This is a genomic window from Mesorhizobium sp. CA10, from assembly GCF_020165285.1.
Classification (GTDB): Bacteria; Pseudomonadota; Alphaproteobacteria; order Rhizobiales; family Rhizobiaceae; genus Mesorhizobium.
Window position 1 is genome coordinate 1 of the sequence record NZ_JAIUHV010000009.1, and the last position, 55,853, is coordinate 55,853.

Annotated in this window: 57 protein-coding genes and 1 tRNA gene (1 of these 58 running past the window's edge); 34 read left to right on the top strand and 24 right to left on the bottom strand. The window is 64.0% G+C overall.

All coding sequences use genetic code 11. The features are described from left to right. Window positions 1–103: 103 nt before the first annotated feature. The 3 genes from LB535_RS18940 (at window position 104) to LB535_RS18950 (ending at window position 4,019) form a co-directional block, all read left to right on the top strand. A complete protein-coding gene (locus LB535_RS18940; protein WP_224633279.1) occupies window positions 104–1,507 on the top strand; it encodes a lipopolysaccharide biosynthesis protein in 1,404 nt (467 codons plus the stop codon). Then, the gene (locus LB535_RS18945) at window positions 1,507–2,787 is read left to right on the top strand and encodes a GNAT family N-acetyltransferase (protein WP_224633280.1); all 1,281 of its coding nucleotides are present in this window, start codon (window positions 1,507–1,509) and stop codon (window positions 2,785–2,787) included. Before LB535_RS18940 ends, LB535_RS18945 begins: the two co-directional genes overlap by 1 nt. A gap of 71 nt (window positions 2,788–2,858) precedes the next feature. Further along, window positions 2,859–4,019, top strand: coding sequence for a YncE family protein (locus LB535_RS18950; protein WP_224633281.1), 1,161 nt, complete (start codon window positions 2,859–2,861; stop codon window positions 4,017–4,019). A gap of 39 nt (window positions 4,020–4,058) precedes the next feature. Here LB535_RS18950 and LB535_RS18955 read toward each other — a convergent pair whose 3' ends face one another. Both LB535_RS18955 and LB535_RS18960 read right to left on the bottom strand, forming a co-directional pair. Then, on the bottom strand, window positions 4,059–5,039 hold the full coding sequence (locus LB535_RS18955) for a hypothetical protein (RefSeq protein WP_224633282.1): 981 nt from the start codon (window positions 5,037–5,039) through the stop codon (window positions 4,059–4,061). Between the two features lie 168 nt (window positions 5,040–5,207). Further along, window positions 5,208–5,292 (bottom strand) — tRNA-Leu (locus LB535_RS18960). A gap of 333 nt (window positions 5,293–5,625) precedes the next feature. Between LB535_RS18960 and LB535_RS18965 the strand changes: the two genes are divergently transcribed. Then, window positions 5,626–6,216, top strand: a complete 591-nt coding sequence (locus LB535_RS18965) for a YqaA family protein (protein WP_140546280.1) — start codon at window positions 5,626–5,628, stop codon at window positions 6,214–6,216. Between the two features lie 23 nt (window positions 6,217–6,239). Further along, window positions 6,240–6,758, top strand: a complete 519-nt coding sequence (locus LB535_RS18970; protein ID WP_224633283.1) for a disulfide bond formation protein B — start codon at window positions 6,240–6,242, stop codon at window positions 6,756–6,758. A gap of 162 nt (window positions 6,759–6,920) precedes the next feature. Here the strand turns inward: LB535_RS18970 and LB535_RS18975 are convergent, their stop codons facing one another. Together LB535_RS18975 and LB535_RS18980 are read right to left on the bottom strand one after the other, a co-directional pair. Next, on the bottom strand, window positions 6,921–7,478 hold the full coding sequence (locus LB535_RS18975; RefSeq protein ID WP_140809359.1) for an HNH endonuclease: 558 nt from the start codon (window positions 7,476–7,478) through the stop codon (window positions 6,921–6,923). Between the two features lie 111 nt (window positions 7,479–7,589). Then, a complete protein-coding gene (locus LB535_RS18980; protein ID WP_224633284.1) occupies window positions 7,590–8,249 on the bottom strand; it encodes a DNA-3-methyladenine glycosylase family protein in 660 nt (219 codons plus the stop codon). A 91-nt stretch (window positions 8,250–8,340) separates the two neighbouring features. Here LB535_RS18980 and gluQRS point away from each other — a divergent pair, with 91 nt between their 5' ends. Next, entirely contained in the window at window positions 8,341–9,210 is an 870-nt protein-coding gene (gene gluQRS, locus LB535_RS18985; RefSeq protein ID WP_224633285.1) for a tRNA glutamyl-Q(34) synthetase GluQRS, read from the top strand. A gap of 4 nt (window positions 9,211–9,214) precedes the next feature. On the opposite strand, the gene LB535_RS18990 is transcribed toward gluQRS, so the two are convergent. Then, the gene (locus tag LB535_RS18990) at window positions 9,215–9,502 is read right to left on the bottom strand and encodes a hypothetical protein (protein WP_224633286.1); all 288 of its coding nucleotides are present in this window, start codon (window positions 9,500–9,502) and stop codon (window positions 9,215–9,217) included. A gap of 153 nt (window positions 9,503–9,655) precedes the next feature. On the opposite strand from LB535_RS18990, the gene LB535_RS18995 reads away from it, so the two are divergent. Then, window positions 9,656–10,546: a DMT family transporter gene (locus LB535_RS18995; RefSeq protein WP_224633287.1), complete on the top strand. Its 891-nt coding sequence runs from the start codon at window positions 9,656–9,658 to the stop codon at window positions 10,544–10,546. A 170-nt stretch (window positions 10,547–10,716) separates the two neighbouring features. Here LB535_RS18995 and LB535_RS19000 read toward each other — a convergent pair whose 3' ends face one another. Then, window positions 10,717–11,568 (bottom strand): YihY/virulence factor BrkB family protein, encoded by an 852-nt coding sequence (locus tag LB535_RS19000; protein ID WP_095767497.1) that lies wholly within the window; start codon window positions 11,566–11,568, stop codon window positions 10,717–10,719. A gap of 58 nt (window positions 11,569–11,626) precedes the next feature. On the opposite strand from LB535_RS19000, the gene LB535_RS19005 reads away from it, so the two are divergent. The 7 genes from LB535_RS19005 to LB535_RS19035 all read left to right on the top strand — a co-directional run bounded on the left by LB535_RS19005 (window position 11,627) and on the right by LB535_RS19035 (window position 17,082). After that, window positions 11,627–12,493 (top strand): SDR family oxidoreductase, encoded by an 867-nt coding sequence (locus LB535_RS19005; protein WP_224633288.1) that lies wholly within the window; start codon window positions 11,627–11,629, stop codon window positions 12,491–12,493. Window positions 12,494–12,518: 25 nt separating this feature from the next. Then, window positions 12,519–12,710, top strand: coding sequence for a twin transmembrane helix small protein (locus LB535_RS19010; RefSeq protein ID WP_095767495.1), 192 nt, complete (start codon window positions 12,519–12,521; stop codon window positions 12,708–12,710). Window positions 12,711–12,730: 20 nt separating this feature from the next. After that, window positions 12,731–13,312, top strand: coding sequence for a cob(I)yrinic acid a,c-diamide adenosyltransferase (locus LB535_RS19015; protein WP_224633289.1), 582 nt, complete (start codon window positions 12,731–12,733; stop codon window positions 13,310–13,312). 21 nt (window positions 13,313–13,333) lie between these two features. Further along, window positions 13,334–14,137 (top strand): rhomboid family intramembrane serine protease, encoded by an 804-nt coding sequence (locus LB535_RS19020; protein ID WP_224633290.1) that lies wholly within the window; start codon window positions 13,334–13,336, stop codon window positions 14,135–14,137. A gap of 162 nt (window positions 14,138–14,299) precedes the next feature. Further along, entirely contained in the window at window positions 14,300–15,049 is a 750-nt protein-coding gene (locus tag LB535_RS19025; protein WP_095767492.1) for an electron transfer flavoprotein subunit beta/FixA family protein, read from the top strand. A gap of 24 nt (window positions 15,050–15,073) precedes the next feature. Further along, complete coding sequence (locus LB535_RS19030; RefSeq protein ID WP_224633291.1) at window positions 15,074–16,003, top strand: electron transfer flavoprotein subunit alpha/FixB family protein; 930 nt, start codon at window positions 15,074–15,076, stop codon at window positions 16,001–16,003. Window positions 16,004–16,203: 200 nt separating this feature from the next. After that, entirely contained in the window at window positions 16,204–17,082 is an 879-nt protein-coding gene (locus LB535_RS19035) for a 3-hydroxybutyryl-CoA dehydrogenase (RefSeq protein ID WP_224633292.1), read from the top strand. Window positions 17,083–17,112: 30 nt separating this feature from the next. On the opposite strand, the gene LB535_RS19040 is transcribed toward LB535_RS19035, so the two are convergent. From LB535_RS19040 to LB535_RS19055, 4 genes are all read right to left on the bottom strand, one after another. Next, complete coding sequence (locus LB535_RS19040; protein ID WP_224633293.1) at window positions 17,113–19,002, bottom strand: PAS domain S-box protein; 1,890 nt, start codon at window positions 19,000–19,002, stop codon at window positions 17,113–17,115. A 240-nt stretch (window positions 19,003–19,242) separates the two neighbouring features. Then, a complete protein-coding gene (locus tag LB535_RS19045) occupies window positions 19,243–19,881 on the bottom strand; it encodes an NrsF family protein (RefSeq protein WP_224633294.1) in 639 nt (212 codons plus the stop codon). Continuing rightward, window positions 19,878–20,420, bottom strand: a complete 543-nt coding sequence (locus LB535_RS19050) for a sigma-70 family RNA polymerase sigma factor (RefSeq protein WP_095767489.1) — start codon at window positions 20,418–20,420, stop codon at window positions 19,878–19,880. Before LB535_RS19050 ends, LB535_RS19045 begins: the two co-directional genes overlap by 4 nt. Before the next feature lie 124 nt (window positions 20,421–20,544). Then, window positions 20,545–21,564: a hypothetical protein gene (locus LB535_RS19055; protein ID WP_224633295.1), complete on the bottom strand. Its 1,020-nt coding sequence runs from the start codon at window positions 21,562–21,564 to the stop codon at window positions 20,545–20,547. A 93-nt stretch (window positions 21,565–21,657) separates the two neighbouring features. Between LB535_RS19055 and LB535_RS19060 the strand changes: the two genes are divergently transcribed. The 5 genes from LB535_RS19060 to LB535_RS19080 all read left to right on the top strand — a co-directional run bounded on the left by LB535_RS19060 (window position 21,658) and on the right by LB535_RS19080 (window position 27,508). Next, on the top strand, window positions 21,658–22,311 hold the full coding sequence (locus tag LB535_RS19060; protein WP_224633296.1) for a GNAT family N-acetyltransferase: 654 nt from the start codon (window positions 21,658–21,660) through the stop codon (window positions 22,309–22,311). Window positions 22,312–22,797: 486 nt separating this feature from the next. Further along, window positions 22,798–23,526: a cytochrome P450 gene (locus tag LB535_RS19065; RefSeq protein ID WP_224633297.1), complete on the top strand. Its 729-nt coding sequence runs from the start codon at window positions 22,798–22,800 to the stop codon at window positions 23,524–23,526. Between the two features lie 148 nt (window positions 23,527–23,674). After that, window positions 23,675–24,679: an iron ABC transporter substrate-binding protein gene (locus LB535_RS19070; protein WP_224633298.1), complete on the top strand. Its 1,005-nt coding sequence runs from the start codon at window positions 23,675–23,677 to the stop codon at window positions 24,677–24,679. Between the two features lie 175 nt (window positions 24,680–24,854). Further along, window positions 24,855–26,429 (top strand): ABC transporter permease, encoded by a 1,575-nt coding sequence (locus LB535_RS19075; RefSeq protein WP_224633299.1) that lies wholly within the window; start codon window positions 24,855–24,857, stop codon window positions 26,427–26,429. Beyond that, window positions 26,426–27,508, top strand: coding sequence for an ABC transporter ATP-binding protein (locus tag LB535_RS19080; protein WP_095767486.1), 1,083 nt, complete (start codon window positions 26,426–26,428; stop codon window positions 27,506–27,508). Before LB535_RS19075 ends, LB535_RS19080 begins: the two co-directional genes overlap by 4 nt. 151 nt (window positions 27,509–27,659) lie before the next feature. Here LB535_RS19080 and LB535_RS19085 read toward each other — a convergent pair whose 3' ends face one another. The 5 genes from LB535_RS19085 to LB535_RS19105 form a co-directional block, all read right to left on the bottom strand. Continuing rightward, window positions 27,660–28,457, bottom strand: a complete 798-nt coding sequence (locus LB535_RS19085) for a phosphodiesterase (RefSeq protein ID WP_224609503.1) — start codon at window positions 28,455–28,457, stop codon at window positions 27,660–27,662. 48 nt (window positions 28,458–28,505) lie between these two features. Next, window positions 28,506–29,606 (bottom strand): sn-glycerol-3-phosphate ABC transporter ATP-binding protein UgpC, encoded by a 1,101-nt coding sequence (ugpC, locus tag LB535_RS19090; RefSeq protein WP_224633300.1) that lies wholly within the window; start codon window positions 29,604–29,606, stop codon window positions 28,506–28,508. Between the two features lie 11 nt (window positions 29,607–29,617). Further along, window positions 29,618–30,532, bottom strand: coding sequence for an ABC transporter permease subunit (locus LB535_RS19095; RefSeq protein WP_095767483.1), 915 nt, complete (start codon window positions 30,530–30,532; stop codon window positions 29,618–29,620). A gap of 8 nt (window positions 30,533–30,540) precedes the next feature. Continuing rightward, the gene (locus LB535_RS19100; protein ID WP_140542592.1) at window positions 30,541–31,425 is read right to left on the bottom strand and encodes an ABC transporter permease subunit; all 885 of its coding nucleotides are present in this window, start codon (window positions 31,423–31,425) and stop codon (window positions 30,541–30,543) included. A gap of 169 nt (window positions 31,426–31,594) precedes the next feature. After that, entirely contained in the window at window positions 31,595–32,947 is a 1,353-nt protein-coding gene (locus LB535_RS19105) for an extracellular solute-binding protein (RefSeq protein ID WP_224633301.1), read from the bottom strand. A 239-nt stretch (window positions 32,948–33,186) separates the two neighbouring features. On the opposite strand from LB535_RS19105, the gene LB535_RS19110 reads away from it, so the two are divergent. Beyond that, window positions 33,187–34,227 (top strand): endonuclease/exonuclease/phosphatase family protein, encoded by a 1,041-nt coding sequence (locus LB535_RS19110; RefSeq protein ID WP_224633302.1) that lies wholly within the window; start codon window positions 33,187–33,189, stop codon window positions 34,225–34,227. A 9-nt stretch (window positions 34,228–34,236) separates the two neighbouring features. On the opposite strand, the gene tlpA is transcribed toward LB535_RS19110, so the two are convergent. Further along, the gene (gene tlpA, locus LB535_RS19115) at window positions 34,237–34,920 is read right to left on the bottom strand and encodes a thiol:disulfide interchange protein TlpA (RefSeq protein WP_224633303.1); all 684 of its coding nucleotides are present in this window, start codon (window positions 34,918–34,920) and stop codon (window positions 34,237–34,239) included. Window positions 34,921–34,953: 33 nt separating this feature from the next. Here tlpA and argH point away from each other — a divergent pair, with 33 nt between their 5' ends. From argH to LB535_RS19145, 6 genes are all read left to right on the top strand, one after another. Further along, window positions 34,954–36,354 (top strand): argininosuccinate lyase, encoded by a 1,401-nt coding sequence (gene argH / locus LB535_RS19120; protein WP_224633304.1) that lies wholly within the window; start codon window positions 34,954–34,956, stop codon window positions 36,352–36,354. Window positions 36,355–36,508: 154 nt separating this feature from the next. Next, the gene (locus LB535_RS19125) at window positions 36,509–36,715 is read left to right on the top strand and encodes a lipoprotein (RefSeq protein WP_095767477.1); all 207 of its coding nucleotides are present in this window, start codon (window positions 36,509–36,511) and stop codon (window positions 36,713–36,715) included. Window positions 36,716–36,769: 54 nt separating this feature from the next. Beyond that, the gene (gene lysA / locus LB535_RS19130; protein ID WP_224633305.1) at window positions 36,770–38,038 is read left to right on the top strand and encodes a diaminopimelate decarboxylase; all 1,269 of its coding nucleotides are present in this window, start codon (window positions 36,770–36,772) and stop codon (window positions 38,036–38,038) included. Between the two features lie 28 nt (window positions 38,039–38,066). Then, window positions 38,067–39,008: a threonine/serine dehydratase gene (locus LB535_RS19135; protein WP_224633306.1), complete on the top strand. Its 942-nt coding sequence runs from the start codon at window positions 38,067–38,069 to the stop codon at window positions 39,006–39,008. Window positions 39,009–39,123: 115 nt separating this feature from the next. Next, on the top strand, window positions 39,124–41,739 hold the full coding sequence (locus LB535_RS19140) for a TIGR02302 family protein (protein WP_224633307.1): 2,616 nt from the start codon (window positions 39,124–39,126) through the stop codon (window positions 41,737–41,739). A 71-nt stretch (window positions 41,740–41,810) separates the two neighbouring features. Continuing rightward, on the top strand, window positions 41,811–42,413 hold the full coding sequence (locus LB535_RS19145; protein WP_224633308.1) for a 2-hydroxychromene-2-carboxylate isomerase: 603 nt from the start codon (window positions 41,811–41,813) through the stop codon (window positions 42,411–42,413). Here the strand turns inward: LB535_RS19145 and LB535_RS19150 are convergent. Then, the gene (locus tag LB535_RS19150) at window positions 42,410–43,294 is read right to left on the bottom strand and encodes a LysR family transcriptional regulator (RefSeq protein ID WP_095767564.1); all 885 of its coding nucleotides are present in this window, start codon (window positions 43,292–43,294) and stop codon (window positions 42,410–42,412) included. The two genes, LB535_RS19145 and LB535_RS19150, sit on opposite strands and share 4 nt — an antisense overlap. 187 nt (window positions 43,295–43,481) lie before the next feature. On the opposite strand from LB535_RS19150, the gene LB535_RS19155 reads away from it, so the two are divergent. Further along, window positions 43,482–44,447 carry a DMT family transporter gene (locus LB535_RS19155; RefSeq protein ID WP_224633309.1) on the top strand — a complete coding sequence of 322 codons (966 nt, stop codon included), beginning with the start codon at window positions 43,482–43,484 and terminating at the stop codon, window positions 44,445–44,447. On the opposite strand, the gene LB535_RS19160 is transcribed toward LB535_RS19155, so the two are convergent. The 3 genes from LB535_RS19160 to LB535_RS19170 form a co-directional block, all read right to left on the bottom strand. Then, a complete protein-coding gene (locus LB535_RS19160) occupies window positions 44,430–44,801 on the bottom strand; it encodes a response regulator (protein WP_224633310.1) in 372 nt (123 codons plus the stop codon). The genes LB535_RS19155 and LB535_RS19160 overlap by 18 nt on opposite strands. 80 nt (window positions 44,802–44,881) lie before the next feature. After that, entirely contained in the window at window positions 44,882–45,424 is a 543-nt protein-coding gene (gene hpt / locus LB535_RS19165) for a hypoxanthine phosphoribosyltransferase (protein ID WP_095767471.1), read from the bottom strand. Window positions 45,425–45,670: 246 nt separating this feature from the next. Beyond that, entirely contained in the window at window positions 45,671–46,303 is a 633-nt protein-coding gene (locus tag LB535_RS19170; protein ID WP_224633311.1) for a hypothetical protein, read from the bottom strand. A gap of 181 nt (window positions 46,304–46,484) precedes the next feature. Between LB535_RS19170 and ftsE the strand changes: the two genes are divergently transcribed. From ftsE to LB535_RS19185, 3 genes are all read left to right on the top strand, one after another. Then, window positions 46,485–47,144: a cell division ATP-binding protein FtsE gene (ftsE, locus tag LB535_RS19175; protein WP_027167480.1), complete on the top strand. Its 660-nt coding sequence runs from the start codon at window positions 46,485–46,487 to the stop codon at window positions 47,142–47,144. Beyond that, window positions 47,137–48,123 carry a cell division protein FtsX gene (locus tag LB535_RS19180; RefSeq protein WP_224633312.1) on the top strand — a complete coding sequence of 329 codons (987 nt, stop codon included), beginning with the start codon at window positions 47,137–47,139 and terminating at the stop codon, window positions 48,121–48,123. Before ftsE ends, LB535_RS19180 begins: the two co-directional genes overlap by 8 nt. Before the next feature lie 157 nt (window positions 48,124–48,280). Further along, on the top strand, window positions 48,281–49,009 hold the full coding sequence (locus LB535_RS19185; protein ID WP_224633313.1) for a YdcF family protein: 729 nt from the start codon (window positions 48,281–48,283) through the stop codon (window positions 49,007–49,009). On the opposite strand, the gene LB535_RS19190 is transcribed toward LB535_RS19185, so the two are convergent. Then, the gene (locus LB535_RS19190) at window positions 49,006–49,620 is read right to left on the bottom strand and encodes a pyridoxamine 5'-phosphate oxidase family protein (RefSeq protein WP_224633314.1); all 615 of its coding nucleotides are present in this window, start codon (window positions 49,618–49,620) and stop codon (window positions 49,006–49,008) included. The genes LB535_RS19185 and LB535_RS19190 overlap by 4 nt on opposite strands. A 101-nt stretch (window positions 49,621–49,721) precedes the next feature. On the opposite strand from LB535_RS19190, the gene LB535_RS19195 reads away from it, so the two are divergent. Both LB535_RS19195 and LB535_RS19200 read left to right on the top strand, forming a co-directional pair. Continuing rightward, the gene (locus LB535_RS19195; protein ID WP_224633315.1) at window positions 49,722–50,624 is read left to right on the top strand and encodes a LysR family transcriptional regulator; all 903 of its coding nucleotides are present in this window, start codon (window positions 49,722–49,724) and stop codon (window positions 50,622–50,624) included. 81 nt (window positions 50,625–50,705) lie between these two features. Continuing rightward, window positions 50,706–51,500, top strand: coding sequence for a lysophospholipid acyltransferase family protein (locus LB535_RS19200; RefSeq protein WP_224633316.1), 795 nt, complete (start codon window positions 50,706–50,708; stop codon window positions 51,498–51,500). Between the two features lie 4 nt (window positions 51,501–51,504). Here the strand turns inward: LB535_RS19200 and LB535_RS19205 are convergent, their stop codons facing one another. The 3 genes from LB535_RS19205 to LB535_RS19215 form a co-directional block, all read right to left on the bottom strand. Continuing rightward, window positions 51,505–52,125: a LysE family translocator gene (locus LB535_RS19205; protein WP_224633317.1), complete on the bottom strand. Its 621-nt coding sequence runs from the start codon at window positions 52,123–52,125 to the stop codon at window positions 51,505–51,507. 84 nt (window positions 52,126–52,209) lie between these two features. Continuing rightward, the gene (locus LB535_RS19210; RefSeq protein ID WP_224633318.1) at window positions 52,210–53,157 is read right to left on the bottom strand and encodes an aldo/keto reductase; all 948 of its coding nucleotides are present in this window, start codon (window positions 53,155–53,157) and stop codon (window positions 52,210–52,212) included. 212 nt (window positions 53,158–53,369) lie between these two features. Then, window positions 53,370–53,891, bottom strand: coding sequence for a gamma-glutamylcyclotransferase (locus LB535_RS19215; RefSeq protein WP_224633319.1), 522 nt, complete (start codon window positions 53,889–53,891; stop codon window positions 53,370–53,372). A 118-nt stretch (window positions 53,892–54,009) separates the two neighbouring features. On the opposite strand from LB535_RS19215, the gene LB535_RS19220 reads away from it, so the two are divergent. Next, entirely contained in the window at window positions 54,010–55,008 is a 999-nt protein-coding gene (locus LB535_RS19220; protein WP_224633320.1) for a DUF2125 domain-containing protein, read from the top strand. Window positions 55,009–55,097: 89 nt separating this feature from the next. Next, a protein-coding gene (locus tag LB535_RS19225; protein ID WP_224633321.1) for a sugar kinase crosses the window boundary here: on the top strand, window positions 55,098–55,853 show its 5' portion. Its footprint extends 177 nt past the window's final position; only the first 756 of its 933 coding nucleotides appear in the window; the start codon lies at window positions 55,098–55,100; its stop codon lies off the right edge, out of view.

Genomic DNA, 55,853 nt, shown 5'->3' on the forward strand with positions numbered 1-55,853 from the left:
CCACAAGGGGAGAAGGAAAAGCCCGCACCCCACCCACACTTTCTTAAGGTGTTTCGGATAGACCGAAACCTTGGAAAGAGGCGGAAAACGGAGAGGATTCGGGGTGCGCTTTTCCGCGGCAACGACTGCCGGGCGGTTCCTGCCGCAGCGCTGGGCGCTGCGCATGCGGCCGTTGCTTGGCCGCATCGACGCCGTGCTGTCCACCGCCGACGAGCGCGGCGAAGCCGGGCGCATGTCGCTGATCGCCTTCTCCATCCGCATCGTCAGCGCCTTCATCGCCTTTGTCAGCCAGGTGCTGATGGCGCGCTGGATGGGCTCGTTCGAATACGGCATCTCGGTGCTGGTCTGGGTGACGATGGTCATCGTCGGCAATCTCGCCTGCCTCGGCTTCCACACCTCGGTCATCCGTTTCATCCCCGAATATCGCGAGCGCGGCATGCTGGCCGAGCTGCGCGGCATCGTGCAGGCGAGCCGCCTTTTCGTGCTCGTCGCCTCGACGCTGGTGGCAGGCCTCGGCGCGCTTGGCGTCTGGCTCGCCTCGGATTGGATCGAGAACTACTACGTCATCCCCTTCATCCTCGGCGTCATCTGTCTGCCGATGATCGCGCTCGGCGATCTCCTGCAAGGGCTGGCGCGCGCCAATTCCTGGGCGCTGCTGGCGCTGTCGCCCACCTATCTGGTGCGGCCGGTGCTGATCCTGGCATTCATGGCGCTGATGCTTGGCCTGTACTATGTGCCCGACGCCAAGACCGCGATCTTCGCCTCCATCGCCGCAACCTATGTCACCACGCTCGGCCAGCTGATGGCCGTCACCTCGCGCATGGAGAAAAAGATCCCGGCCGGGCCGAGGGCGGTGCATTTTAGCCAGTGGATCCTCGTCTCGCTGCCGATCTTCCTGGTCGAGGGCTTCTTCTTCCTGCTCACCAACGCCGACGTGCTGATGGTGGGCGCCTATCTCGACCCCAATGACGTCGCGGTCTATTTCGCCACGGTGAAGACGCTGGCGCTGGTGCATTTCGTCTATTTCGCGGTCAAGGCCGGCGTTGCACAGCGCTACGCCCAGTTCACGCATGGCGAGCCGCATCGGCTCGCCGCCTTCGCCCGCGAGACCGTCTCCTGGACCTTCTGGCCCTCGCTGCTGATGGCGCTCATGGTGCTGGCGCTGGGCGAGCCTATGCTGGTGCTGTTCGGTCCCGAATTCGCCGCCGGCTACCCGCTGCTCTTCCTGCTGGTGCTGGGCGTCGTGGCGCGCGCCGCCGTCGGCCCCTGCGAAAGCCTGCTCACCATGAGCGGCAACCAGAACATCTGCGCCGCCGTCTATGCCATGACGCTTGCGCTCAACATCGGCCTCAACGTGATCCTCATTCCGCTGTTCGGCCTCTGGGGCGCGGCAATCGCCACCAGCCTGGCCATGGTCTTCGAGGCCAGCGCGCTCTCCTTCACCGTCTGGCGCAAGCTCGGCATCGTGATGGCGATCTTTGTGCCCGCAAACAAGGAAGTCGCCTGATGGCCGCCGTCCCGTTGCTCGAAGAGACCAGCGGCGGCACCGCCGGCGCCATGGTTTCCAACCTTGCCGGTCTGGCGCGCGAGGTCGACCCCGCCCATATCGAGCTCTTCGCCAGCAACAGGCCGGAGCGCAAGCTCGCCATCTATCCGGCCTCGGCCGGCTTCGATCTTGTCGAGGAGCTTGACTATCTCAGCGCCCGCACAATCGAGCCGAACGTCTTCTTCAACCCGCGCTTCCTGGCGCCGGCGATGCCGCGGCTGGAAGACCGCGAGGTGCGGCTGGCCGTCATCCGCGACGGCGACGAATACCGCAACCGGCTTCGGCTTCTGGCGCCGTTCTCGGTCGAGCGGCCGGCGATCCCGCTCGGCGTCCCCGTGATGCGCACATGGTCGAGCCCGTTCGGCCCGCTCGGAACGCCGCTGGTCGATCGCGACGATCCGGTCGGCGTCATCGAGGATTTCTTCTCGATGCTGTCGCGGCCGCATCTCAAGCTGCCCAAGGTCTTCGTGCTGCCCGACATCAAGCTCGACGGTCCGGTAGCGAGCCTCATGACCTCGTTTGCCGACAGCCGCGGCCTGACCATGGTGACCACCGGCAAGGTCGAGCGGCCGGTGCTGGAAAGCGACGCCGACGGCGAGGACTACCTCAAGGCCTCGCTGCGCGCGCATCACTATCGCGAATTCCGCCGCCTGAAGCGGCGTCTCGCCGACCTCGGCAGGCTGGAGCACACCGTGGCGCGCGGGCCGGACGAGATCCGCCACGCCATCGAAAGCTTCCTGACGCTGGAAGCGGCCGGCTGGAAAGGCCGCGAGCGCACCGCGATGGCGATCGACCGCTACCGCGCCGCCTTCGCCCGCGAGGCCGTGCACAGGCTGGCCGAGCAGGACATGTGCCGCATCCACCTCTTGACGCTCGACGGCCGCACCATCGCCTGCCTGGTCGTCTTCGTCGAGGCCGGCGTCGCCTACACCTGGAAGACGGCCTATGACGAGACGCTCTCCGCCTATTCGCCGGGAACGCTGCTGATGATCGAGGTGACCAGGCAGCATCTCGACGATCCCAACATCGTCATGACCGATTCCTGCGCGGTTCCGGACCATCCGGTGATGAGCCGTCTGTGGAGCGAGCGCAAGCCGATGGGCACGCTGGTAATAGGACTGACGCCGGATGCCGACCGGCTGGCCCGTCAGGCCGCCTCGCAACTGCATCTCTACCGCGAGACCCGCAACATGGCGCGCATCCTGCGCAACCGCATGCGGAGCCTGCTGAAAAGACGCTAGATGGGCGGCGAAACACCGGCTATGGCATGCGGCGGCCGGACCCGGCCTGCCTTCACCACAAAGCACTTCAAATGATCGATATCGTCCTGCGCTTCGCCCGCCTTTGTGCGCCGCTTGTCCTGCTCGCTTTGCTTCCGGCTCGAGCCGTGGCCGACACCTGCCCGGAGGATTGCAGCGATCCGGCGCCTCCCCCGGTCAACATCTACAGCCAGACCGCGGCCGGCCATCTGAGCCCCGCCACCGCCGGCGCACTGCCGCGCGTCTATGTGCCGAACCGCTCCTCCAACAGCGTCTCGGTGATCGACACCGTCACCTTGAAGGAGGTCGGCCGCTTTCCAGTCGGCAGCAAGCCGCAGCATGTCGTGCCGTCCTGGGATTTGAAGACGCTGTGGGTCGCCAACAACGGCACCGGCAAGAACGGCAGCCTGACGCCGATCGACCCGAAGACGGCCAAGCCCGGCCAGCAGATGCCGGTCGACGACCCCTACAATCTGTATTTCATGCCGGACGGCAGCGCGGCAATCGTCGTCGACGAGGCGATGGAGCAGCTCGATTTCCGCGATCCGACGACCATGGCGTTGAAATCGAGCCTGCCGACGCCGACTTGCCCGGGCATCAACCATGCCGACTTCTCCGCCGACGGTTCCTACGCGATCTTCACCTGCGAATATGGCGACGGCGGCCTGGCCAAGATCGACCTGAAGAACCAGAAGGTGCTCGGCCATCTCGACTTCTCCAGGATGGGCATGCCGCAGGACATCCGCCTGTCGCCCGACGGCAAGGTCTTCTACGTCGCCGACATGATGAATGACGGCGTGTTCCTGGTCGACGGCGACAGTTTTCGGGAAATCGGCTTCATCCCGACCGGCATCGGCGCGCACGGCTTCGTCGTCAGCCGCGACGGCAAGCGGCTCTACGTCTCGAACCGCGGCTCGCACAAGATGGAGCAGGGCAAGGCCAGTGGTCCGGGCAGCGTCACGGTGATCGACTTCGCCACCCGCGCCGTGGTCGCGCAATGGCCGATCCCCGGCGGCGGCAGCCCCGACATGGGCAATGTCAGCGCCGACGGCAGGCAGCTATGGCTGTCGGGCCGCTTCGACAGCGAGGTTTATATGATAGACACCACCAGCGGCGCCGTGACGAAAATCCGCGTCGGCGCCGAGCCGCATGGCCTGACGGTATGGCCGCAGCCGGGGCGGTACTCGCAGGGGCATACGGGGAATATGCGGTAGACTGGTATTCTGAAGAATGTACCTGTTTGCGCCGACAGGCTAAGGACTGGTCGGCCCGAGCCAATGGGCGATGGAAAGGTAGCGATCAAAGAAATCCCAGAACACCTTGCCCGTAAGCAGTGCAATCAACCCCCACCAGAATCTCCTGTGCACCCTAGGTCGATTTTGCTGCTCCTTCAGCTCTGCGAGGGGAAAAGCCCATTTCGTGTAACCAAACAAGACACGATAGAGCCAGAGGCTAGCCACAATGATGTACACGTAGGCCGCGCTTTTCAGAAACTGATTGCTGGCTGCCCATTTGTCTACGAAGTCAGACGCAAGCCAGCAAATATAAAAACCGAAAGGCAGTCCAAATATCACAACTCCGTGATCATAGACAAAAGGACCGTGAAATCGGGCTCTAAATCTATGCCGTTTGTCAATATGATTCAAAACAATCTTCTCTATGCCCGCGAACCATCCTTCGCGAACACTACCGATGGTCAAACTACTCGCGTTTATCGTTGGGCTTGAAACTATGCTACGCGCATCGAGCAACGGGGGTTGAGAGAAATCCAGCATAAGGTCAAACGAATTTGCTGGATCGGAGTTCGCAACTCGGACGAAAGCCGTCTTATTAGTCATATAAATTCTGTTTACGAAAGATTGTTTACCAGAGAAATCAAATATATCTTCCGTATCACCAAATGTATGTGAACCATCTTCTCGATAGACACTAACCGTCACGCGGAACGCATTCTCACGGACCTCCTTCTTGCGAGCTTCAAACTGCTCTTTAGTCTGGTCCGGAAGAATTTCCCACTTTGACAATGTAAGATCAGCCTCCTCGGCAACGACGCGCTGCAGTCCCTTGTAGATCTTCCTTACACTGTCAATTGAGACCGTGTATGAACCGAGGGGAATTTCTGTGTTGACCACGCCCATGTTGAACCCCGTGCACCCAAGCCAGCCTGCCACAAGGTACGTTTCCTTCGGCGCACGTTCAACTTGAGGGCGAGCACCGATCTGAGCGATCTTCACTTTTCCCCATCTCAATCGTCTGACCCGCCACTTTCTCGCCTTTCAAGCCTGTGGGCACACAGGTTGCTGCATACCGCAACGCAGCCGAGAAACTCGCAACCAGACATCAATTCAAAATGGAGCGCAGCCTGGCTTAGGGGGCGACCGTCGTAAGCAAGCTGCAGCAAGTGGTGCCCCTAGCCGGGATCGAACCAGCACTCCTTGCGGAACTCGATTTTGAGTCGAGCGCGTCTACCAATTCCGCCATAGGGGCTCAGGCCGGGCGGCCTGGATGGGCGCGGACTATACGGGCGGATGGGTGTTCGTCAACTGGCCTGTTGCGGATTTGCCCGCGCAACCGGTGGCATTTGCCCACCCTTCGGCCTTGTGGCGATGCAGACATTGTGCGCCGCAGGAAATCTTTCTAGAGAGGCGAATGTTTAAGGTGCCCGGTCGATAATGGCGGCTGCGGCGCTTTGGGTCCTTGTTTCGTGCATGCCGGTGGCCGAAAACCGCTGCACCGTTTGGGGTGACATGCATTAGGTAATTCCAGGAAAAGCGCAGCGGTTTTCCGTCCGGAATTGTGTCAATCGCATTAGGAGAGCCGATGCTTCGCGGACTTTACGACTGGACCCTGTCGCTGGCGGCGCGCAAATCGGCCGAATGGTGGCTGGCCTTCATCGCCTTCGTCGAAAGCTCGGTCTTCCTGGTGCCGGCCGACGTGCTCTTCCTGCCGATGGCGCTGTCCAAACCCGAACGCGCCTATCGCTACGCGCTGATCGCCACGGTCGCCTCTGTGCTGGGCGGCGTCGCCGGCTGGTTCATCGGCCACTATGCCTATGAGGCGGTCGCCAAGCCGGTGCTTGAATTCTACGGCAAATATGATGAGTTCGAGCAGTTGCGCACCTCGTCCGGCGTCGGCTTCATCATCCTGATGCTGGTCACCTCGGGCGCGGCCCATCTGCCGCCGATCAAGGTAGTGACGATCCTGTCGGGCGTCATCGGCGTCAATCTGTTGCTTTTCATCGGGCTCGCGATCGTGGCGCGCGGCGCGCGTTTCCTGCTGCTTGCCTGGCTGCTTCGCCGCTATGGCGAGGAGATCAGGGAGTTCATCGAAAAGCGCTTGGGATTGATTGTCGGCGCCGGCGCCGCTGCCCTGATTTTGCTCTATATCCTCGTCAGATACGCCCACGGATAGCGACGCAACAACGGACCCGATAAATGACCGCGACCATGAATGCCGATACCGGACGCCAGCGCATGCGCGCGGCGCTCTTTCTCGCCGTCGCCATGGCCGCGACGGTCGGCTCGGCGCTCGCCTTCCAATATATCGGCGGCTACATCCCCTGCCATCTCTGCCTGGAGCAGCGCACGCCCTACTATATCGGCGTGCCGCTGATGCTGCTGGCGGCGATCGCCTCGATGCTGCGCGCGCCGGCCTGGGTGACGCGCGGGCTGTTGGCGATCGGCGGCTTGCTGATGCTCTACGGCCTCTATCTCGGCGTCTACCATTCGGGCGTCGAATGGGCATGGTGGCAAGGTCCGGCCGACTGCACCGCCGGCGCCGGTCCGGTCGACACCGGCGGCAAGGGCGTGCTCGACGCGCTCGACAAGTTCGTACCGCCCTCCTGCGACAAGGCCGCGCTGCGCATCCTCGGCCTGTCGCTCGCCGGCTGGAACGCCATCGCCAGCCTCGTCCTCGCCGCCGTCGCCTTCCGCAGCGCGCTCACGCGGGATTGAGCCGGCACCAAAGCGGCGGCGCGAGATCGTTCACAGAATTCGGCAGGATGAGTCGTATGAAGTGAGCGTCGAGAACCGGAGCGGAGCGTACTTACAGTACGTGAGCACCGGAAGCGCAGACGCTTGCTTCAGACGGCCAGCCTCCCGAATTTTCGAACGATCTCAAGGTTCGAGTTCGACATCCCAGTAGAGATAATCCATCCAGCTCTCATGCAGATGGTTGGGCGGGAACAGGCGGCCGTTGTTGTGCAGGTCGTGCACGGTCGGCTGATAGGGTTTTTGCAGCGGCCACATCTTGGCCTGGGCCGGCATCATGCCGCCCTTGCGGAGGTTGCAAGGCGAGCAGGCGGCGACGACATTCTCCCAGGTCGTTGCTCCGCCGCGATGGCGCGGGACGACATGGTCGAACGTCAGATCCTCGGGCGTTCCGCAATACTGGCACTGGAAGCGGTCGCGCAGGAACACGTTGAAGCGGGTGAAGGCGGGATGCCTGGACGGCTTCACATAGGCTTTCAGGCTGACCACGCTCGGCAGCTTCATCGAGAAGGTCGGCGAAGAGACGGCGTGCTCGTATTCGGCGACGATGTTCACCCGGTCGAGGAAGACGGCCTTGATGGCGTCCTGCCACGACCAGAGCGACAGGGGATAGTAGCTGAGCGGACGGTAGTCCGCGTTCAGCACCAGCGCGGGAAGCCCATCCGGAGATACGGCAACCGTCACGTCCTTCGCCTCCTTGCTTCTAGAACCGAACGGCGCGGATACTGTAAGCCCGACATGACAGGGATGTGAAGCGGATTGTCGTGCGTCGAAATCGCCAAAACCGCATGATTTTCAGGCTTTTTTGGCCATTTCGACAGTCGGCGCCGCATCCCTGCCCTTCAATTCCCGGTAATAGGCCCAAAAAAGCCGCGACGCGACACCCCGCCACGGGCTCCATGATTCGGCCAGCCGGATAAGCATTTTCTCCGGCGGGCGCGGGTCGATGCCGAGCGCATGGCCGACCGCCGTCTGCAAAGCGACGTCGCGCGCGGGAAACACATCCGGGTGGCCGGCGGCAAACAAAAGGTAGCATTCGGCCGTCCATGGGCCGATGCCGGGCACGGCCGTCATCGCAGCGATCGCCTCGCCGGCGTCCAGCGTGCACAGGTGATCGAGATCCAGCCCGCCGGCCACCGCTTCGGCGACGGCGAGCAGCCCGCGCTGTTTCGGCCGCGACAGTCCCGCCTCGCGAAACACGCCCTCGCCGGCGGCAAGGATCGCCTGCGGCGTCAGCGGGTCGACAAGCTTCACCAGCCGCCCGAAGATGGCGTCGGCGCTGGCGCGGGAAACTTGCTGTGAAACGATAATGGAAGCGAGGCTCTGAAAGCCAGGTTCCGACAGCCGCAGCGGCACTTCGCCCGCCCGGCCGCGCACGGTCGCCAGCCGCGGATCGATCCGGCAGAGCGCGTCGAGCCCTGTCGCAATGTCGTCCAGCGAGGCGATGCGTTGCACGTTGCTTGTTCCCAGGGCGCCCGCGAAATGGCAATTGATGGCTAACTAGCAACCGGCGGAAGCGCCTTTCAACCCGAATACCGCCCGAGATATGACACTCCTGACATTCCGCTTCGCGCCGAGCCCCAATGGCCAATTGCATCTCGGCCATGCCTACTCGGCTCTGCTCAACCAGCGTATGGCGGCGCAGGTCGGCGGGCGCCTGCTGCTGCGCATCGAGGATATCGATGTCACCCGCTGCACGCCCGAATTCGAAGCCGGCATTTTTCGCGACCTCGAATGGCTGGGATTGCACTGGGAAGAACCGGTGCGCCGTCAGTCCGAGCATTTCGCCGAATACCGGGAGGTGCTGGACCGGTTGATCGCCGAGGAACTCGTCTATCCGGCCTTCATGAGCCGCGGCGAGATCCGCGCCTTTATCGCCGAGACCGGCGGCCGCGACTGGCCGCGCGATCCGGACGGCGTGCCGCTCTATCCGCCGCTCGACAAGCACTTGCCGGTGAAGGAACGCAAGCGGCGGATCGCGGACAACATGCCTTTCGCCTGGCGCCTCGACGTCGAGGCGGCGATGGCGCGCGTCACGGCCGGCCTGTCATGGGTGGAGTTCACCGACGAGACGATGTCGGCGACGCGAGCAATCGAAGCACAACCGCGGGCCTGGGGCGACGTCATCGTCGCCCGCCGCGACATCCCGACCAGCTACCATCTCGCCGTCGTCGTCGACGACGCGCTGCAGGCTGTCAGCCATGTCGTGCGCGGCCAGGACCTCTATTCGGCGACCGGGGTGCAGTGCCTGCTGCAGCAACTGCTCGGCCTGCCACAGCCGCGTTATTTCCACCACCGCCTGATCCTCGGTGCGGACGGCAGGAAACTGTCAAAGAGCTTCAAGGACACCGGCCTGGCCTCCCTCCGGGAGGCGGGCATGTCGCCGCAGGACGTCAGACGATTGGTCGGTTTTTAGCTGGCTAGAGGCGCGCCATCCCGGCCTTGATCAGCGCGAGCACGCTGATGAAGACAAAGGCGCCGCCCAGCCCGCAGGCCACCGCCAGCTTGAGATCGCTCAGGCTGATGCCATGCTTGTTTGCGACCCCCACCGCGACGAAAAAGCCGAAGATGAACAGCAGTGTGTTGCCGGTCGGGCCGAAGCCGCTCTCCCCCAAGATCGCGTCGAGCGCCGTGCCGAAGAAGAAGCCGAAGCCGGCGATGATCGCGAAGGCGAACAACAGCCAGGTCGTGTCCAGATGCAAAAACATGCCCCACCATGGCGCGGCGATGCGCCATGCCCCTCTTGGCACGGTTTGATGAATTCAACTTAGCTTATGGATCAACCGTTTCGTTTTGCTTGCGGGATTGAACGGCATTAGAGCAATTGCCGTCATCAACCGTTCATCCCGGCAGCCTCCCCCATGCAGAGCATCAAGCGGTTCATTCCCGCCTCCTTCGTCGTTCTGTGGGCGACCGGCTTCATCGGCGCGCGCTATGCCATGCCCTGGGCGGAACCCTTCACCTTCCTTGCCATCCGCTTCGTGATCGCGGCGGCCCTGTTCGCGGGGCTGACCGTTCTGCTTGGCTCGCGCAAGGCGACGCGCGAAGAGGCGCTGCACGCAACGGTGGCCGGCGTCCTCATGCATGGTGTCTATCTCGGCGCCGTCTTCTGGGCGATCCACAGGGGCATGCCGGCCGGGTTTTCGGCGCTGATCGTCGGCCTGCAGCCGTTGATCACCGCCGTGCTCGCCGGAAAGTTCCTCGGCGAAGCGATCCTGCCGCGCCATTGGGCCGGTCTTGCCGTCGGCCTTCTCGGCGTCGTCATCGTGCTGTGGCCGAAGCTGGGGGCGCTGGGCGGCGGCGTCACGCCGGCGACGCTGACGGCTTCGCTCGTCTCCGTGCTCGGCATGAGCGCCGGCACCATCTGGCAGAAGCGCTATGCCTCAGGCGGCGATCTGGTGTCGGCGACGATGTGGCAGTATGTCGGCGGCTCCGCCGTGATGATCCTGGGCTCGCTCGCCTTCGAGACCCGCGCCGTCACCGTCAATGGCGAATTGATCTTCGCCATGGCCTGGCTGGTCCTGGTGCTGTCGGTCGGCGCCATATTCCTGTTGATGGTGATGATCAGGGACGGTGAGATGTCGAAGGTCGCCTCGCTGTTCTACCTGGTGCCGGCCGTAACCGCGGTCATCGCCTGGCTGCTTTTCAACGAGCAGCTCAATCTGCTGCAGATCGCCGGCATGGCGATCGCCACGCTCGGCGTCGCCCTGGCGACGGCGCGGCAGGCGAGGAAAGGGGAACTGGGGAATTGAAGAACTGGGGAACTGGAGAATTGAGGAAGAACTGGGGAACTGGAGAATTGAGGAATTGAGGAATTGAGGAATTGAAGAAGAAGGGCGGAGCCAAGCGTCAGCGCATTTTCTCCAGTTCCTCAATTCTTCAATTCTCCAGTTCTTCAGTTCCTCTTCTGACCGGCGCCAACTCACCCAACCCGCGCTCGGGCTTCGAGATAACGGCTGATCGCGGCGTTGAGCTCGCCGCCGAGGATGAAGATCGCCGAGATGATGTAGAGGAAGACGACCGCGATCATGATCGAGGCGAGCCCGGCATAGGTCGTCACATAGGACGAGAAATGGTCGAGATAGGTGGCAAAGATCGTCGACCCGACCAGCCAGGCGACCAGCGTGAAGACGATGCCCGGTATGATCGAGACGAAGCGCCGCTTGCCGGCCGGCAGCCAGATATGCACGGAGAACAGCCCGATGACGATGACCGTCGAGGCGATCACGTAACGCCAGATGGTGATCGTGCCCATATACGGCTTGATCCACTCCAGATGCGCCTCCGCCAGCCGTGCGAGCAGCGGCGCGAACACCAAAAGCACGCTGATGGCGAGAAAGCAGGCGGTTGCGATCAAGACGAAGATGATGCTTTGCACCCGGCGGTGTATGATGCCGCGCGTCTCGGTGACCCGATAGGCGCGGTTGAGCGAAGTGCGCAAGGCTTCGATGCCGTTGGAAGCGAAATAGGCCGCAAGCAGCACGCCATAGGTCAGAAGGTCGGTGCGGCGCACCGTGAGCACGTTGAGCACCTCATGCGCGATCGGCTTGGCGATCTGCTCCGGCCATGTGTCGAAGACCAGATGCACGGCCGTGTCGGCGAAGGCGCGCGCGCCGAGGAAGCTGGCAAGCGTGGTGGCGAAGATCAGGAACGGAAACAGTGCCATCAGCGAGGTGATCGCCAGATGGCTGGCCATCGCCCAGCCGTCATCGGTGTTGAAGTGGCCTATCGCATCGTAGAGCACGCGCTTGAGGGCGACGATATTCCGCAGCAAGGGCCCGCGCTCCGCTCGATTGTGTCAACGCCGCGAATATGGGAAGTGATTGCGGTAAATGGCAACCCCAGGTCTCACAACGCGCCCCGCGGCAGAAGAGTTGCGCACCGTCATCGTCACCGGCGCCTCCTCCGGCATCGGCGCCTATTGCGCGCGGGCGTTGAAGGCGGAAGGCTGGCGGGTCTTCGCCACGGCGCGCAAGCCGGCCGACATCGCAGCCCTCGAGGCCGACGGCCTGGAGGCCTTCTATCTCGACTATCGCGAGCCCGAATCCATCGCCGCCTTGGTCGATGCGGTGCTGGAGCGGACCGGCGGCACGCTTGACGCGCTCTTCAACAACGGCGCCTACGCCCAGCCCGGCGCCGTCGAGGACCTGCCGGTCGCAGCACTTCGCGAGCAGTTCGAGGCCAATTTCTTCGGCTGGCACGATCTCACCCGGCGGGTCGTGCCGGTCATGCGCCACCAGGGGCACGGCCGGCTTGTCCACTGCTCCTCTATCCTCGGACTGGCTCCGGTCCGCTTCCGCGGCGCCTATTCGGCCTCCAAGCACGCCATCGAAGGCCTGATGCTGTGCATGCGCCAGGAGCTCGAAGGCAGCGGCATTCACCTTTCCCTCATCGAACCGGGACCGGTGAGGTCGAAGATCGCCAGCAATGGCCTGCCCTGGTTCTTGAAGAATATCGACGTCGAGAATTCCGTCCACCGCGCCGATTATCAGGCGCAGCTCGCAAGGCTTCAGGCGGGCGGCAGCGTGTCGAAGCTGAAGCCGGGACCGGAGATCGTGCACAGGGCGTTGCGCCACGCGCTTCTGTCACAGCGCCCGCGCCCGCACTATGTGGTAACGCTGCCGGCCAGGATCGGCGCGGCGCTGAAACGCATCCTGCCGGCCTCCCTGCTCTACCGCGTGCTCGCCAGGCGCGCCTGACCGAACCTTAACCGGAGCCAGCCAGATGCTCATCATCTTCAAAATCCTCGCCATCGTCGCGATGGCCGCCGTGGTGATCGTGCTGGTTCGCGGCCTGATCAACATGATGCGCGGCGGCTCCGGCTTCACCTCGAACAAGCTGATGCAGGCGCGCATCATGCTGCAGGCCGTGGCCCTGGCGCTGCTGTTGCTGGTTGTCTATTTCACGCGCAAATAGAGGATCTCAGAGAGGACGGCGTGGTCAAGCTCAACAAGATCTACACCCGCACCGGCGACGACGGCACTACCGGGCTCGGCACCGGCGAGCGGCGGCTGAAATCCGACCTGCGCGTCGACGCCTATGGCACCGTCGACGAGGCCAATGCCTGCATCGGCATGGCCCGCGTCCACACCGGCGCCGAGCATCCGGCGATCGACGCCATGCTGTCGCGTATCCAGAACGATCTGTTCGATCTGGGCGCCGACCTCGCCGTGCCGGACGACGGCAAGCCGCTGGAATACGAGCCGTTGCGCATCGTCGCCGCCCAGACCGACCGCGTCGAGCAGGACATCGACGCGCTCAACAAGGAACTGCAGCCGCTGAAATCCTTCGTGCTGAACGGCGGCACGCCGGCCGCGGCCGCGCTCCATCTTGCCCGCACCGTGGCGCGCCGCGCCGAGCGCCTGATGGTGGCGCTGGCGCAGGATCCAGCCGAGCATGTCAACCGCGAGGCGCTCAAATACATCAACCGCGTCTCGGATTTCCTGTTCGTCGCCGCCCGCGCCGTCAATGACAATGGAAAGGCCGACGTGCTATGGGTTCCCGGCAAGAACCGCTGAATCCGCAGGCGGGAGGGTCCGATGTTCATCCCGCTTTACGACACCAACAGGCTGCGTCACATCCGGCTGCAATATGTGACGATCGGCCTGATCGTGGCGAACGTGCTGGTCTACCTGGCGACCACGCTCGGCGGTGAAAACTTCACCAATGCCGCGGTTCTCGGTCTCGGCTTCATCCCGTCTGTGGTTCACGACAAGGTCGAGCTCTCGCCCGAATTCGTCGTCATCCCCGAGAGCCTGAGCTACCTCACCTATTCCTTCCTGCATGCCGACATCTTCCATCTCGGCGGCAACATGCTGTTCCTCTGGGTGTTCGGCGACAACGTCGAGGATGCGCTCGGCCATATCCGCTATCTGATCTTTTACCTCGCCTGCGCCATCGCCGGCGCCTTCTTCCAGGGGTTGGTGGCCTGGGATTCGCAGGTGCCGTTGATCGGCGCTTCGGGCGCCATCGCCGGGGTCGTCGCCGCCTACCTGATCCTCTACCCCCGGGTGAAAGTCTGGGTGCTGGCCTTTGCCCGCATTCCGTTGCGCATCCCGGCCTTCATTCCGCTGATCCTATGGATCCTGTTCCAGATCGTGATGTTCGCAGCGGCCGGCGAGGACCAGATCTCCTGGGCATGCCATATCGGCGGCATCATCGCCGGATCGATCCTGGTGCTGGTGCTGCGCAGCCGCGGCGTGCCGCTGCTGGCCGGCGCCGACGGCGAGCCGGACCCGACGCCCAACGTCCAGCAGCCGCCTGTTCCTGTTGAGCCGGCCGCGAGCGATCCGGCGCAGCCGGCGGCGCAATGGGGCCGTGGAGCAGCGGCGCCCCGGGACTGAACCGATTTGGGTGCGTCGTGGGATATTGACGCGCCGATTTGTCGCCACTACGGAAACGGCACAGTTGGACGGATATTCCGTCCGCGATGTCGGCTTTCGACAACTCTGACAGGGCGCACGCTGCTATAGCGCCCCGACTATCTCAGGAGAGGTGACAGGAAAATGAAGATCCTTGTGCCCGTGAAGCGGGTTGTGGACGCCAACGTCAAGGTCCGGGTGAAGGCCGACGGACTGGGCGTCGAGCTTGCCAACGTCAAGATGGCGATGAACCCGTTCGACGAGATCGCAGTCGAGGAAGCGATCCGCATCAAGGAAGCCGGCAAGGCGGAAGAAATCATTGTCGTCTCGGTCGGCCCGCAGCAGGCGCAGGAGACGCTGCGCACCGCGCTCGCCATGGGCGCCGACCGTGCCATCCTAGTCAAGACCGACGAGCAGACCGAGCCGCTGGGCGTCGCCAAGGTGCTGAAGGGCGTGGTCGAGGCGGAAGCGCCCGGCCTCGTCATCCTCGGCAAGCAGGCGATCGACGACGATTCGAACCAGACTGGCCAGATGCTGGCGGCACTGCTTGGTTGGCCGCAGGGCACCTTCGCGTCCAAGATCGTGCTCGAAGGCGATCAGGCCAAGGTGACGCGCGAGGTCGACGGCGGCCTGCAGACGGTGGAATTGAAGATGCCGGCGATCGTCACCGCCGACCTTCGCCTCAACCAGCCGCGCTATGCCTCGCTGCCCAACATCATGAAGGCCAAGAAGAAGCCGCTCGACGAGAAGAGCCCGGCCGACTACGGCGCCGACGTCAAGCCGCGCCTCAAGGTGATCAAGACCGAGGAGCCCGGCGGCCGCAAGGCGGGCGTCAAGGTCAAGAGCGTGGCCGAACTGGTCGAAAAGCTCAAGAACGAAGCCGGCGTGCTTTAGAGCGATCGGGAAAGGACAAAGAAAATGGCAATTCTCCTCATCGCAGAACACGACAACGCAAGCCTTTCCGACCAGACCGCCAAGGCGCTGTCGGCGGCCCTCCAGATCGGCTCGGACGTCGACGTGCTGGTGGCCGGCAAGGGCGCCAAGGGCACGGCCGATGCCGCCGCCAAGCTGAAAGGTGTGCGCAAGGTGCTGCTGGCCGAGGCCGACGAGCTTGCCGAGCGTCTCGCCGAGCCGACGGCGGCGCTGGTCGTCTCGCTCGCCGGCTCCTATGACGCGATCGTCGCGCCCGCGACCTCGTCGGGCAAGAACATCGCGCCGCGCGTGGCGGCGCTCCTCGATGTCGCCCAGGTGTCCGAGATCATCGAGGTGGTCTCGCCCGACACCTTCAAGCGGCCGATCTATGCCGGCAACGCCATCCAGACCGTGCAGGCGACCGACGCCAAGAAGGTCATCACGGTGCGCACCGCGTCCTTCGCGGCGGCGCCCGAAGGCGGCTCGGCCTCGGTCGAGACGGTCAACGCCGCCGCCAATCCGGGCCTCTCCTCCTTCATCGAGAACAAGCTTTCCGAGAACGACCGTCCGGAGCTGACTTCGGCCAAGATCATCATCTCGGGCGGCCGCGCGCTTGGTTCCTCGGAGAAGTTCCAGGAAGTCATCTTGCCGGTCGCCGACAAGCTCGGCGCTGCGGTCGGCGCCTCGCGCGCCGCGGTCGACGCCGGCTATGCGCCGAACGACTGGCAGGTCGGCCAGACCGGCAAGGTGGTCGCGCCCGACCTCTACATCGCCGTCGGCATCTCCGGCGCCATCCAGCACCTGGCCGGCATGAAGGACTCGAAGATCATCGTCGCCATCAACAAGGACGAGGAAGCCCCGATCTTCCAGGTCGCCGATTACGGCCTGGTCGGCGATCTCTTCGTCATCCTGCCGGAGCTGCAAAAGGCGCTTTGACGCCACCGGTTCTGGCATATTAAAATCGGAAGGGTGGGGTAGACGAAGTCGCCCCGCCCTTTTAGTTTGCACTGCACAAAAAGCAGGCCATCAAGGCCTGAGGCCAATCCGGCGGTTTTGCGTCCGGATTGCAGGAAATGAACAACAGGGGCGTTTCCGCGCTTCAAGACGCGGAAGATGCTCCGGACGGGATCGGGGTCATGAGCAAGATCGAGACGATCGGCATTGTCGGCGCGGGACAAATGGGTGGCGGTATCGCCCATGTCTCGGCGCTGGGCGGCTACAAGGTCCTGATCCACGACGTGTCGGCCGACCGTATCGAGAAGGGCATCGCCACCATCAGCGGCAACATGGCGCGCCAGGTCGGTTCCGGCAAGCTCGAGGAGAAGGCGCGCAACGAAGCAATGGCGCGTATTTCCGCCGCCCCGACCATGGCCGATCTTGCGGCCGCCGATCTGGTGATCGAAGCGGCGACCGAGGACGAGACGGTCAAGCGCAAGATCTACGCGCAGCTTTGCCCGCAGCTCAACCCGGAAGCGATCCTGGCGACAAACACCTCGTCGATCTCGATCACCCGGCTTGCCGCGCAGACCGACCGGCCGGAACGCTTCATCGGCATTCATTTCATGAATCCGGTGCCGGTGATGAAGCTGGTCGAGCTGGTGCGCGGCATCGCCACCGAGGACCAGACCTTCGAAGCCGCCAAGAGCTATGTGAAGCACCTCGACAAGACGATCACAGTTTCCGAGGATTTCCCGGCCTTCATCGTCAACCGCATCCTTTTGCCGATGATCAACGAGGCGATCTACACGCTCTATGAGGGCGTCGGCACGGTCGATGCCATCGATACCGCCATGCGGCTCGGCGCCAACCACCCGATGGGACCGCTGCAGCTTGCCGACTTCATCGGCCTCGACACCTGCCTGTCGATCATGCAGGTGCTGCATGAGGGCCTGTCGGATTCGAAATACCGCCCCTGCCCGCTGCTGGTGAAATATGTCGAGGCCGGCTGGCTCGGCCGCAAGACCGGCCGCGGCTTCTACGATTATCGCGGCGACCATCCAGTGCCGACGCGCTGATCTTTCCCGGCTGAACCCTTTCGAAACGGCTCAGGACGCCGCGGCGAGCGGCAGAGGCGGCAGGCCGCCTTTCGAAATTTCGTCTTCGTCGGGCGCGGCGGAAACGCAGCCGCGCCCGGCCGCCTTGGCGGCATAGCAGGCGGCGTCGGCGCGGGCGATGATCTCGTCCACTTCGCCGCAACCGGCGCGGATCGGCGCAAGCCCGATGCTGGCGCCGATCGAATGCGGGCGCCCGTCCCAGCTGAAGTCGAGGTTGCCGATGGCGTCGATGATCGAGCGCGCCGCGATCGGCCCGCGCGCCGCGGCGCCGGATCTGAGGATGACGGCGAACTCGTCGCCGCCAAGCCGCGCGACGATGTCTTCCGGGCCAAGCACATTACGCAGGGCGTCGGCCACGCGCTTGAGCAGCGCATCGCCCGCGGCATGGCCGCCGGTGTCGTTGACCGCCTTGAAGTGATCGAGATCGACGAACATGAACTGATGCTCGCCGCCTTTGATGCGGCACTGGTCGACCAGGTCCTCCATCATGCGGATGAAGCTCGAGCGATTGGCGAGCCCGGTCAGCGCGTCGTGGGCGGCGGCGTAGGCCAGCTGGCGCTGCAGGGCGCGCGCGTCGCTGAAATCCTGGAAGACGATGACGAGGCCGCAGAACTCGTGGCGGTCGTTCATGATCGGCGCCACCACCTGGCGGATGCTGCAGCGCGTGTCGTCGCGCCGGACAAGGACAGCGCGCGTGTTCTGGTCGCAGTGCGGCTGCTCGCTCGTGGAAGGGCGCGAGAGCCCGATTTTCTGCCCGCTTTCCTCGTCGACCGCCCAGTAGACATGACCGAGCTGCTTGCCCAGAGCCTCGCCGACCACGACGCCGGTGAGTTTTTCCGCGACCGGGTTCATGAAGGTGATGCGGTTGGCGGCATCGGTGCAGATCACCGCGTCGCCGATCGAATGCAACGTCACCCTGAGGCGCTCTTTCTCGTCAGCCAGCATGGCCGCCGAAACCATCAGCCGCGCCTCGGCCTCCTTGCGTTCCGTGATATCGGTCAGGCTGCCGATTGCCCGGATCAGCCGGCCCTCGCCATCGCGCTCGATCGCCTTGCCGCGATCAAGAATCCAGACCCAGCGGCCGTCCTTGTGCCGCATTCGGAACTCGGCCTCGAAGAAGGGCGTCTCGCCGGCAAGATGCGCGCGATCCGCCTCGGCGACACATCCCTGGTCGTCGGGATGGATCATGGTCAGCCAGCGATCGGGGTCGCCGTCGAGCTCGCCATCGGCATAGCCCAGCATTTTTGCCCAGGTTTCGGAATAGGTGGTGCCACCCTTGCGCATATCGAGGCTCCAGATACCTTGTCCGGCACTGGTGAGCGCGAAATTCCACCTTGTCTCTGCCTCGGCGATGCGCGCCTCGGCCTGCTTGCGGGCGTTGATGTCCTCTATCTGGGACACGAGATAAAGAGGGCGGCCGGTCTCCTCTTCGCATATGACCGAGCCGGCAAGCTGCGCCCAGACCGGAGTGCCGTCCTTGTGCAGATAGCGCTTCTCGAAATGGAAGGAACGTATCTTGCCTTCCTTCAGGCTCATCATCGTCTCGCGGCCGATCTGCAGGTCGTCGGGATGTGTGATCTGGAAGAAGGTCAGCGCCTCGATTTCTGAGCGTGTGTAGCCGAGCATGTCGGCGAAGGCAGGATTGGCCTGCAGGATGCGGCCATCGAGGCCGACAATGGCGACGCCGATCGCCGAATCCTCCATGGCCCGGCGGAAGCGTTGCTCGCTCTCGGCAATCTGCCGGCGGTCGTCGATGATCTTGCGGATGGACAGCGCCGAGACAAACAGCGTGACGGCCGTGACGGCGACGGATATCTGCAGGCAGACCTTCAACGCGTCCGTGCCGAGTTCCAGCGCCGGCAACAGGACCGATGCAGTCAAGGCAACGAGTCCGGCTGCCATCAAGACGGGCACGGCACGCTTGCCGGCCCGCGGACCTTTCCAACTCAACCACGCCACAATGCGATCCCACCCAATGCGCGACTGCGCGTTGCCGCAACTCTGGCGGATCGATTTTAAGGAATGGTTGCATGAGCGGCAGCGGCCGCTCCGATAACCGGCAAACAATTGCCGGTATGATTAAGGCACTGTTTCAAAAGGTACCGAAGGATCGGTGTAATCCTACCAGCGGACGAAAAACCGCCCGCCTAGCGCGCCGAGCGCGGTCAGGAAGGCGATCGCGACCGTATACCAGGTGGCGACGAAGAGCGGCGAATCGTCGAAGCAATGCGCGGCGTAGAAGGTCGCCGCGAGCCCGCCGGCGAGCAGGCCGGCCACCGCGCCCGCCAACACCGGCCGCGTCGGCGCGCCATAGCGCAGCATGCCGAGGAAGATAGCCAGCGGGCCGATGCCGATCAGCGGGATGAAGCTCATGCAGATCATCATGTTCGAGCCGATAAGCCGCTTGCCCCAATCGGCCTCGGGCACGACGAAAAGCTCGAGAACCACCGCCAGCACCACCAGAAGCGGCGCGGCGATCATCCAGGCCGTCGCCCGCCTGGTCGAGGCGCCCGGCATCGACAGCGCGCGGATCAGCGCGAAGGCACTGGCGGCGAGCGTCAGCGTGAACACGAATTTGGACATGAAGCGCATCGTGTGCATGGCCGGCATGATGTCGGGACGCGGCCCGATGGTCGCAAAGAAGACCATCGCCGCGACCGCCATGGCCACGCCGACCGCCAGCCACCAGGCCCTGCCCATCGGCATCGCCTCGTCGCGGGCATCGGCGTCGAGCGCCTTGATGAGATCCTCTGTCCTCATGTCGCTGTTCGTCCAAATCTTTTGGCGATCGCGGCCAGGCCGCGATGCAGCGACACGCGCACCGCCGTCTCGCTGATGCCGAGCTTGCTCGCCGTCTCGCCGATCGAATGGCCATCGACCGAGATCGATGCCACCACCGAGCGTTGCGCGGGCGGCAGGCCGTCTAGCGCCCGATTGATGTCGCGCTCGCTCACCGTTTCCGCCTCCGGCTCGGCGAAGGTTTCGGCGATCTCGTCGATCTCGACCTCGATGCGCCGCCCGCGCCGGCGGAACGCATCGATCAGCTTGAAGCGGGCGATCGCATAGACCCAGGGCAGCACCGGCGCATCAGGCCGCCAGGTGTGGCGTTTGACATGAATGGCCAGCAAGGTTTCCTGCACGACATCCTCGGGATCGACCCCGCCTTGAACGATCTTGCGCCGGACAAAGCCGCGAACGAGGGCGGCGATCCCGTGCAGAAAGTCGGCATAAGCCCTTTCGTCTCCCGCGATCGCGGCCCTGAGCAGCCGGGAAAGCTCGGCCTCGTCCTTGCCGGTCACAAGAGTTTACCCCCAATGTTCGCGTCTCGGCCCTGGTTTGTTACGTGGCCGGCGAAATAATGTCCAAGCCAAACTGCCGGTAAATCACGAAAGTTTGCGGGGAATGCCCCGTGTGCACGTCGGGTTAAGCCTTCAGGATCAATAAAGAGTCCTTCAGGAGCTTTAATCCTTTCCGCACGGTCAACTTTCGGCGTCTCTTTCGATACCGCTGTCTCAACTCCGCTAATATCTTCAGATGGCTCTCGTCGATCCGAGGATCCGAAGCCACATCGAGAGCTGCTGGCAGCGTAAGCAGGGCATCAGCATGCATGTTGGCGTAAGGTGAAGAATCATAGGTATCGAAGGGCGTCGGCGGGTAGCTCAGTATCGTAGGGTTGGTGTTGATCTCGAACACCTGGATGCGGCCTTCTACGATGGCGTAGTCAATACGGCCGTATGAAATCCGGGCCATCTCAAAGACCTTCTGGAGTTCGACCGAATGCGGATGAGTACGGACGAACAGGTGATGCTCGTCCAAATGCCGGCCCGACAAACCACGTCCGGGATCCTTTATGAACCAGTCCCGGCTCGCAAAACAGTGCTGGGCATAGCTGTTGTCGCCGACCCGATAGGCTGAATATTTACGGTAGTATCCATCTGCGTCGGGCCTGGACCCAAACTCTACGAGCATGGGACTGGCCCAATTCAGCGTCTGCAACTCGGCCAGGGCTGAACTGATGTCAGTTATAGATCGCAAGAGGCGCGGGGGCTTATAGGCGGCGCCGACCTCGTCACGCAAAAACACCGGATACCGCAACGACTCCGGCAATGGATGGGGCCTAGATACCCGGAAATTATTGATCCCCTCATCAAACAGCATGCGCAGCAAATCGTATCGCCGCAGGCTATCGCGAGGATGGTTAAGTTGAGCGATCTCGGGTCGATGCCGGTCAATCTGGTCGCGAACTTGGCCCGCGTTAGCGACTTCGGTCGGATCAAGCCGGTCCATGTCCGACCAGATGATGGTTCCCCGCTCCAATTTCAGAAGTAGATCGATTTCGTCATACCCGACCAGACGAAAAATCCGCTGAAGGTCCGTCCGATAATAAAGAAGCAGACAGGCCTGCGTATACGAATGCGATCGCTGACAAACATAAAAAATCATGATTCACCCGCCCTCCCCTAACCTGCCTCGGTGGGTGGCAAAATCAAGGTCCTCACTTTATAAGGCTGTGCTCAGGCAACCTACTTTTCGAAAATGACGAAAATCACGTTCCACAAAATTGGAGAGGACGACATTCTCCGTATGGTCGCGATGGAAGCGGCAACTTGGGGCTCGTTGGGTGCAACCGAGGCGACAATCCGCCAGCGCCTGTCGCTCGGCCACATCATGATCGCAGCCGTTCAGGAGACAACCATCGCCGGAGCCGTCTGCTTTGTGGAGACCGCTCATGATCCACGCGACAAGGCAACCTTCCCGGCGACGTTTTCCGCTTATTCTTCGTTGACCCGCTCCGTTCCCCCAAATTCTCTTTATGTCTACAATTTGGGTGTACGCCCGGAGTTTCGGGGAACTCCCCTCTCGCGACGGCTATTGGCACATCTTGTTGATTATGGCCGGGAGGCAGGGACGCGCTGGATAGTCGGCGACGGTCGCTGCCCTTCTTATGGCGGAGCTCAAGAAGATTCTCCCGATAAGGTGGAGATAAATGCCGACTTCCGAAGAACGATTGACGAATGGCACCGCACGGGAATCATGCCGTCGGTCGGCCATTTGACACAGGATCCTTTGCTCAACTTCTACCATCGAATCTTGAAATGCGAGTTTCTTCATCTTGCGCCAGCCTTTCTTCCCGCGGACGTTAGCTCTGGCGGGTATCGAGTTATTTTCGCAGTTGACCTCTGTAAATGACTGAGCGTCGAGACCTGTTCGACCCGTTGGCACTCGGCGGCGATCCATTTCCGGCGTTCGCTAGCCGACGCAAGGCCGGCGGAAGCGCTTGGGGGAAGCCGCCATACCCCGAGTTGAACGGGGCTTTGTATGTGTTCAGTCACAAACTCGTTTCCGAGGCCTTGAAACATCCTCTGCTCCTGCAGGCCCCACCAGGCGCATACCAGGAGGTACGGCAGAAGATTACGTCGAGCGACGCGCTCGGTCTTCTAACTCGATCGATGCTGCTGTCGGATCCACCTCGTCACCTGCAACTGCGCCGGCCGTTGTCGGGCCAGATGACCGGTTCGGCCAGCCATAGCATGACCGCAGATCTCCGGCGAGATGCATTGGCGCTGACCCGCCGTAGCCGGCCGACGGTTCGACGCAATCCGAGAACTTGCTATACCGTTTTCGGTGGGCGTGCTGGCTAATATACTTGGAATCGACATCGAGGAACCCTCACGCGTGGCTGATCTCGCGCAACGCATGGCCGATGCGCTGGACATTAGAACGGCCCAGGTCAGTGAGGATGCAAATCAGGCCTGCCGCGAGTTGTCCGAATGGGTATATCACATCCTTCAGACCGGCAGGATTAGCGCGGGCGGCTTGGTTGCTCGCATGCTTTCAGAGGCAGAGCTGGGCAGATGGGAGAGGGATGATGTTGTAGCCAATGTGGTGTTCCTTCTTTTCGCCGGTCAGGCAACAGTGGTGGACACGTTTGGGAATGCGCTCTTCGCGCTGTCCGCATTCCCGAAGCAGTTTGAGCTGTTGGAGAGCCAGACCGTGTCTTGGCAAACCGCAGCCGAAGAACTGCTGCGGTACTGCGCTCCTGTGCACTACGCGGGAGCGCGCATAGCCGCCGAGGACCTGCACTTTGCTGGCCAATTCATCGAGGCCGGTCAAGGTATCGTACCCGTATTGGCCAGCGCCAACAGGGATGAAGCAGTCTTTCCCGCCGGCGACAGCTTGGATTTAAGGTCGCGAGTACCGTCTACTCTCACATTCGGCACCGGCCTGCATATTTGCTTGGGGCAACATGTCGCGAGGCTAGAATTGGCCGCTCTGCTTGAAGCCCTGTCCACGGTCGCCAAGGGCTGGCGACTGGACCTTGAGGCCTGCGTCAGACGGCCATCGATCCTCCTGTTCGGCTTGAAAAGCGCACCAATGCTGACTCGAGCAAGTCCCAGATTGTGACCGGATGTCTGCAGACTCCGACACACGGGGGCTTTCGCCGTGCCCTGGGCGACCAATTGAAGCAACGCTCAATCTTGACTATCGTAATCATGTATTGGTAGGAGCAGCCCTGCCCTGAACCCTTGTTTGATTTTTAAGGACGATGCCTATGAAAATTGCCCTTTCCACGCTTGCCGGCGCTGCGTTGGCGCTCGGCCTGATCGCCGGCCCGGCCAAGGCCGAGGATCAAGGCATTATCGTCTACAATGCCCAGCATGAGAGCCTCGCCAAAGAATGGGCGAAAGGTTTCACCAAGGAAACCGGCATCAAGGTGACGTTGCGCAATGGCGGCGACAGCGACTTCTCCAACCAGATCGTCGCCGAGGGAGCGGCCTCGCCGGCCGACGTGTTCCTGACCGAGAATTCGCCGGCAATGGCGCTGGTCGAGGCCGCCGGCCTGTTCGCGCCCGTCGACGCCGATACGCTGGCGCAGGTTCCGCAGGAATACCAGCCGTCGACTGGCAAATGGGTCGGCGTCGCCGCCCGCAGCACCGTCTTTGTCTATAACAAGGACAAGCTGAAGGAAGACCAGTTGCCGAAGTCGCTGCTCGATCTTGCTGATCCGAGCTGGGAGGGCCGCTGGGCCGCCTCGCCGTCCGGCCCCGACTTCCAGGCCATTGTCAGCGCCCTGCTTGAGCTCAAAGGCGAGGCCGCTACCGCCGACTGGCTGAAGGCGATGAAGGAGAATTTCACCGCCTACAAGGGCAACTCGACGGTGATGAAGGCGGTCAATGCCGGCGAGATCGATGGCGGCGTGATCTACCACTATTACTATTTTGGCGATCAGGCCAAGACCGGCGAGAACAGTGGGAATGTCGGCCTGCACTATTTCAAGAACCAGGACCCGGGCGCCTTCGTTTCGGTGTCGGGCGGCGGCGTGCTGGCTTCCAGCAAGCATCCGAACGAAGCCCAGGCATTTCTGAAGTGGGTGACCGGCAAGGGCGGCCAGGACGTCCTGAAGACCGGAACGTCGTATGAATATGCGATCGGCAAGGATGCCCAATCCAACCCTAAGCTGGTGCCGCTGACTGACCTGCAGGCGCCGAAAGTCGATCCGGCAAGATTGAATTCCAAGAAGGTCATCGACCTGATGACGCAAGCCGGCTTGCTTTAGTTCGCGTTCGTCCTAAAAGGGCAAACGACCGTGCTCCCGCGGGAATTTGCCTTCCGCGGGAGCGTTTTTGTTTGGAGATCGCTTCGTCGATGACAGTCGACTGCGCTTCGACCCGCCTGAGTGGCACATCGGACCGCTTCCGCCGGCAGGCGGAGGCGACCCAGCGGCCTGCCTGATGCAATCGGCGATCGACATGACGCCGGCAAGACTGCCTGCGGCCCGGATGAAGGAGCGCCGGCCCACATCATGGATCACGCTCGCCGCGGCTCTTATCTCGCTCATCGCGCTGCTGCCGCTCGCCTTCATCGTCTGGGTCGCGATCCAGACCGGCTGGGACACCGTGGTGGCGCTGATCTTCCGCCCGCGCGTCGGCGAATTGCTGGTCAACACCGTGCTCCTGGTGGTCGTCACGGTGCCGATCGCCATCGTGCTGTCGGTGGCGCTGGCCTGGCTTACAGAGCGCAGCGACCTGCCCGGCAATCGCTGGTGGTCGTGGCTTTCGGTCGCGCCGCTCGCTATCCCCGCGTTCGTGCACTCCTATGCCTGGATCAGCTTCGTTCCGGGCCTGCATGGGCTGTGGGCCGGCGTGCTGGTCTCCGTAATCGCCTATTTCCCATTCCTTTACCTGCCGATCGCCGCCGCGCTGCGCCGCCTCGATCCGGCGCTGGAGGATGCGGCCGCGGCGCTCGGCCTTGGCCCGTGGCGGGTCTTCGCGCGCGTCGTGCTGCCGCAGCTCAGGCTCGCCATCTGCGGCGGCTCGCTGCTGGTCGGCCTGCATCTCTTGGCCGAATACGGCCTCTATGTCTTCATCCGTTTCGACACCTTCACCACCGCGATCGTCGACCAGTTCCAGTCGACCTTCAACGGTCCGGCGGCCAACATGCTGGCCGCCGTTCTGGTGGTCTGCTGCCTCTTCCTGCTCGCCCTCGAGGTGATGATACGCGGCGAGGAGCGCTATGCCCGCGTCGGTTCCGGCGCCGCGCGCAAGCAGCAGCGCGCTCGCCTCGGCCGCGCCACCCTGCCATGCCTGCTTTTGCCGGCCGGCGTCGCGCTGCTGTCGCTCGGCGTGCCCTTCGTCACGGTCAGCCGCTGGCTGATCGCCGGGGGCACGGAAGTCTGGCGCTGGGACGAGATCGGCCTGGCGCTCGGCCAGACGCTGTTCCTCGCCATCGCCGGCGCGGTGCTTGCAACGGTTGCCGCCATGCCCATGGCCTGGATTTCGATCCGCGCGCCGGGGCCGCTGCAGCGTTTGCTCGAGAGCTGCAACTACATCGTCGGCGCGTTGCCGGGCGTGGTCATCGCGCTGGCGCTGGTGACCATCACCGTGCGCGTCGCGCTGCCGCTCTACCAGACGCTGTTCACCATCCTGTTCGGTTACGCGCTGATGTTCCTGCCGCGCGCGCTGATAAGCCTGCGCGCCTCGATCGCGCAGGCGCCGGTGGAGCTGGAGCGCGCCGCCTCCAGCCTCGGCCGTCCGCCGGTCAAGGCGCTGTGGTCGACGACCATCCGCCTTTCGGCACCGGGCGCCGCGGCCGGCATGGCCATGGTAGCGCTCGGCATCACCAACGAGCTCACCGCCACCCAGATGCTGGCGCCCAACGGCACCCGCACGCTGGCGATGGCATTCTGGTCCTATAGCGGCGAGATCGACTACGCCTCCGCCGCCCCTTACGCGCTGATCATGGTGGCGATGTCATTGCCGATGACCTGGTGGCTCTACATCCAGTCGAAGCGGATGGCCGGACGATGAGCTTTCTCGAACTCAGCGGCGTCGCGAAAAGCTACGGCCCGGTGACGGCGCTCGCCGGCGTCGACCTTGCGGTGGAAAGCGGCAGCCGCACCGCGATCGTCGGGCCTTCCGGCTGCGGCAAGACCACCTTGCTCAGGCTGATCGCCGGTTTCGAGGCGCCGGACCGCGGCCGCATCGCGCTCGACGGCAAGGTGCTCGCCAATGGCGGCGCGGCCGTGCCCGCGCATCGCCGCGGCATCGGCGTGGTGGCCCAGGACGGCGCCCTGTTCCCGCATCTCACCATCGCCGACAATATCGGCTTCGGCATCCCGCGGAATGCCGACAAACGAGCCGAGCATATCGTCGAGCTCGCCTACATCGTCGGGCTGGACAAGGCGATCCTGAAGCGCCGGCCGCACGAGCTTTCCGGCGGCCAGCAGCAGCGCGTGGCGCTTGCCCGCGCCATGGCGATGAAGCCCCGGCTGATGCTGCTTGACGAGCCGTTCTCGGCGCTCGACACCGGGCTTCGCGCTTCGATGCGCAAGGCGGTGGCCGAGCTTCTGGAAGAGGCGGGCATCACCACCATCCTGGTCACGCACGACCAGGCCGAGGCGCTGTCCTTCGCCAGCCAGGTGGCGGTGATGCGCGAAGGGTTGTTCTCGCAGGTCGGCACGCCGCGCGAGCTCTATTTCCAACCCAGGGACAGGATGGTCGCCGAGTTCCTCGGCGACGCCATCATCGTGCCGGCCAGGATCGCGGATGGCTTCGCCGTATCGCGGCTCGGCCGCATCGCCGTCGACACGAAGGGACGGCGCGATGTCGCCCGCATCATGCTGCGGCCCGAGCAGATCCTGCTCAAACGGACCTCGCGCGAAGGCATGTCGGGCACACCCGACATGCTGTTCGGCGAAGTGACGGACTGCGAGTTCGCGGGCTCGGTCTGCACCGTCGCGGTGCGGCTGCTCAACAGCCCGGACCCGCCCGATGCGGCCGCCATCGGCAACACGCCGCTGATCCTGCGCAGGACAGGCATGGACGCGCCGGAGATCGGCGAGATCGTGCGCCTCACCGTTACCGGCAAGGCGCATGTCTTTGCTTAGGTCGGGGTTGAGGCGTGTCGATATTCAGGTTAGGCCGAGCCGAAAACGGCGGGTTTCGAGAACCGGAGCGGAGCGTACTTGAAGTACGTGAGCACCGGAAGCGCAGGAAACCGCCGTTTGCAGGCCGGCCTCACCTGAATGCCGGCATGCCTCAGCGCACGCGCTGCCCAGTTGCAGGCGACCAAAGCGGCCATTGCTCCAGGAAATCAACGCTGTGGATGACCACGCGCTGCCCATCGATCAGGATAATCGAATAGGCGGGCGGCGCCTGCTCGACCACTTCGTCGCCGACCAGGTCGAGCATGAAGCGGGCATGCAGGCCGCGCTGCACCGAGAACGGAATGCCGGCGACGGTGCCGGCGATGTCGCGATGGACATGGCCGAAGAAGATGTAGCGGACATTGCCGTGGCGGGTCAGCACGTCGATGAGCCGCTGCGGCTGTTCGAGGCCGAGCGGGTCGAGCAGAGTGAGGCCAAGCTCGACGGGTGGATGATGCAGGAAAATATAAACGGCCTTGCCTGCCGCCTCGCCAAGCCGTGCGTCGAGCCATGCAAGCCGGTTGTCGCACAACTCGCCGGTGACGCGGCCCTCCGCCATGCTGTCGAGAAAGACGAGGCGCCCTTCCGGCGTGTCGAGCACCGACTGCACGAAGCCGTTGCCGTCCGTCCCGTTATCCGGAAAGGCGGCGATCAGATTGGCGCGCCGGTCATGGTTTCCAGGCAGCAGCTGGTAAGGCACAGTGAGCCGGCTCAGCGCCGATTTCAAATCGGCATAGCTCTCGGCTTCGCCGTCGTCGGCCAGATCGCCGGTGAAGATGCAGAGCGCCGCATCTCCATGCCGAGCATTGATATGATCTATGCAGCGATCGAGCCGCTCGTTCAGATCCGCGCCATAGCGTATCTGGCGCCGACGATCGAGATGGACGTCGGTGACCTGGATGATCTTCATTCCGTGAACCCTCAGATAATTTGCAAAGTCAGCCTTGCAAGGCCCGCCTTACAGCACCGGTTCCGGCACCGAGGCCTTGAACACGTCGAGTCTGCCGCCCGTCTCCGAGGAGAAGAAGTGCAGGTCCGCTTCGGCGAACTGCAGGCCGATCGTGCTGCCCGGTTCGGAGTGGACGATCTCCGACGTCACGACAGAGAACGGCGCGCCGTCGAGATCCACATAGACGACGCGGCCGGCGCCCAATTCCTCGATGAGGTCGACGGTCGCCGCGAGCGCTCCCGGCGTGCCCGGCGCTACCATGCGGACCGCCTCCGGCCGGATGCCGACCGCGACTTTCGAGCCCACAGGAACGCCCGTGCGCGACACGTTGAGCTTGCGGCTGCCGCCGAGCAATGACAGCCCGTCGAGCATGACGGTGCCTTCGAGCATGTTCATCGCCGGCGCGCCGACGAAGGTGGCGACGAAGCGGCTGGCCGGCCGGCTATAGACTTCCGCCGGTGTGCCCACCTGCTCGACACGGCCGCCATTCATCACCACCAGCCGGTCGGCCAGCGTCATCGCCTCGACCTGGTCGTGCGTGACGAAGACGGAAGTGGCGCTGAGGCGCCGGTGCAGCTTGCGGATCTCGGAGCGCATCTGCACACGCAGCTTGGCATCGAGGTTGGAGAGCGGCTCGTCGAACAGGAACACCTTCGGCTCGCGGATCATGGCGCGGCCCATGGCGACGCGCTGGCGCTGGCCGCCGGAGAGCGCCATCGGCTTGCGGTCGAGCAGGTGCTCTAGCTCCAGGACGCGCGCAACCGCCTGGACGCGCTGGGCGCGTTCGGCCGACGGAACACCAGCCACCTTCAGCGAATAGCCGATGTTCTGGGCCACGCTCATATGCGGGTAGAGCGCGTAGTTCTGGAACACCATGGCGCAGCCGCGCTCGCGCGGCTCGAGCTTATTGACCACCGTGCCGTCGATCGCGATCGTGCCGTCGGAAATCTCTTCCAGCCCGGCAATCATTCTAAGCAGCGTGGACTTGCCGCAACCGGACGGCCCGAGGATGACGACGAATTCGCCCGAAGCGAAGTCGAGGTCGACGCCATGCACGACCTGCGTCTGGGCGTAGTTCTTCTTGACGCCCCGAATGGTGATGGAGGCCATTTTCCGTCTCCTTATTTTTCGGTGGCGATCAGGCCGCGCACGAACCAGCGCTGCATCAGCACCACGACGATCAGCGGCGGCAGCATGACGATCAGCGTGCCGGCCATGGCGATATGCCATTCCGGCGCGCCGCCGACATTGGGGATGAGCTGCTTCAGCTCTGTCACCGCCATCGCATGCGACTGGTCGGTGGTGATAAGCAACGGCCACAGATACTGGTTCCAGGCCCACAGGAACATGATGGTGCCGAGCGCCGCCATGTTGTTGCGCGATAGCGGCAGCAGGATATCGACGAAGAAGCGCAGCGCGCCGGCGCCGTCCATGCGCGCCGCTTCGGTCAACTCATCCGGCACGGTCAGGAAGAACTGGCGGTAGAGGAAGGTGCCAGTAGCGGTCGCGACCAGCGGCAGGATCAGGCCGCTATAGGAATTGAGCAGTCCCAGGCTGAGCGAAACCTGCACGCCCGAGACCTTTTCGATCAGCCAGGAGAGGCCGGTCAGGTCCATGATCGCCTGATAGGGCTCGAGCACGTTGGCGACCACCGCGTAGGTCGGCACGATGCGCACCTCGAGCGGCAGCATCAGCGTGATGAAGATCAGCCAGAACATCAGCATGCGGCCGGGATAACGGAAATAGACGATCGAGAAGGCGGTCAGCGCCGAGATGATGACTTTCCCAGCGGCCACGCCAAACGCCATGATGAAGGAGTTGAGCAGCTTCGGACCGAGGTCGGCGGTCGTCCAGGCCGTCCTGATGTTGACCCAGAAATCGCTGCCCGGCAGCAGCGACATCGGCACGTCGTTGACGTCCTTTAGATTATGCGAGGCGGCGATCGCTACGATGACGAACGGCGCCACGCAGAATACGAAGCCGACGAACAGGATCAGATGCGTGAAGAAATTGAGGATCGGGGTGCGCTCGACCATGGCCCGCCTCAACGATAATGCACGCGCCGCTCGATGAAGCGGAACTGGACGATGGTGAGCGCGATGATGAGCAGCATCAGAATGATGCTCTGCGCGGCGGCGCCCGAATAATCGAGGCCTTTGAAGCCGTCGGAATAGATCTTGTAGACCATCAGATTGGTGGCGTTGGCCGGTCCGCCTGCGGTCATGATGTCGACGATGCCGAAGGAATCCTGGAAGCTCTCGGTGATGTTGATGACCAGCAGGAAGAAGATGGTCGGCGTGATCAGCGGAAACTGGATATCCCAGAAGCGCCTGATGACGCCGGAGCCGTCCATCGCCGCCGCCTCGATCAGCGAGCGCGGAATCGCCTGGAAGGCGGCGAGGAAGAAGATGAAATTATAGCCGACATACTTCCACGAGAAGGCGATGATGATCGAGGCCATGGCGTCGGTGCCGTCAAGGCCGGGGTCCCAGAAGCCGGGCCAGACCTGGTTGACCACGGCCATGAAGCCGGCTTCCGGTGCCAGGATGAAGCGAAACGCCAGCGCCAGCGCCGGTGCGGCGATGCCGTAAGGCCAGATCAGCACCACGCGGTAAAGCCATGAGCCGGCAAGCTGGCGGTCGGTCAAGGCGGCGAGAACCAGCGCGATTGTCATCGCAAGTCCCGTGCTGATGCCGGCGAAGATCATGCTGGCGGTGATCGAGTCCCAGTAGCTGGCGTTGGACAGGATCGAGCGGAAATTGTCGAGCCCGACCCAGATATTGCCGCCGCCCCAGGGCTGCTGCAGCGTCAGCGACCAGTACACGGCCTGCCCGGCCGGCCAGTAGAAGAAGGTGAAGATCAGGATTAGCTGCGGCACCGCGAACAGGATGCCGATCGTCCATTTGCTGAAAGTGACGCGTTTTTCCATCGATCCGCCGATGTCGTTGAACCGCCAACCCGCTCGCGCGGCACAAGACTAAGGCATGTCTCCCGAAAGTGGGAACCGGTTTCGGGAGACAAAGACATGCCCAAATCAAAAACCCATATGAAATGGCCGCCCGTCGATGCTCGGCGGGCGGCCGTTCCAGTATCCGGGATCAGGGCAGGGTCTTACCCGGATAGGTCTGCTGGAAGCGCTCGAGGATCGCGTCGCCATTCTTGACCAGCGCGTCGAGGCCTTCCTGTACGCTGACCTTGTTGGCGAAGATCGCCTGCATCTGCGTGCCGAACTCGGCGCGGATCTGGGTGAAGTTGCCGAGGCGGATGCCGCGGGTGATCTCGGTCGGCTCCGACGCGGTCAGGCTGGCGATCGCCACTTCACGTCCCTTATAGGGCGCCTTGTCGTAGAAGCCGTTGGACTTCATGAAATCGAAACCCGACTTCGTCACCGGGATATAGCCGGTGTTGGTCGACCAGAACAAAGCGGTCTTGGGGTCGTGGATGAAGTTGAGGAACGCTGCCGCGCCCTTGTATTCCGCGTCCGACTTGCCCGACAGCACCCACAGCGAAGCGCCGCCGACCAGCGAGTTCTTGCGCTCGGTGCCGGCATAGACCGGCAGCTCGGCGACGTCCCACTTCATGCCTTCCTTCTGGGTGCGGCCGACCGTGCCGTGGTCGCCGACCGAGGTCAGGATGAGCTGGCAGGTGCCGGTGGCGAAGGCCTGCACCATATCCTGGCCAAGATCCTTCGACTTGATCTTGATAAGGCCTGCGTCATACCACTTCTTGAGATCGGTGACGTACTGGACGAACTTGGTCTTGTTAACTTCCAGACGCGCGTCAAGACCGTCATAGCCATTGTTCTTCGTGGCGATCGGCTGGTTGTGCAGCGCCGAGAACTGCTCCATCAGTTGCCAGCTTTCATTGGCCGAGATGTTGATCGCCATCGGGCAATCATAGCCGGCGTCCTTCAGCGCCCTGAGGTCGGCGGCGACGTCTTCCCAGGTCTTCGGCGCCTCGGTCTTGCCGATCTTAGCGAAGGCGTCCTTGTTCCAGTACATCAGCGCCGTCGACGAGTTGAACGGGAAGGACAGCATCTCGCCCTTCGACGTCGCGTAGTAGCGGGCGATGCCTGGGAAATAGTCGCTATAGTCGATCTTGTAACCGTTCTCCTCCATCAGCTTGTCGGCGGGCTTGTAGGCGCCCGACAGCATCATGGTGGCGGTGCCGACGTCATAGACCTGGACGACGGTGGGCTGCTTGCCGGCGCGGAAGGCGGCGATCGTGTTCTGCAGGGTGGCGTCGTAATTGCCCTGGCTGGTGCAGACGACCTGGTAGTCCTTCTGGGATTCGTTGAAGTTCTTGCACAACGTATCGACGACACGGGCGAGATCGCCCGAAAGACCGAACCAGAAGTCGAATTTGACCGGCTCCGCAAAAGCAGGAATCGCAAGCGCGGTGCTGAGCGCGCCGGCGGCAAGGGCGGCAAAGCCCCGCTTGATGATCGTCATGGTTTTTCCCTCTTGAGTGGCAGTGTGACAAGGTTTTGCGCAAGTCCTTGCCCGCTCTCATAGAGAAGGTATGTGACAGTTCTGTTGTGGGCTCGAAGCCCCCGTGGACAGCCAGTCTCTCCTCCCCTGGCAGCGGTCGCGCCGGCATGAAAACGTCACATCGGCGCTCTAGGAAGCTAGGGCGCTGCGAAGCGGCGAAAAGACTTCCGTGATTAACCGGCTAACTGATGAGAAGAGACATGCTGGTCCCGCAGCTCACGCACGTGCCCGTCGCCGCCCGCAACGCGATGCGGGACGGACCGCGCGACAGCGCCACCCATCTGCGCCACGCGGCTGCCGTTCCCGCCCTCGGCGAGATCGAGATCGGCGGCAAGGCGTCGCGCGAGAGCGCCGGCGAAAGCCTGACCGTCATGGCCTGGAACGTCGAGCGGCTGCGTCATGTCGATGCCATCGCTACTACGATCGCCGGCCGGGCGCCGCACGTCGTGCTGCTGTCCGAAGTCGACAAGGGCATGGCGCGCTCCGGCAACGGCCATCTTCTGAGCCGGCTTGCCGATCGTCTAGGCCATTCCTATGCCTATGGCGTCGAGTTCCTCGAACTCGGCACCGGCAATGAGGCGGAGCAAGCGGCAAATGGCGGCGCCGAGAACGTTGAGGGCTTCCATGGCAACGCCATAACCAGCGCCGTCCCGCTGCTGCGGCCTTTCCTCGTTCGGCTGGATGCGGCCGGCGCCTGGTTCCTGCCGGAGCACGGCCAGCCGCGCGTCGGCGGCCGCATGGCGCTTGGCGGCCAGGTGATGGTGGGCGAGCGCCGAGTCACCGTCGTCTCGGTGCATCTCGAGAACCGTACGACGCCTGCCGGCCGTGCCGACCAGACGCGCCACCTCCTCGACGCCATCGACAGGTATGACGCGGAAGCGCCGGTCCTGATCGGCGGCGACTTCAACACGCTGACCGCCACCTATGAAGAGCGTCACGCCGATCCGGCCGCATGGCAGGCGCGCATCGACGCCGAACCGGACCGGCTGATGTGCCCCGACCGCCACGAGCCCCTCTTCGCCGTCATGGCCGGGCGTGGCTACGATTGGCGCGACGCCAATGCGTTCGACAGGCCGACGCAGCGGCGCCCGGCGGGCGACAGAACGCCCACCGGCCATATCGACTGGTTCTTCACCCGCGGCCTTGCGGCACGCGCGCCGGAGACACTGCCGGCGGTGTTGCCGGACGGCAGCCCGAGCGCCGACCACGAGGCGCTGGTGGTTACGGTGCGGGTAAGATAGCGGCCACGATCAGGGCTCGAGCGCCGCTTCCACCAGCCGCTTGGCGTCGGGGCTCGACCATTCGGCCGGGCCGTTCATATGCGCTATCAGGCAGCCTTCGCCGTCGATCAGCATGGTCACGGGAAGCCCGAGCGCCAGGCCGCGCGTCTTCGCCTCGTTGAACAGGGCGATCGTCGAGTCCCGGTAGAAGCCGAGCGTTTCGACGCCGATTTCCTTGAGGAACTTCTTCGGCTTGGTATCGTCGCCGGTGTCGACATTGACCGCGATCACCTCGAAGTCCTTGCCGCCCTTCTCCTTCTGCAGGGCGTCGAGCGCCGGCATCTCGGCGCGGCATGGAGCGCACCATGTCGCCCAGAGATTGAGCAGCACGGTCTTGCCGGCATGGTCGGCAATCGTCATCGGCTTGCCGTCGGGGCCGTTGAAGGCAAGGCTCTTCAGCGATTGCGGCGGATCGGCGGGCTGCAGGGCCGCGACCTGGCCGACGGCCTTGGCGGCGACCTGCTTGGCGCGTGCGGCCTTGGCCGCGCAGGCGGCATCGTCCTTGCCGGCGACCGCGACGGCCTTCTCGGGAGCGTTGTTGCCAGAACCGCTCTCGCTGACATATACCGCGACCGCGCCGGCCAGCACGCCCGCCACCAAAGCGGCGAGGATGAGGCGCGTAGTCGGAAAAAACAATCTCTTGCCGTCTGCCATTTTCAAAACTGCTCCGGAGCACGGGTTATAGCGATGAGCGACAAGAAGGCCAGCAACCAGATGTGGGGCGGACGTTTTGCCTCGGGTCCGGCCGCGATCATGGAAGCGATCAATGCGTCGATCGGCTTCGACCGCAAGCTCTATGCGCAGGACATAAGCGGATCGATCGCCCATAGCGAGATGTTGGCTCAAACGGGCATTATTTCGGCCGCCGATCAAGAAAAAATCGCTCACGGGCTGAACACGATCTTGAAAGAGATCGAGGCCGGCACGTTCGAATTCTCGACCAAGCTGGAAGACATCCACATGAATGTCGAGGCCCGCCTTGCCGACCTGATCGGCCCGCCGGCGGGACGCCTGCACACCGCCCGCTCGCGCAACGACCAGGTGGCGGTCGATCTTCGGCTCTGGGTCAAGCAGGAATGCCAGCGCGTCGCCCAGGCATTGAAGGACCTGATCGCCGCGTTCCTGGAACGCGCCGAGGAGCATGCGGCGACCGTCATGCCCGGCTTCACCCATATGCAGGCGGCGCAGCCGGTGACCTTTGGCCACCATTGCATGGCCTATGTCGAGATGTTCGGCCGCGACCTCTCGCGCGTCCACGACGCCATCGATCGCATGGATGAAAGCCCGTTGGGCGCGGCGGCCCTTGCCGGCACCAGCTTCGGCATCGACCGCCACATGACGGCGAAGGCGCTGGGTTTCCGCGAGCCGACGCGCAATTCGCTGGACAGCGTCTCGGACCGCGATTTCGCGCTCGAATTTCTGAGCCTCGCAGCGATCTGCGCGACGCACCTCTCCAGGCTCGCCGAGGAGATCATCATCTGGTCGACGCCGCAATTCGGCTTCATCCGCCTGTCGGATTCCTTCTCTACCGGCTCCTCGATCATGCCGCAGAAGAAGAACCCGGACGCCGCCGAGCTGGTGCGCGGCAAGACCGGCCGCGTCAACGGCCATCTCGTCGGCCTGCTGACCGTGATGAAGGGCATGCCGCTGACCTATGGCAAGGACATGCAGGAGGACAAGGAAGCGGTCTTCGACGCCGCCGAGACGCTCGACCTGATGCTGGCGGCGACCGCCGGCATGGTGCGCGACATGACCGTCAACGCCGCCGCCATGAAAAAGGCCGCAGGCGCCGGTCACGCCACCGCGACCGATCTTGCCGACTGGCTGGTGCGCAATCTCGGCCTGCCCTTCCGCGAGGCGCATCACGTCACCGGCCGCGCCGTGGCGCTGGCCGAGGAGAAGAAGGTCGGGCTGGAAAAGCTCTCGCTGGACGACCTGCGCTCGATCCATTCGGGCATCACCGACGACATCTTCTCGGTGCTTGCCGTGCAGAATTCGGTCAAGAGCCGCACGAGCTTCGGCGGCACCGCGCCGTCGGAAGTGCGAAAGCAGATCCGCTACTGGAAAAAGCGGCTCGCCAAGGCTTAATGCATGTCGCCCAGAAGTGTGCAGCGGTTCTGGGAAAACGACATGCATCAAAACAAAGATTTAAAGCGCGCCGCGCTTTAAATTGCCGGGATGCAAAGCGCTGAAAACTCAGCTAAAAGCGCAGCACGCAATCAGTTTCGAACGGATGGATCGAATGACCCGTAGCAGGATTTTGGTGACGCTGGCGCTGCTGGCTGCGGTTGTCACCGTCACGGCCTGCGGCAGGAAAACCGGCCTCGACACGCCTTATGAGGCGGCGGAGCAGGCGCGCAAGGATGCCGAACGCGCCAAGCAGCCGGTGCCGCCCGAGCCGGAAAAACCGGTCAAGGACAGGAAATTCATCCTCGACCCCCTGCTCTAGAGCCGGTGAGATCGACCCGGTCCCATCGAGCTTCAACCTTCCGGAACCGAACCCGTGAACCATTTCGACTACCGCGACGGCGTTCTTCATGCCGAGGACGTCGCGATCCCCGACATCGCAGCCGAGGTCGGCACGCCCTTCTATTGCTATTCGACCGCGACGCTGACCCGGCATTTCCGCGTCTTCAAGGAGGCTTTTTCCGGCCTCGACGCACTGGTCTGCTACGCCATGAAGGCGAATTCCAACCAGGCCGTGCTGAGGACGCTGGCCAGGCAGGGCGCAGGCGCCGACGTGGTCTCCGAAGGCGAATTGCGCCGCGCTTTGGCCGCCGGCATCCCGGCCGGCAAGATCCTGTTTTCCGGCGTCGGCAAGACGGCGCGCGAGATGGACTTTGCGCTTTCGGCCGGCATTCTCTGCTTCAACGTCGAATCCGAGCCTGAGCTGGAGCTTTTGTCGGCGCGCGCCGTGGCCCTCGGCAAGGTGGCGCCCATCTCGCTGCGCATCAATCCGGATGTCGATGCCCGGACCCACAAGAAGATCTCGACCGGCAAGGCCGAGAACAAATTCGGCATTCCCTGGCAGCGCGCGCGGCAGGTCTATGCCCGCGCGGCTGAACTGCCCGGGATCAAGGTAACCGGCATCGACACCCATATCGGCAGCCAGATCACCGAATTGCAGCCTTTCGACGATGCCTTCGCATTGCTGGTCGAGCTGGTCGGAGCACTGCGCGCCGACGGGCATGAGATCGAGCATGTCGATCTCGGCGGCGGCCTCGGCATTCCTTACCGCGTCGACAACAGCCCGCCCCCTTTGCCTGACGCCTACGCCGAAATCGTCAGGAAGCACGTCACCAAGCTCGGCCTGAAGGTGATGTTCGAGCCCGGCCGCCTGATCGTCGGCAATGCCGGCATCCTCGTGTCTGAGGTCATCTACGTGAAGGAGGGCGACGCCAAGAACTTCCTCGTCGTTGACGCCGCCATGAACGACCTGATCCGGCCGACGCTCTATGACGCCTTCCACGACATCAGGCCGGTGGTGCAGCCGCCCGCTTCGGCACCGCGTATGAAAGTCGACGTCGTCGGGCCGGTCTGCGAGACCGGCGATTTCATCGGCCTCGACCGCGACCTTCCGAGATTGAAGTCGCGCGACCTGATCGCGGTTTCCACCGCCGGCGCCTATGGCGCGGTGCAGGCCGGCACTTATAACACCAGGCTCCTGGTGCCCGAGGTGCTGGTCGATGGCGACCGTTTTCACGTCGTGCGGCCGCGCCAGACCTATGAGGACCTGATTGGATTGGATTCGGTCCCCGACTGGCTGAAGTAACCGAGCGGCGCGCCTTAAGGAGCTGGCCATGCTGGAAAAAAAGACGATCACGCGCGAACGCATCGCCGGCGTGGAGTCGCGCATCCGGCCCTATGTACGCCACACGCCGGTCATGCGCGTCGACATGGCGGATTTCGACCGGCCCGCCTTTCCGGTCGACCTGAAGCTCGAATGCCTCCAGCATTCCGGCTCGTTCAAGGCGCGCGGCGCCTTCACCAACCTGCTCGAACGCCGAGTGCCCGAAGCCGGCGTGGTCGCCGCGTCCGGCGGCAATCATGGTGCCGCCGTCGCTTACGCCGCCATGAAGCTCGGGCACAAGGCGACCATCTTCGTGCCCGAGGTCAGCCCGCCGGCGAAGCTCGCGCGCATTCGCGGCTACGGCGCCGAGCTGATCGTCGGCGGCGCGCGTTATGCCGAAGCGCTGGCCGCCAGCGAAGACTTCGCGGCCAGAACCGGCGCCCTGCAGATCCACGCCTTCAACCAGGAGGAAACGCTGCTCGGCCAGGGCACGCTCGGCATGGAGATCGAGGCCGACCTGCCTGGGATCGACACGCTGTTGGTCGCGGTCGGCGGCGGCGGCCTGATCGGCGGCATCGCGGCCTGGTTTTCGGGGCGCATCCGCATCGTCGCCATCGAGCCCGAGGGAGCGCCGACGCTTTACCGCGCCCTGGAGGCCGGACAGCCGGTCGATGCGCCGGCCGAGGGCGTTGCCGCCGATTCGCTGGCGCCGAAGCGCGTCGGCGAAATGATGTTTCCGATCGCCGAGGCCTTCGTCGAGCGCTCCATCCTGGTCAGCGACGACGACATCGTCGCGGCGCAGAAGGCGCTGTGGGACCGCGTGCGGATCATCGCCGAGCCGGGTGGCGCCGCCGCCTTCGCCGCCATGCTTTCCGGACGCTATGTGCCCGGAGACGGCGAGCGCGTGGCGGTCCTCGTCTGCGGCTCGAACACGAATCTCGCCAATTTCTGATCATAACCCGGCCAAACCGCTTCACGTTTTTTGGAACCCGCCTCGCCTTTGCCGTGTTTGCTGGTATCCTTCTGGCGATGACGTCCGGGCTATCGTGCCCGGGCAGGAAGGGCCGATGACCGAACGACCCATTTCCAGCGGCGAACGCAGCCGGGCCAGCGATGGACGCGGCTTTGCAGGGCGCTTGGCGCTCAGCCGGTTGGCGACGCGGGCCTCGATGACCTTCGAGCGCGCTTGGCCGCTCGTGCTGCCGCTGCTGGTCGTCGCCAGCCTGTTCTTCAGCTTTTCGTGGTTCGGCCTGTTCCCGCGCTTGCCGGACGCGGCGCGCATCGGCCTTCTGATCCTGTTCGCGCTAGCCGCGATCGCAGCGCTCTACCCGCTGCGCTTCTTCCGCATGCCCTCGGCAGCCGAGATCGACCGGCGCATCGAGGCGGCGAACGAATTGCTGCACAGCCCGGTGCAGGTGCAGACCGACCGACCGAGCGGCGCCGAGAGCATCTTCTCGCAGGCGTTGTGGCGCGAGCACCAGAAGCGCATGGCCGAGCGGCTTTCGAGCCTCGGCGCCGACCGGCCGCGCACCGGCGTGCCGGACTATGACCGCTGGGGTCTGCGCGCCGTGGCGGGGCTGCTGTTCGTCACGGCGCTTGCCTTCTCCTTCGGACCCTTTGGCGGCAGGATCAGCGACGGTTTTGTCGCGCACGCCTCGCATGATGCCGTGCCCCCGCGCATCGACGCCTGGGTGACGCCGCCTGCCTATACCGGCAAAGCCCCGGTGTTCCTGACGGCCGATGCCAACCAGGCCGTCCAGACCTTTTCCGTTCCGCAAGGCAGCGACATCTCGCTGCGCGTCACCGGCGGTTCGGGCGAGGAGACGCTGAGCTATGCCGATCAAGGCGGCAATGACCGCGCCATCGAGCCCGCCGCGCCGAAAGGCCCCGCGCCTGCCGCCGGCCAGACCGCACCAAAAGTGCGCCAGTTCTCCGGCAAGCTGAACACCAACGGCACGCTGACGCTGAAATCCGGCGAAGGCGATCTTGGCCACTGGGCCTTTGCCGTCATTCCCGACAAGCCGCCGACGATCCGCTTCGTCGGCGAGCCGAAGCGCGCCGTCAACGGCGCCATCGAGCTCAATTACGAGATCGCCGACGACTATGGTGCAGCCTCCGCCAAGGCCGTTTTCGAGCTGTCGGATCCGCCTGCCGCCAACGCGCATCCGCTCTACGGCGCGCCCGACATGCCATTGACGCTGCCGCGCCGCGGCGGCAAGCCGAGCGCGGCCAAGACGACCAAGGACCTGACCGAGCATGTCTGGGCCGGCAGCAACATCAAGCTGACGCTCACTGCAACGGACGACGCCGGCCACACCGCGACCAGCGAAACCAAAACGCTTGTCATGCCGGAGCGGCCCTTCGCCAATCCGCTGGCTAGAGCGGTGATCGAACAGCGCCGGCTGGTGGCGCTCGACACCAATGCCAAGCCGCGCGTTCTCGACCTGATGGATGCGGTCACGCTGCGGCCCGAGGACACGTTCGACAACATGTCGAACTATCTCGCCATCATGAGCGCGAGGAGCCGGCTGAAGCTCTCCGAGAGCGACGATCAGTTGCGCAATGTCGTGTCCTATCTGTGGGAGATCGCGCTCGGCATCGAGGAAGGCAACCTGTCGGCCGCCGAGCGGCGGCTGCGCCAGGCGCAGCAGGCGTTGCAGGACGCCATCAAGAACGGCGCCAGCGATCAGGAGATCGAAAAGGCGATGAAGGAACTGCGAGAGGCGATGAACCAGTTCCTGCAGGAATTCGCCCAGCGCGCGCAGCAGAACCCGAATGCGCCGCAGATGCAGCAGAACGGCCGCGAGCTGCGCCAGAGCGATATCGACCGCATGATGGACCAGATCGAGAATCTGGCCAAATCGGGCGATCGCGACAAGGCCCAGCAGCTTCTCTCCGAGCTGCAGGACATGATGAACAACCTGCAGGCCGGCCGCCAGCAGCCGGGCGGCGAGCAGGACAGCGAGATGCGCCAGCAGATGGACAAGCTCGGCGACATCATGCGCCGCCAGCAGGAAATGATGAACGACACCTTCCGGCTGGACCAGATGCAGCGCGGGCAGCGTGGCGAAGGCGGCGAGCAGCAGCAGCTTGGCGAGGATGGCGAACAGGGCCAGTCCGACGACCAGCAGCAGCGGCCCGGTCCCGGCCAGGACCGCGATCCGCTGGGCCGGCCGAAAATGTCGCCGAAGGATTTGGCCGATGCGCTGAAGCAGCTGCAGGAAGGCCAGGGCCAGTTGCAGAGCGAGCTCGATCAGTTGAAGAAAGGCCTCGAAGGCATGGGCATGGAGCCCAATGAGGGCTTTGGCGAGGCCGGCAAATCGATGGGCAATGCCGAACAATCGCTCGGCCAGGGCGACGGCGACCAGGCCGTCGGCCACCAGGGCCGCGCGCTGGAAGCGCTGCGTCGCGGCGCCAAGGAAATGATGAAGCAGATGCAGGCCATGCAGGGCGACCAGGGCGGCAGCGAGCAGGGCGGCCGCCAGCAGGACGCCGACCGCGACCCGCTGGGGCGGCCGCGCGCCACCAACGGTCCCGATGACGGCACCTCGGTCAAGGTTCCCGACGAGATCGACGTCCAGCGCGCGCGCCAGATCCTCGATGCGATCCGCAAGCGGCTCGGCAACGCGCTCAGCCCCGATATCGAGCGCAGCTATCTCGAACGGCTGCTGGAGCTGAAATAGCCCGTCATCGGCGTTGCGAGATTGCCCTGCACATTCAGAACCGGTAGCGTCATGGCCGAGAGCATGGGGCGATGATCGATTTCTGGTTTTCCATCGGCAGCACCTACACCTACCTTTCGGTGATGCGACTGGCGAAGATCCAGGCTGAGACCGGCATCGAGTTCCGCTGGCGGCCATTCAACGTGCGCTCGATCATGATCGAGATGGACAATATCCCCTTCGCCAAGAAGCCGGTGAAGGCCGCCTATATGTGGCGCGACATAGAGCGTCGCGCAGCGATGTACAGGATGGGGCCCAAGCTGCCCGCGCCCTATCCGCTTGCCGAACTTGAGCGCGCCAATCGCGTCGCCGTCATTGCCGCGCGGGAGGGCTGGTGCGACGCCTATGCCAGGGAGAGCTACCGGCGCTGGTTCGAGATGGGTGAGCCGGCCGGCAGCGAGCCGAACATCTCGGCAAGCATCAAGAAAGCGGGGCAGGAACCGGAACCGATCCTGCGGGAGGCCGACAGCGATGCCGCCAAGGCTGATCTCGCCGCCGCGACCGAACAAGCCAAGGCGCTCGGCATTTTCGGCTCGCCGAGTTTCCTCGTCGACGGCGAGCTGTTCTGGGGCGACGATCGCCTGGATGATGCCATACGCTGGCTCAGGCAGATTGAAAGTGGCCCGCCGGACTAAAGCCCGGCCGCCGCGCCCGCCTGCCTGGTCAGCATGAACGCCTCGCGTATGGCGTTCTCCATGCCGTCGATCGCCTCGCCGGTCGCCAGCGGATTGCGATGCAGGACGACGTTGGAGGAATCGATGTCGCCGAAACCGTCGGCTGCCGTCAGTTCGCGGCAATCAGGCGGGATGTTGCTGCGCGAGATCGGCGCGATCGCCAGGCCGGACGTGACGGCGAGCGTCAGGCCGCCATTGGTATCGCTGGTGTAGGCGACTCGGTAGTCGAGGCCGCGCTGCTGCAGCGACTTGATCGCGAAGTCGCGGCACCAGCCGTTGCGGCTGTAAAGCGCGATCGGCACCGGCCGTTCCTCATGCATGTGGTGCAGCGTCGACGTCACCCAGACCGTCGGGTCGTGCATCAGCACCTCGCCGCCGGAAGAGCCCTCCCATTCGAACACCACGGCGAGGTCGAGCTCGCCGGCCGCGAGCGCCCGCACCTGCGAATCCGAATGCGCGTAACGCACTGTGACCTCGACGCGCGGATGGCGCTTGGCGAATTCGCCCAGCGCCCGCGACAGGATCGAGCGGCCGTACTCGGCCGGAATGCCGATGCGCACCAGCCCGCCCAGCGGCGGCGCCACCAGCGAGGCAGCGGTCTCGTCCAGCAGCGAGACGATGCGGCGCGCATTGGCGATGAGCTCGCCGCCGCGGCGCGTCAGCGCCACGCCGCGCGAGCCGCGCTCGAATAGATTGTCGCCGACCATGTCCTCCAGCTTCTTCATCTGCATGGACACGGCCGATTGCGTGCGCCCGGCTTTCTCCGCCGCGCGGGTGAAATTGCCGGTTTCGGCCACCGCCACGAAGGTGCGCAAGAGATCGCTGTCGAGGACTGGTCGCATCGAGTCGCCATAAGCAAAGTTGATTGCTGGCATCATTCCAATTCGTTTGCCAGATGTCAAACGCCGCAGGATAGTCATGACACCCATTGGATATGCGGCCGCGAAATCGGTCGCGGACCAATCGAAGAGTCCTCACTCGTACCCGCTGCCTGAAAATGGTGGCGGGTTCTTTTTCGCTGGATCGATCATGCAGAACCGGACGGTGCTTGGCATTCTAAGCCTCTGCCTCGGCGTGCTGGTTTTTTCACTGCAGGATCCGCTGGTGAAGGCGGTTTCGGGCGGCTATCCGGTGACCGAGGTGATGGCGATCCGCGCCATCGTCGCGCTGCCGATCCTGATCGTGCTCGTCCAGGCCGATGTCGGCCTGAAGGCGGTGCTGTCGAAGCGGGCAGGCATGCTGACGCTGCGCGCCTTCATCCAGTTCTCGTCCTACACGGTCTATTATCTGGCGATCGCCGCCTTGCCGCTGGCCGATGCGGTGGCGCTCTATTTCATGGCGCCGCTGTTCATCATGGCGATGGCCGGTCCCTATCTCGGCGAGCGCGTCTCATGGAAGATGCTGTCGACGGTGCTGATCGGCCTGGTCGGCGTGCTTGTGATGGTGCGTCCCGGCGGCGGCGTGTTCGACTGGGCGGCGCTGCTGTCGCTGGGCTCGGCCTTCCTCTACGGCTTCTCGCAACTGATGGCGCGCCGCATCGGCGACACCGAATCGTCGACCGTGATGGCCTTCTATCAGAACGGCGCCTATCTCAGCGGCGCGGTTGCCGTCGCAACCGTCTTCCACCTTGCCGGCATCACTCATGCGGCGCATCCGAGCGTCGAATTCCTGGTGCGGCCATGGGTATGGCCGACAATGCCGGACTTCCTGAAGATGGCCGCCTGCGGCCTCGTCGCGTCCGCCGGCATGATCCTGCTCTCGCAGGCCTACCGGGTGGCGCCGGCCAATCGCGTCGCCACGTTCGAATATACCGGCATCCTGTGGTCGCCGCTGTGGGGTTTCCTGTTCTTCGCCGAAGTGCCGCGTGAAACCACGGTGCTGGGCGCGGCGCTGATCATCGGCGCCGGCCTGCTTGCGCTCAGCGGCGGACGTCGGCGAAGTGCGGCGCCGGCCGCCGCTGTCACGGCCGATGCGGTGTCAAGCGAAGCAGCTTAATGCCTTGCCGACGCGGCCACGGATCTCGGCAAGCGTGAACGGCTTCTGCACGACGTCGAGGATGATGCCGTTGAGCTCCTCGGCGCGCTCACGCTGGTCGGCATAGCCGGTCATCAGCATGATCCGCATCGCCGGAAACTCTCTTGCGGCGGCTGTCGCCATCTCGATGCCGTCCATTTCCGGCATGCGGATGTCGGACACCACCAGATCGAAACCGCCGCGCGCCTGCCGGATCATGTCCAGCCCCTGCGCGCCGTCGGTGGCGATGGTGACATTGTGGCCATCGCGCTCGAGCGCGCGGGCAGCGAGGGTGCGGACGGACTCATCGTCCTCGACGATCAGAAGCTTTGCCATGCCGAGATAGATGCCGCCGAAACGTTGATGTTTTCTGAAAATTCTAACGATCGGCGGCTTTTCGGAATGGCGCCGCCTTCTCAGGCGTCGCCTTTCACCACCCCGACAAATGGCAGCTCGCGGAACGCATGGGCCACATCCATGCCGTAGCCGACGACGAAATAGTCCGGGCAGTCGAAGCCCACATAATCCGCGTTGAGCGAGGTCTGGCGGCGCATCCGCTTGTCGAGCAGCACCGCGATGGCGCAGCTCTTGGCGCCGCGCGAAAGCATCAGGTCGCGGGTGTAGGAAAGCGTCTTGCCGGATTCGAGTATGTCGTCGATCAACAGCACGTCGCGGCCGGCGACCTCGTTGTCGATGTCGCGCAGCACCCTGACCTCGCCGCTGGTCGTGCCGGCGCCGTAGCTGGAGATGAAGATGAACTCGACTTCCGGCGACAGGCCGACATCATGCATGGCGCGGATGAGATCGGCGGCGAAGACGAACGAGCCCTTGAGGATCGAGATCACCAGCAGGTCGTGGTAATCGCGCCCGGCGATTTCCTTGGCGAGTTCGAGATTGCGGCGCGCGATCGCCGACGCCGAAAACAGGACCTCGATGTCCTTGCCGCGTACAACTGGCATTCTTTTGTCCTTCAAAACCACCTAGGCCGCCAGGCGCTAGGTGTGTCGAGATTCAGGTCAGGCCGAGTCGAGAACGATGGCTTCCGAGAACCGGAGTGGAGCGTACTTGAAGTACGTGAGCACCGGCCTACGCCGGCCATAGCCTCAATTTGACTGCCACGCCACTCCTAAGTGCTTCGGCCGGCGAAGGCCGGAAGCGAAGGAAGGCATCGTTCGCAGGCCGGCCTCACCTGAATATCGACACACCTAGCCGGCGAAGATTACGGAGACTGTCCTGACGCCGTCTTTAGGCACATCGAGGCGGCTCGAAAAGCCGAATCTTTCGCCCGGGCCCAGCGAACGGTTCGACGTCCCCAGCCTGTAGCGGATGATATTGGCGTTGCTATCGGTGACGCGAATTTCGAGCGGCGGCAGCGTTTCCGACTTCATCCCGTCATTCGCCGCCTCGCCATCCACGAACAGCACCGGCTTCAATCCCGACGCATCGATGCGCGACGTCACGCCGGAGATGGTGAGCGCGCTCGCCGGCGCGGCGGTCGTCCAAAAGGGGCTTTGCCGGACCAGCGCATGACCACCCGACACCCAGAAGGATGCGAGCGCTATGCCGACGCCGGCTATCCAGAACAACGGGCCGCCACGCGAGGATCGCGACGGCGCCGCCTCTGGTCTGCGTAGCATGCCCATGCCGCCGATCGATGGCGTCGACGGCATCTGCGGCGGCGGTGCCGATTCTGGATGAGCGGCAAAACGCGGCAGCACCACATAATCGGCATCGACGATGTCGGCCGCATCGAACATGACGCGTCCCGGCGCGGCATTTGTTGCCGTGCCGGTCATGATTTCGCCGGAAACAGGGCGCGCGGTTCTCTCGTCAGCCATTGCGGCACCAGTGCAGTCTTCGTTTCTTTTGCGTAAACGGAATTGGTTAACGCTTCCCCACCGGAATGGCTTTGATGCATGCTGGACGTTGCAAAATTAACCGCTGGTTAACCATGCCGGCCGATGGTCTGTTAAGATAGATTGTGGCGCGTCGCCGCCGAGAGTTTCCAGGTCGCCGAACGTGATCCGCTTCGAAAATGTCGGCCTCCGCTATGGCATGGGTCCGGAGATCCTCCGCGATATCTCCCTGCACATTCCGGAGCGCTCCTTCCAGTTCCTGAGCGGCCCTTCGGGCGCCGGCAAGACGACCTTGCTGCGCCTTTTGTTCATGTCGCTGAAGCCGACGCGCGGCCTGATCACCATCTTCGGCAAGGACCGCTCGCGCATTTCGCGCGGCGAGCTGCCGCTGCTGCGCCGCCGCATCGGCGTGGTGTTCCAGGACTTCCGCCTGCTCGACCATATGACGACCTACGAGAATGTCGCGCTGCCGCTGCGCGTGCGCGGGCGCGAGGAAGCGAGCTACCGCACCGACGTCACCGAGCTGCTGAAATGGGTCGGGCTCGGCGACCGCATGCATGTGCTGCCGCCGGTGCTGTCGGGCGGCGAGAAGCAGCGCGCCGCGATAGCCCGGGCCTTGATCGAACAGCCGGAGATCCTGCTTGCCGACGAGCCGACCGGCAATGTCGATCCGCCGCTGGCGCGCAGGCTGCTAAGACTGTTCATCGAGCTCAACCGGCTAGGCACCGCCGTGGTGATCGCCACCCACGACCTCGGCCTGATGGAACAGGTCGATGCGCGTCGCATGATCCTGGCCGGTGGAAGGTTGGACGTTTATGACTGACCTCCCGGCCGATCACCTCCAGCACGAAACGCTCGACAAGACGACGGTCCGGCGTGTCCAGCGCAAGACGGCGCCGATCGTACCGGCGCAGAACATCGCTGGACGGGCGCTGGTGCTGGTCATCGCCATCATGACCTTCCTGTCCTGTCTCACCTTCGGCGCCGTGACGCTGGTGCGCGATACCGCCTCCGTCTGGGAGAACCAGATATCGCGCGAGGCGACGATCCAGATCAAGCCGGCCGACGGTTTGGGCATGGAGGCGGCCCTTGCGCAGGCCTCGCAGATCGCCAGCGAGTTCCCCGGCGTGAAGGGCACCAAGATCATCGACCGCGACGCGACCGCGCGTCTTCTGGAACCGTGGCTGGGCAGCGGCCTCAACATTGACGAGCTGCCGGTGCCGCGCCTCATCATCGTCACCATCGACGAGGCCAGCCCGCCCGATTTTGCCGCCATGCGCGCCGCCATCACGCCGAAAATACCGACCGCGGCACTCGACGATCACCGCACCTGGGTCGACCGGCTGGTCGCCATGGCGCGCACGACCGTGACGATCGGCATTGCCGTTCTGGTGCTGATGCTCTCGGCAACCGTGCTGACGGTGGTGTTCGCCACACGCGGCGCCATGGCCGGCAACGGCCACATCATCGAGGTGCTGCATTTCGTCGGTGCCGAAGCGCGCTTCATCGCGCGCGAATTCCGCTGGCATTTCCTGGTCACCGGCATGAAGGGCGCGGCCGCCGGCGGCGCCCTGGCGATCGCCGTCTTCATCGTCTTTTCCTGGTGGTCGTCGCGCAACATGGCGACGCCCCAGGCCGACCAGGCAACCGCTTTGTTCGGCAATTTCGCCATCGGCTCAGCCGGCTATTTCGGCGTCGGCCTGATGGTGCTGGTGATCGGCGCGCTGACCGCGGCCACCTCGCATGCGACCGTCGTCGCCTATCTCAGCGACATCGACGTTCGCCAGCCGGATGCGGGCTGACCCATGAGATCAATCCGGAAACCGGCGCAAAGCGCTATAAACGAACAAGACAATGATCACACGCGGGATACCTGCCGTAACGCAATGTGCGCCGTCTCACCTATCAACGGCCGCATTTCGGAGTTAACCATTAGAGGCTTTCAGGATTAACCTGGGGATGATGGAAGCGCGGGATTCGATCGAGACGGCTGGACGAATGCCGGCGATGCGTGTGCGCAGCGCTGCCTTCGCCGGGTTCGGTCGTTTGAGGCTCGCCCTGCGCGTCTGCGGTTTCGTGGTTCTCGCCGCGCTGGTGCTTTTTGCCGGCGGCTTCGGCTGGTTTGCCGACAAGGTCAGCCATATGACGACTCCGGCCAATCCGGCCAGGGCCGACGCCATCATCGTGCTGACCGGCGGGCAGTCGCGGCTCGACGCGGCGATGGACCTGTTGGCCTCCGGCAAGGGCGAACGGCTGCTGATCAGCGGCGTCCATCCGTCGGCAACCAAGCGCCAGCTGCAGGCGGCGATGGGCGGCGACAAACAGCTCTTTTCCTGTTGCGTCGATATCGACCACGCCGCGCTCGACACCATCGGCAATGCCGAGGAAAGCGCCAAATGGGTGGAAAACCACGCCTATGGCAGCATCATCATCGTCACCAACAATTACCACATGCCGCGCAGCTTGCTCGAGATGGGCCGGCTGCTGCATGGCGCGCGCCTGGAACCCTATCCGGTGGTCAATACCAATCTCGGCAACGGCGGCTGGCTGACCAAGCCGGAGGCCCTGCGTGTGCTGCTCACCGAATACAGCAAATATGTGCTGTCTCTGGCGCGCGGCTTCCTTCCGCTGCGCGCGACGCCCGAAGGCGTCGCGCTCGCCGAAGCCTCGACGGTGGTGAAGAATTAGACTTCGCCTGACGTGCGCAGGCGCGCAATCTCCTGCTCCAGGCCGGCGATGCGCCGGTCGCGCTCGGCAAGTGCGGCCGCGACATCCGCCGCCTCGAAGCGCTGCGGGATGTGCTGTGGGCAATTGGCATCCCAGGCGGAGACCGTGAACAGGATCGCCTGCTCCGGCCGCGCCTTGTAGTCCGCGGGCATCAGCTTCGCCGTCAGCTCCGGGTCATTCTCGACGACGCGCGCCCTGCCCCAGATCTTGATGCGCTGCCGGAGCATATAGTCGATCAGGAACAGGAAGGCCTGGTCATTGTCCTCGAGATTGCCCTGGGTGATGAACTGCCGATTGCCGGAAAAGTCCGCAAAGCCGATCATGTGCTCGTCCAGCACCTTGAGGAAACCGGCCGGCCCACCGCGATGCTGGATGTAGGGCTGGCCTTCAGCGTTGGCCGTCGCCAGGAACACGCTGGTCTGTGCTTCGATGAAGGCGGCAAGATCCGGAGCGATCGTTGCCCGCCAGCCGCCGTGCTGCTCTACGCGCGCATAGGAATTGCGCGACCCCTTGCGGGACTGGATGGCCTTGACGGTAGGTGTGAAGGCGACGTCGCTGGTGAATTCATTCATGCTGGCGCTCCGCGGACAGGATCGCACATCAATTAGGCTCTTCCGAAAACCGGATGTAGAGAGCATGTTTGCAATCTATCTTTCCATATTTCGGAAGAATAATGGACCGCCTCGACGCTATGTCCCTGTTCGTTGCCACGGTGGAGGCCGGCAGCCTTTCCGCTGCAGCCAAGCGCGCTGGCGTGCCGCTGCCGACGGTGAGCCGCAAGCTTTCCGAACTGGAGAAGCATTTGGGGACGCGTCTGCTCAACCGCTCGACGCGGCGCCTGACGCTGACCGATGCCGGCCAGTCCTATCTTGCCGCCTGCCGTCGCATCCTCGACGAGGTGGGCGAGGCCGAGCGCGATGCTGCCGGCGAATATTCGAGCCCGACCGGCGAGCTGGTCATCACGGCGCCGGTCGTGTTCGGCCGCCTGCATGTGCTGCCGGTGATCGCCGACTTTCTCGCCGTCTACCCGCAAGTGGATGTCCGCCTGACCCTGTCGGACCGGATCACCCAACTGGTCGAGGAGCATATCGATCTCGCCCTGCGCATCGGCGAGCTGCCGGATTCGGCGATGGTTGCGATCCGCGTCGGCTCGATCCGCCGTATCGTCTGCGCAAGCCCCGCCTATCTCGCCTTGCATGGCACGCCGACGACCCCGCAAGACCTTGCCGGCCACGACTGTGTCACCTTCGAAGGTCTCGCCGCTCCCGCGGCATGGAGCTTCGGAACCGGCAAGACGGAAACGACAATCCCTGTTCGCTCGCGCCTGCAAGTCAACACCGCCGAAGCGGCCATTGATGCCGCGATTGCCGGGCTCGGCCTGACGAAAGTGCTCTCCTACCAGGCGGATGCCGCGGTGCGCGCCGGCGCGCTGCGGCTGGTGCTGCAGGCCTTCGAACCGCCGCCCTGGCCGGTGAGCCTCGTCCATGCCGGCCAGGGCCGGCTACCGGTAAAGCTGCGCGCCTTCCTCGATTTCGCCGCGCCGCGTCTCAAGGAACGGCTGGCTCGGTCACTCTAGCGGCACCATTCGACAATGGCGGCGTTTCCTTTTTGCCGCCGCTTGGTGTAACCAACGCACACTTCCTCACGGGCCCCTTGCATGCTCATCATCCGCTCGCTGGCGTTCAACTTCGTCTTCTATCTCAGCCTGATCGTCCAGATGATCTTCTGGACGCCTTTCTATTTCCTGTCGCCGCGCCACCGCGCCTGGTTCGTGCCGAAATTCTGGTCGCGCACCTCGATGTGGCTCTATGACAAGATCGCCGCGACGAAGAGCGAGATCACGGGTGTCGAGAACCTGCCCGAAGGCTCCTTCATCCTGGCGCCGAAGCATCAGTCCTTCTGGGATGCGATCGCCTTCTTTCCCTATCTTGACGACGCGCTCTACATCCTGAAGCGCGAGCTGACCTGGATCCCGTTCTTCGGCTGGTACATCTTGAAGATGCGCATGATCCCGGTCGACCGAGGCAACCGTTCGAAAGCGCTGAAGGCGGTCGTCGTCGCGACCAGGCAGGAGATGAACCGCAATCCACGCCAGCTCATCATCTATCCCGAAGGCACCCGCCGCCCGCCGGGTGCCGAGCCGTCTTACAAATACGGCATCGTCGAGCTTTACACGCAGCTCAGCGTTCCCGTGGTCCCGGTTGCCCATGTTGCCGGCCTCTACTGGCCGCGCCGCAAGTTCCTGCGCTATCCCGGCACCATCAAGGCCCGCTTCCTGCCGCCGATCCCGCCAGGGCTCGGCAAGGAGGAATTCATGCAGCGGCTGATCGGCGAGACCGAGGCCGCCTGCGACCAGATGCTTATCGAAGCGGCGCAGGCGCCGAACCCGCCGCCCATGCCGCCGACGGCGGTGAAGCGGCTGGCGGAACTCGGCGTAACCGCGAAGACCTGATCGGCTACCGCAGCACCGCCAGCAGGGTCGTCAGCACCAGCGTGGCGGCAAACACCAGGTTGATGATCCGCGAGGCCAGCGGATGGCGCAGGCCGCGCGCGAACGCCGTTCCGGCAAGCAGCCACACGACGTGAATGGCGACGATCATCGCGGCAAGCACCAGCAGCCGGGTGGAGACGCCGAGCGCATCGGCCTGCGACGCGGCGCCGGCGAAAACCGCCGCGATCGCCACATAGGCTTTCGGATTGGCGACGGCGAGCATGAAACCGCCAAGGAAATCAGGCTCCGTCGCCGTGCTTCCGCGCTCCGCCAATGGCGGCGCGGTCGCTATTTTGAAGGCGAGATAAAGGATGTAGCCTGCCGAAGCGACCGCCAGCACCGGCGCCACTCCCGGCACCGAGGTCAGCATGCCGAAAATCCCGCCCGCCACCGCCAGAAGCACGGCGATCGTGCCGAGCACCACGCCAGACGTGTAACCCAGGGAAGGACGCAGACCGAAAGCCGCGCCGACGGCGGTCACGCTGATCGTCGCAGGTCCCGGACTGCCCATGACGACCGTCGCCGCCACGATAAGCGCCAGCACCTGCTGCCAGGTCTGCGCCTCGTTCAAGATGCCATCGGCCATGCCGAACCCTCCTGCCGCCGCGATGCGACAGGATTTAGGAGGGATCGTCATGGCCGTCTTGGACGTTCGTGCGCAGCGCCCGTCTCAGGCGCTGGCCCGGTCCAATGCCGCGATATCGTCGGCCGAAAGCTTGAGCGACGCGGCGCGGATTAGGCTATCCATCTGGGCCAGGGTCGTGGCGCTGGCGATCGGCGCGGTGACGCCCGGCCGCGCGATGATCCAGGCCAGCGCCACCTCCGCCTGCTTGGCCGAATGACTCTCCGCCACGGCATCGAGCGCGGAAAGGATGCGCATGCCACGCTCGTTGAGATATTCGGCGACGTCTTCGCCGCGCGCGCTCTGGCCGAGATCGGCCTTGCTGCGGTATTTGCCGCTCAGGAATCCCTTAGCGAGGCTGAAATAGGTGATGATGCCGATATCCTCTGCCTTACAGAGGTCGAGCAACGGTCCGTCGAGCGACGAGCGGTCGTACAAATTGTATTCGGGCTGCAGCACCTCGTAACGTGGCAGGCTGCGCAGGCTGGCGACGTCGAGCGCGGCTCGCAGCTGGCCGGCATCGAGATTGGAGCAGCCGGGATAGCGGATCTTGCCCTTTTCGAGCAGCCGCTGATAGGCACCGAGCGTTTCCTCGTAAGGCGTGGCCGGATCCGGCCAGTGCGACAGATAGAGGTCGATGACATCGGTTTGCAGCCGCTTCAGTGAAGCGTCGACCGCCTTTTCGATATAGGCAGCGGAGAGGTCGCGCTTGCCCTGGCCCATGTCCGAACCGACCTTGGTGATGACGATGACCTGATCGCGGTTGCCGCGGCTCTTCATCCAATTGCCGATGATCGTTTCCGATTCGCCGCCCTTGTTGCCGGGAACCCAGCGCGAATAGGCATCGGCCGTATCGACGGCGTTAAAGCCGGCAGCGATGAACCGGTCGAGCAGGTCGAAGGAGGTCTTCTCGTCGGCGGTCCAGCCGAAGACGTTGCCGCCCAAGACCAGCGGCGCGATGGAAAGGTCGGTGCGACCGAGACGACGTTTCTGCAAGACTGATCTCCGTGATGCTGGAACGGGCCTGACGCCCAAGGATGGGATGCCGCTAAGCTAGGTCGCGGCCGGGCGAGGTCAAAGGCATGGTTTTGTTTTTTGATCGGACCAGAGCAATTCCAGCAAAACTGCGTCGCGGTTTTGCGTCAGGAATTGTGTAAAAACAAATAGATAGAGCATTGGAGGCGAAATTATTCCGCCGAAAATGCGCGTCACGAAGACGCGACCCGACGGCCCACCTCCTCCAGCCAGTGATCGCGGATGCCGAGCGCCTCGAGATGCTCAAGTGTGCTCAAGACATAGTCCTCGTTTCGCCCGGATTGGCCGACCGCGCCGCGAACGATCCTGGCCGCGTGATCGGCGTCGAGCGCGCCGGCATACTGCTCATGCCGGCGGTCGACGGTGTAGGCGACCGCCTCGACCGCGCCTCCACCATCCAGCCGGACATCGAGAATGCGTTCGAGATAGATGCTGGTGACCAGCTCGCGCTCGCGCAGATAGGAAAGCACCTCGTCGCGCAAATTGCCGGGAACACGGTAGGCGAGGCCGACGCAGGAGCCGCCCCGGTCGAGGCCGAGCACCAGGCCCGGCCGCGCGCGCGTGCCGCGATGCACGAAGGAATAGACGCAAAGCGAGCGGCGATAGCCGTAGAGCCGGGCGCGACGCGTCTCGACATGGGCAAATCCGGGCCGCCAGATCAGCGACCCGTAGCCAAAAACCCAAAAATCGCCCATATCGCCAAGCCTGATCGCATTCGAGTGAACGACACCGCACCGCCGAGGTGCTTCTTCTGGCCCCCGCTTGTTTGCGTATTGGTAAATGCCCGCTCGCCGGGTTAACGAGAGCCGCAGCATGACGTCAAGTGATGAGCGATCGCCCAAACTTCGCCGCCGGCTGTTCTGGCTTGCCGCACTCCTTGTCGTGCTATTCGCCGCCTATAGCGGCGGCTGGTTCTATCTCGCCGACAGGCTCAAGACCGAGGCAGATCAGGCGGTGGCGAGACTGGGCAGCAAAGGCATCGCCGCCGGCTGCGCCAACCTGACCGTCAGCGGCTACCCGATGAGCTTCACGGTCTCCTGCGACAACATCGCCTATGAAGACGACACCAGGAAGGTCGCCGCCTCCACCGGCAGCTTCAACGCCGTCGCCTGGATCGCCGGCCCCTTGTCGCCGGTCGCCGACCTGCGCGGGCCGTTGAGAACGACGGCGCCCGGAATGCCGCCGCTCTGGATCGACTGGGACCGGTTGCAGGCCAATGTCAAAGTGTGGTGGCCGTTGCCAAGGAGCGTTTCCGTGCAGGCTGAAGGCCTGAACGGTCAGACCGACCCGCAGGACGACACGGATCCGATGCAATTGTTCAGCGCCGGCAAGGCGGCCGGCCAATTGCAGCCGGCCGGCCAGGACATCAATTATGTCGGCAGCTTCGGCGACCTGGAGATCAACGCAGATGCTATCGACGGGCGCGCACTTCCGGCGCTGGACGGCAGTGGCGACGTGACGCTGAAGAACGGCGTGGCGCTGATGGCAGCGCCCCCGAAGAGCCTGCGCGGCCAGTCGATCGAGATCGCCAAGCTCGACCTGTCGTCCGGCACGGCGCGCATCACCGTTTCCGGACCGGTCTCCGTTGACGCGGAAGGGCTGGTCGACGCAAACCTGACGATCAAGCTCAATGATCCCAAGGCGGTGGCGGCCATCCTCGGCGGCGCCATGCCGGAACACAAAAACGAGATCGGGCAGGGCTTTGCTGCCATTGCCATGCTTGGCAAGGAACCCTCCTTGCCGCTCAAGATCGTCAAGGGCAAGGCTTCGCTGGGCTTCATCCCGCTCGGCAAGGTCAAGCCGCTTGAATAGAGCGTGGTCCCGAACCGAAGGTCAGCATAGCAAAAGGTGGGGACCGGTTTTCGGGTGAGATCATGCCGACTGAGAAGAGTAAAGCAACGATGCCGCAGCCGGTCAGACTGCTCAGCGTCGGCGCCTTCACCCTCGACACGATCCTTCGCGTCGAAACGCTGCCCGCGCATCAAGGCAAGTTCATCGCCAGCGACGGCGTCCAGATCGCTTCCGGCATGGCGACAAGCGCCGCCTGCGCCGCTCGGCGTCTCGGCGCCGAAGTCTCGCTATGGGCGAGCGCGGGCGACGATCCGGTCGGCGACCAGCTTATCGCCGACATTCAGGCCGAAGGTATCGACTGCAGCCTAATCCGCCGGGTTCCCGGCGCGCGATCGGCGCTGGCCGCGATCCTGGTGGATGCGCATGGCGAGCGCATCATCGTCCCCTTCTACGACAAAAAGGCGCAAGCCGACCCGGAGGCGCTGCCGCTTGCCGACCTCTCCGGCTTCGACGCCGTGCTGGTGGATGTCCGCTGGCCGGGCGCCGCGGCGCTGGCTCTGGGCGCGGCCAGATCGACCGGCCGTCCGGCGATCCTCGACGCCGACACCGCGCCGATCGAGGTGCTGGAGCGGCTCTTGCCCTTGGCCTCGCACATCGTCGCTTCCGAACCGGCGGCGCGCATCGTCTGCGGCCACGCGCTCGACCCCGAAAGCGCCTGCGCCGACCTCGCTTCGCGCACCGATGCCTTTGTCGCGGTGACCGGCGGCGCGGCCGGCACCTGGTGGCACGACCGCGCGACTCGGCACGTGCGCCATGTCGAGGCGCCGAAGGTCAAGGCAATCGACACGCTCGCCGCCGGCGACGTC

Bases quoted from the DNA above. Each gene is read 5' to 3' on its own strand.
- LB535_RS19005 (WP_224633288.1), top strand. From the start codon at position 11,627: ATGGCAACCCCAGGTCTCACAACGCGCCCCGCGGCAGAAGAGTTGCGC.
- LB535_RS19190 (WP_224633314.1), bottom strand. From the start codon at position 49,620: ATGAATGAATTCACCAGCGACGTCGCCTTCACACCTACCGTCAAGGCC.
- LB535_RS19100 (WP_140542592.1), bottom strand. From the start codon at position 31,425: ATGGAAAAACGCGTCACTTTCAGCAAATGGACGATCGGCATCCTGTTC.
- LB535_RS19060 (WP_224633296.1), top strand. From the start codon at position 21,658: ATGACGAAAATCACGTTCCACAAAATTGGAGAGGACGACATTCTCCGT.
- LB535_RS18950 (WP_224633281.1), top strand. From the start codon at position 2,859: ATGATCGATATCGTCCTGCGCTTCGCCCGCCTTTGTGCGCCGCTTGTC.
- LB535_RS18945 (WP_224633280.1), top strand. From the start codon at position 1,507: ATGGCCGCCGTCCCGTTGCTCGAAGAGACCAGCGGCGGCACCGCCGGC.
- LB535_RS19105 (WP_224633301.1), bottom strand. From the start codon at position 32,947: ATGACGATCATCAAGCGGGGCTTTGCCGCCCTTGCCGCCGGCGCGCTC.
- LB535_RS19095 (WP_095767483.1), bottom strand. From the start codon at position 30,532: ATGGTCGAGCGCACCCCGATCCTCAATTTCTTCACGCATCTGATCCTG.
- LB535_RS18965 (WP_140546280.1), top strand. From the start codon at position 5,626: ATGCTTCGCGGACTTTACGACTGGACCCTGTCGCTGGCGGCGCGCAAA.
- LB535_RS19055 (WP_224633295.1), bottom strand. From the start codon at position 21,564: ATGATTTTTTATGTTTGTCAGCGATCGCATTCGTATACGCAGGCCTGT.
- LB535_RS19070 (WP_224633298.1), top strand. From the start codon at position 23,675: ATGAAAATTGCCCTTTCCACGCTTGCCGGCGCTGCGTTGGCGCTCGGC.
- LB535_RS19010 (WP_095767495.1), top strand. From the start codon at position 12,519: ATGCTCATCATCTTCAAAATCCTCGCCATCGTCGCGATGGCCGCCGTG.
- LB535_RS19205 (WP_224633317.1), bottom strand. From the start codon at position 52,125: ATGGCCGATGGCATCTTGAACGAGGCGCAGACCTGGCAGCAGGTGCTG.
- argH (WP_224633304.1), top strand. From the start codon at position 34,954: ATGAGCGACAAGAAGGCCAGCAACCAGATGTGGGGCGGACGTTTTGCC.
- LB535_RS19150 (WP_095767564.1), bottom strand. From the start codon at position 43,294: ATGCGACCAGTCCTCGACAGCGATCTCTTGCGCACCTTCGTGGCGGTG.
- LB535_RS18995 (WP_224633287.1), top strand. From the start codon at position 9,656: ATGCAGAGCATCAAGCGGTTCATTCCCGCCTCCTTCGTCGTTCTGTGG.
- LB535_RS19215 (WP_224633319.1), bottom strand. From the start codon at position 53,891: ATGGGCGATTTTTGGGTTTTTGGCTACGGGTCGCTGATCTGGCGGCCC.
- LB535_RS19180 (WP_224633312.1), top strand. From the start codon at position 47,137: ATGACTGACCTCCCGGCCGATCACCTCCAGCACGAAACGCTCGACAAG.
- LB535_RS19185 (WP_224633313.1), top strand. From the start codon at position 48,281: ATGATGGAAGCGCGGGATTCGATCGAGACGGCTGGACGAATGCCGGCG.
- LB535_RS19080 (WP_095767486.1), top strand. From the start codon at position 26,426: ATGAGCTTTCTCGAACTCAGCGGCGTCGCGAAAAGCTACGGCCCGGTG.
- LB535_RS19140 (WP_224633307.1), top strand. From the start codon at position 39,124: ATGACCGAACGACCCATTTCCAGCGGCGAACGCAGCCGGGCCAGCGAT.
- gluQRS (WP_224633285.1), top strand. From the start codon at position 8,341: ATGACACTCCTGACATTCCGCTTCGCGCCGAGCCCCAATGGCCAATTG.
- LB535_RS19075 (WP_224633299.1), top strand. From the start codon at position 24,855: ATGCAATCGGCGATCGACATGACGCCGGCAAGACTGCCTGCGGCCCGG.
- tlpA (WP_224633303.1), bottom strand. From the start codon at position 34,920: ATGGCAGACGGCAAGAGATTGTTTTTTCCGACTACGCGCCTCATCCTC.
- LB535_RS19145 (WP_224633308.1), top strand. From the start codon at position 41,811: ATGATCGATTTCTGGTTTTCCATCGGCAGCACCTACACCTACCTTTCG.
- LB535_RS19155 (WP_224633309.1), top strand. From the start codon at position 43,482: ATGCAGAACCGGACGGTGCTTGGCATTCTAAGCCTCTGCCTCGGCGTG.
- LB535_RS19110 (WP_224633302.1), top strand. From the start codon at position 33,187: ATGCTGGTCCCGCAGCTCACGCACGTGCCCGTCGCCGCCCGCAACGCG.
- LB535_RS18990 (WP_224633286.1), bottom strand. From the start codon at position 9,502: ATGTTTTTGCATCTGGACACGACCTGGCTGTTGTTCGCCTTCGCGATC.
- LB535_RS19220 (WP_224633320.1), top strand. From the start codon at position 54,010: ATGACGTCAAGTGATGAGCGATCGCCCAAACTTCGCCGCCGGCTGTTC.
- LB535_RS19200 (WP_224633316.1), top strand. From the start codon at position 50,706: ATGCTCATCATCCGCTCGCTGGCGTTCAACTTCGTCTTCTATCTCAGC.
- LB535_RS19045 (WP_224633294.1), bottom strand. From the start codon at position 19,881: ATGAGGACAGAGGATCTCATCAAGGCGCTCGACGCCGATGCCCGCGAC.
- ugpC (WP_224633300.1), bottom strand. From the start codon at position 29,606: ATGGCCTCCATCACCATTCGGGGCGTCAAGAAGAACTACGCCCAGACG.
- LB535_RS19035 (WP_224633292.1), top strand. From the start codon at position 16,204: ATGAGCAAGATCGAGACGATCGGCATTGTCGGCGCGGGACAAATGGGT.
- hpt (WP_095767471.1), bottom strand. From the start codon at position 45,424: ATGCCAGTTGTACGCGGCAAGGACATCGAGGTCCTGTTTTCGGCGTCG.
- LB535_RS19020 (WP_224633290.1), top strand. From the start codon at position 13,334: ATGTTCATCCCGCTTTACGACACCAACAGGCTGCGTCACATCCGGCTG.
- LB535_RS19160 (WP_224633310.1), bottom strand. From the start codon at position 44,801: ATGGCAAAGCTTCTGATCGTCGAGGACGATGAGTCCGTCCGCACCCTC.
- LB535_RS19195 (WP_224633315.1), top strand. From the start codon at position 49,722: ATGGACCGCCTCGACGCTATGTCCCTGTTCGTTGCCACGGTGGAGGCC.
- LB535_RS19135 (WP_224633306.1), top strand. From the start codon at position 38,067: ATGCTGGAAAAAAAGACGATCACGCGCGAACGCATCGCCGGCGTGGAG.
- LB535_RS19025 (WP_095767492.1), top strand. From the start codon at position 14,300: ATGAAGATCCTTGTGCCCGTGAAGCGGGTTGTGGACGCCAACGTCAAG.
- LB535_RS19125 (WP_095767477.1), top strand. From the start codon at position 36,509: ATGACCCGTAGCAGGATTTTGGTGACGCTGGCGCTGCTGGCTGCGGTT.
- LB535_RS19030 (WP_224633291.1), top strand. From the start codon at position 15,074: ATGGCAATTCTCCTCATCGCAGAACACGACAACGCAAGCCTTTCCGAC.
- LB535_RS18970 (WP_224633283.1), top strand. From the start codon at position 6,240: ATGACCGCGACCATGAATGCCGATACCGGACGCCAGCGCATGCGCGCG.
- LB535_RS19170 (WP_224633311.1), bottom strand. From the start codon at position 46,303: ATGGCTGACGAGAGAACCGCGCGCCCTGTTTCCGGCGAAATCATGACC.
- LB535_RS19085 (WP_224609503.1), bottom strand. From the start codon at position 28,457: ATGAAGATCATCCAGGTCACCGACGTCCATCTCGATCGTCGGCGCCAG.